Annotated in this window: 59 protein-coding genes and 1 tRNA gene (2 of these 60 only partly in view); 30 read left to right on the plus strand and 30 right to left on the minus strand. The window is 29.4% G+C overall.

Going from position 1 to position 57,671, the window contains the following annotated elements:
* The 3 genes in view from uvrA to UXY25_RS08495 are tightly spaced (at most 58 nt apart) and all read right to left on the minus strand, a layout consistent with a single transcriptional unit that may run on beyond the window.
* Positions 1 to 2,040, minus strand: partial view of an excinuclease ABC subunit UvrA gene (uvrA, locus tag UXY25_RS08485; RefSeq protein WP_320815575.1) — the 5' portion only. The gene continues 792 nt to the left of window position 1, outside the view; the window shows 2,040 of its 2,832 coding nt (coding positions 1-2,040); it begins with the start codon at positions 2,038 to 2,040; the stop codon falls past the left edge of the window.
* A gap of 58 nt (positions 2,041 to 2,098) precedes the next feature.
* Entirely contained in the window at positions 2,099 to 3,916 is a 1,818-nt protein-coding gene (locus tag UXY25_RS08490; RefSeq protein ID WP_320815576.1) for a chloride channel protein, read from the minus strand.
* A gap of 49 nt (positions 3,917 to 3,965) precedes the next feature.
* The gene (locus tag UXY25_RS08495; protein WP_320815577.1) at positions 3,966 to 4,550 is read right to left on the minus strand and encodes an ACP phosphodiesterase; all 585 of its coding nucleotides are present in this window, start codon (positions 4,548 to 4,550) and stop codon (positions 3,966 to 3,968) included.
* Between the two features lie 92 nt (positions 4,551 to 4,642).
* Here UXY25_RS08495 and glmM point away from each other — a divergent pair, with 92 nt between their 5' ends.
* The 4 genes from glmM (at position 4,643) to UXY25_RS08515 (ending at position 8,147) form a co-directional block, all read left to right on the plus strand.
* Positions 4,643 to 6,034: a phosphoglucosamine mutase gene (gene glmM / locus UXY25_RS08500; protein ID WP_320815578.1), complete on the plus strand. Its 1,392-nt coding sequence runs from the start codon at positions 4,643 to 4,645 to the stop codon at positions 6,032 to 6,034.
* 25 nt (positions 6,035 to 6,059) lie between these two features.
* A complete protein-coding gene (locus UXY25_RS08505) occupies positions 6,060 to 6,566 on the plus strand; it encodes a hypothetical protein (RefSeq protein ID WP_320815579.1) in 507 nt (168 codons plus the stop codon).
* Positions 6,567 to 6,765: 199 nt separating this feature from the next.
* Complete coding sequence (locus UXY25_RS08510) at positions 6,766 to 7,296, plus strand: STM3941 family protein (protein ID WP_320815580.1); 531 nt, start codon at positions 6,766 to 6,768, stop codon at positions 7,294 to 7,296.
* 197 nt (positions 7,297 to 7,493) lie between these two features.
* Complete coding sequence (locus tag UXY25_RS08515; RefSeq protein WP_320815581.1) at positions 7,494 to 8,147, plus strand: Yip1 family protein; 654 nt, start codon at positions 7,494 to 7,496, stop codon at positions 8,145 to 8,147.
* A gap of 221 nt (positions 8,148 to 8,368) precedes the next feature.
* Here UXY25_RS08515 and UXY25_RS08520 read toward each other — a convergent pair whose 3' ends face one another.
* Together UXY25_RS08520 and UXY25_RS08525 are read right to left on the minus strand one after the other, a co-directional pair.
* On the minus strand, positions 8,369 to 8,749 hold the full coding sequence (locus UXY25_RS08520) for a hypothetical protein (protein ID WP_320815582.1): 381 nt from the start codon (positions 8,747 to 8,749) through the stop codon (positions 8,369 to 8,371).
* Between the two features lie 97 nt (positions 8,750 to 8,846).
* Entirely contained in the window at positions 8,847 to 10,412 is a 1,566-nt protein-coding gene (locus UXY25_RS08525; RefSeq protein ID WP_320815583.1) for a protein adenylyltransferase SelO, read from the minus strand.
* A 96-nt stretch (positions 10,413 to 10,508) separates the two neighbouring features.
* On the opposite strand from UXY25_RS08525, the gene UXY25_RS08530 reads away from it, so the two are divergent.
* Positions 10,509 to 11,996, plus strand: a complete 1,488-nt coding sequence (locus UXY25_RS08530; protein WP_320815584.1) for an aminotransferase class V-fold PLP-dependent enzyme — start codon at positions 10,509 to 10,511, stop codon at positions 11,994 to 11,996.
* Positions 11,997 to 12,029: 33 nt separating this feature from the next.
* Here UXY25_RS08530 and UXY25_RS08535 read toward each other — a convergent pair whose 3' ends face one another.
* Positions 12,030 to 12,905, minus strand: coding sequence for a lysophospholipid acyltransferase family protein (locus UXY25_RS08535; protein ID WP_320815585.1), 876 nt, complete (start codon positions 12,903 to 12,905; stop codon positions 12,030 to 12,032).
* Positions 12,906 to 12,988: 83 nt separating this feature from the next.
* Here UXY25_RS08535 and UXY25_RS08540 point away from each other — a divergent pair, with 83 nt between their 5' ends.
* Both UXY25_RS08540 and UXY25_RS08545 read left to right on the plus strand, forming a co-directional pair.
* Complete coding sequence (locus UXY25_RS08540) at positions 12,989 to 13,630, plus strand: rhomboid family intramembrane serine protease (protein ID WP_320815586.1); 642 nt, start codon at positions 12,989 to 12,991, stop codon at positions 13,628 to 13,630.
* A gap of 45 nt (positions 13,631 to 13,675) precedes the next feature.
* The gene (locus UXY25_RS08545; protein WP_320815587.1) at positions 13,676 to 14,368 is read left to right on the plus strand and encodes an SIMPL domain-containing protein; all 693 of its coding nucleotides are present in this window, start codon (positions 13,676 to 13,678) and stop codon (positions 14,366 to 14,368) included.
* A gap of 52 nt (positions 14,369 to 14,420) precedes the next feature.
* On the opposite strand, the gene UXY25_RS08550 is transcribed toward UXY25_RS08545, so the two are convergent.
* The 7 genes from UXY25_RS08550 to UXY25_RS08580 all read right to left on the minus strand — a co-directional run bounded on the left by UXY25_RS08550 (position 14,421) and on the right by UXY25_RS08580 (position 20,839).
* A tRNA-Tyr gene (locus UXY25_RS08550) sits at positions 14,421 to 14,502 on the minus strand.
* Between the two features lie 171 nt (positions 14,503 to 14,673).
* Positions 14,674 to 15,795 (minus strand): TlpA disulfide reductase family protein, encoded by a 1,122-nt coding sequence (locus UXY25_RS08555; RefSeq protein WP_320815588.1) that lies wholly within the window; start codon positions 15,793 to 15,795, stop codon positions 14,674 to 14,676.
* A 119-nt stretch (positions 15,796 to 15,914) separates the two neighbouring features.
* A complete protein-coding gene (locus UXY25_RS08560) occupies positions 15,915 to 17,324 on the minus strand; it encodes an MBL fold metallo-hydrolase (protein WP_320815589.1) in 1,410 nt (469 codons plus the stop codon).
* A gap of 56 nt (positions 17,325 to 17,380) precedes the next feature.
* Positions 17,381 to 18,169, minus strand: a complete 789-nt coding sequence (locus tag UXY25_RS08565; protein ID WP_320815780.1) for a sulfite exporter TauE/SafE family protein — start codon at positions 18,167 to 18,169, stop codon at positions 17,381 to 17,383.
* Positions 18,169 to 18,801, minus strand: coding sequence for a Crp/Fnr family transcriptional regulator (locus UXY25_RS08570; protein ID WP_320815590.1), 633 nt, complete (start codon positions 18,799 to 18,801; stop codon positions 18,169 to 18,171). The genes UXY25_RS08565 and UXY25_RS08570 overlap by 1 nt, the downstream gene beginning before the upstream one ends.
* A gap of 108 nt (positions 18,802 to 18,909) precedes the next feature.
* Positions 18,910 to 19,917, minus strand: a complete 1,008-nt coding sequence (locus UXY25_RS08575; RefSeq protein WP_320815591.1) for an SIMPL domain-containing protein — start codon at positions 19,915 to 19,917, stop codon at positions 18,910 to 18,912.
* A 28-nt stretch (positions 19,918 to 19,945) separates the two neighbouring features.
* Entirely contained in the window at positions 19,946 to 20,839 is an 894-nt protein-coding gene (locus tag UXY25_RS08580; protein ID WP_320815592.1) for an SIMPL domain-containing protein, read from the minus strand.
* A 157-nt stretch (positions 20,840 to 20,996) separates the two neighbouring features.
* On the opposite strand from UXY25_RS08580, the gene UXY25_RS08585 reads away from it, so the two are divergent.
* The 9 genes from UXY25_RS08585 (at position 20,997) to UXY25_RS08625 (ending at position 28,595) form a co-directional block, all read left to right on the plus strand.
* Complete coding sequence (locus UXY25_RS08585) at positions 20,997 to 21,899, plus strand: hypothetical protein (protein ID WP_320815593.1); 903 nt, start codon at positions 20,997 to 20,999, stop codon at positions 21,897 to 21,899.
* Positions 21,899 to 22,489, plus strand: coding sequence for a hypothetical protein (locus UXY25_RS08590; RefSeq protein WP_320815594.1), 591 nt, complete (start codon positions 21,899 to 21,901; stop codon positions 22,487 to 22,489). The genes UXY25_RS08585 and UXY25_RS08590 overlap by 1 nt, the downstream gene beginning before the upstream one ends.
* Entirely contained in the window at positions 22,489 to 23,028 is a 540-nt protein-coding gene (locus UXY25_RS08595) for a hypothetical protein (RefSeq protein WP_320815595.1), read from the plus strand. Before UXY25_RS08590 ends, UXY25_RS08595 begins: the two co-directional genes overlap by 1 nt.
* On the plus strand, positions 23,018 to 23,242 hold the full coding sequence (locus UXY25_RS08600) for a hypothetical protein (RefSeq protein WP_320815596.1): 225 nt from the start codon (positions 23,018 to 23,020) through the stop codon (positions 23,240 to 23,242). The genes UXY25_RS08595 and UXY25_RS08600 overlap by 11 nt, the downstream gene beginning before the upstream one ends.
* A gap of 109 nt (positions 23,243 to 23,351) precedes the next feature.
* The gene (locus tag UXY25_RS08605; RefSeq protein ID WP_320815597.1) at positions 23,352 to 24,473 is read left to right on the plus strand and encodes a vWA domain-containing protein; all 1,122 of its coding nucleotides are present in this window, start codon (positions 23,352 to 23,354) and stop codon (positions 24,471 to 24,473) included.
* A 24-nt stretch (positions 24,474 to 24,497) separates the two neighbouring features.
* On the plus strand, positions 24,498 to 25,961 hold the full coding sequence (locus UXY25_RS08610) for a sigma 54-interacting transcriptional regulator (protein WP_320815781.1): 1,464 nt from the start codon (positions 24,498 to 24,500) through the stop codon (positions 25,959 to 25,961).
* 3 nt (positions 25,962 to 25,964) lie between these two features.
* Positions 25,965 to 26,531 carry a DUF6642 family protein gene (locus UXY25_RS08615; protein WP_320815598.1) on the plus strand — a complete coding sequence of 189 codons (567 nt, stop codon included), beginning with the start codon at positions 25,965 to 25,967 and terminating at the stop codon, positions 26,529 to 26,531.
* A gap of 4 nt (positions 26,532 to 26,535) precedes the next feature.
* On the plus strand, positions 26,536 to 26,910 hold the full coding sequence (locus UXY25_RS08620; protein WP_320815599.1) for a YchJ family protein: 375 nt from the start codon (positions 26,536 to 26,538) through the stop codon (positions 26,908 to 26,910).
* Between the two features lie 74 nt (positions 26,911 to 26,984).
* The gene (locus UXY25_RS08625) at positions 26,985 to 28,595 is read left to right on the plus strand and encodes a class I SAM-dependent methyltransferase (protein WP_320815600.1); all 1,611 of its coding nucleotides are present in this window, start codon (positions 26,985 to 26,987) and stop codon (positions 28,593 to 28,595) included.
* 13 nt (positions 28,596 to 28,608) lie between these two features.
* Here the strand turns inward: UXY25_RS08625 and UXY25_RS08630 are convergent, their stop codons facing one another.
* The 7 genes from UXY25_RS08630 to UXY25_RS08660 all read right to left on the minus strand — a co-directional run bounded on the left by UXY25_RS08630 (position 28,609) and on the right by UXY25_RS08660 (position 34,499).
* Positions 28,609 to 29,007: a lysozyme inhibitor LprI family protein gene (locus UXY25_RS08630; protein WP_320815601.1), complete on the minus strand. Its 399-nt coding sequence runs from the start codon at positions 29,005 to 29,007 to the stop codon at positions 28,609 to 28,611.
* Between the two features lie 10 nt (positions 29,008 to 29,017).
* Positions 29,018 to 30,376 (minus strand): hypothetical protein, encoded by a 1,359-nt coding sequence (locus UXY25_RS08635; RefSeq protein WP_320815602.1) that lies wholly within the window; start codon positions 30,374 to 30,376, stop codon positions 29,018 to 29,020.
* A 73-nt stretch (positions 30,377 to 30,449) separates the two neighbouring features.
* On the minus strand, positions 30,450 to 30,875 hold the full coding sequence (locus UXY25_RS08640) for an SseB family protein (RefSeq protein WP_320815603.1): 426 nt from the start codon (positions 30,873 to 30,875) through the stop codon (positions 30,450 to 30,452).
* 15 nt (positions 30,876 to 30,890) lie between these two features.
* Positions 30,891 to 31,448 carry a 2'-5' RNA ligase family protein gene (locus UXY25_RS08645; RefSeq protein ID WP_320815604.1) on the minus strand — a complete coding sequence of 186 codons (558 nt, stop codon included), beginning with the start codon at positions 31,446 to 31,448 and terminating at the stop codon, positions 30,891 to 30,893.
* A 33-nt stretch (positions 31,449 to 31,481) separates the two neighbouring features.
* A complete protein-coding gene (locus UXY25_RS08650; RefSeq protein WP_320815605.1) occupies positions 31,482 to 32,156 on the minus strand; it encodes an ABC transporter ATP-binding protein in 675 nt (224 codons plus the stop codon).
* 1 nt (position 32,157) lies between these two features.
* Positions 32,158 to 33,420: an ABC transporter permease gene (locus UXY25_RS08655; RefSeq protein WP_320815606.1), complete on the minus strand. Its 1,263-nt coding sequence runs from the start codon at positions 33,418 to 33,420 to the stop codon at positions 32,158 to 32,160.
* On the minus strand, positions 33,417 to 34,499 hold the full coding sequence (locus UXY25_RS08660; protein ID WP_320815607.1) for an efflux RND transporter periplasmic adaptor subunit: 1,083 nt from the start codon (positions 34,497 to 34,499) through the stop codon (positions 33,417 to 33,419). The genes UXY25_RS08655 and UXY25_RS08660 overlap by 4 nt, the downstream gene beginning before the upstream one ends.
* A gap of 541 nt (positions 34,500 to 35,040) precedes the next feature.
* Between UXY25_RS08660 and UXY25_RS08665 the strand changes: the two genes are divergently transcribed.
* From UXY25_RS08665 to UXY25_RS08675, 3 genes are all read left to right on the plus strand, one after another.
* On the plus strand, positions 35,041 to 35,640 hold the full coding sequence (locus UXY25_RS08665) for a contractile injection system tape measure protein (RefSeq protein WP_320815608.1): 600 nt from the start codon (positions 35,041 to 35,043) through the stop codon (positions 35,638 to 35,640).
* A gap of 264 nt (positions 35,641 to 35,904) precedes the next feature.
* Entirely contained in the window at positions 35,905 to 36,864 is a 960-nt protein-coding gene (locus UXY25_RS08670; protein ID WP_320815609.1) for an adenylate/guanylate cyclase domain-containing protein, read from the plus strand.
* Positions 36,861 to 37,406 carry a hypothetical protein gene (locus tag UXY25_RS08675; protein ID WP_320815610.1) on the plus strand — a complete coding sequence of 182 codons (546 nt, stop codon included), beginning with the start codon at positions 36,861 to 36,863 and terminating at the stop codon, positions 37,404 to 37,406. The genes UXY25_RS08670 and UXY25_RS08675 overlap by 4 nt, the downstream gene beginning before the upstream one ends.
* 188 nt (positions 37,407 to 37,594) lie before the next feature.
* On the opposite strand, the gene UXY25_RS08680 is transcribed toward UXY25_RS08675, so the two are convergent.
* From UXY25_RS08680 to UXY25_RS08690, 3 genes are read right to left on the minus strand one after another with little or no spacing between them, the layout of a single operon-like run.
* Positions 37,595 to 38,176: a hypothetical protein gene (locus tag UXY25_RS08680; RefSeq protein WP_320815611.1), complete on the minus strand. Its 582-nt coding sequence runs from the start codon at positions 38,174 to 38,176 to the stop codon at positions 37,595 to 37,597.
* Positions 38,169 to 38,576 (minus strand): protein-export chaperone SecB, encoded by a 408-nt coding sequence (locus tag UXY25_RS08685; protein ID WP_320815612.1) that lies wholly within the window; start codon positions 38,574 to 38,576, stop codon positions 38,169 to 38,171. The genes UXY25_RS08680 and UXY25_RS08685 overlap by 8 nt, the downstream gene beginning before the upstream one ends.
* 23 nt (positions 38,577 to 38,599) lie before the next feature.
* Positions 38,600 to 38,875, minus strand: coding sequence for a hypothetical protein (locus tag UXY25_RS08690; protein ID WP_320815613.1), 276 nt, complete (start codon positions 38,873 to 38,875; stop codon positions 38,600 to 38,602).
* A gap of 619 nt (positions 38,876 to 39,494) precedes the next feature.
* On the opposite strand from UXY25_RS08690, the gene UXY25_RS08695 reads away from it, so the two are divergent.
* From UXY25_RS08695 to UXY25_RS08745, 11 genes are all read left to right on the plus strand, one after another.
* Positions 39,495 to 39,848 carry a hypothetical protein gene (locus tag UXY25_RS08695; protein ID WP_320815614.1) on the plus strand — a complete coding sequence of 118 codons (354 nt, stop codon included), beginning with the start codon at positions 39,495 to 39,497 and terminating at the stop codon, positions 39,846 to 39,848.
* On the plus strand, positions 39,836 to 40,891 hold the full coding sequence (locus UXY25_RS08700; protein ID WP_414601378.1) for a DUF3427 domain-containing protein: 1,056 nt from the start codon (positions 39,836 to 39,838) through the stop codon (positions 40,889 to 40,891). Before UXY25_RS08695 ends, UXY25_RS08700 begins: the two co-directional genes overlap by 13 nt.
* Positions 40,884 to 41,282, plus strand: a complete 399-nt coding sequence (locus tag UXY25_RS08705; RefSeq protein WP_320815616.1) for a (deoxy)nucleoside triphosphate pyrophosphohydrolase — start codon at positions 40,884 to 40,886, stop codon at positions 41,280 to 41,282. Before UXY25_RS08700 ends, UXY25_RS08705 begins: the two co-directional genes overlap by 8 nt.
* Positions 41,283 to 41,498: 216 nt before the next feature.
* Positions 41,499 to 43,061 carry a type I restriction-modification system subunit M gene (locus UXY25_RS08710; RefSeq protein WP_320815617.1) on the plus strand — a complete coding sequence of 521 codons (1,563 nt, stop codon included), beginning with the start codon at positions 41,499 to 41,501 and terminating at the stop codon, positions 43,059 to 43,061.
* A 2-nt stretch (positions 43,062 to 43,063) separates the two neighbouring features.
* Positions 43,064 to 44,281, plus strand: a complete 1,218-nt coding sequence (locus UXY25_RS08715) for a restriction endonuclease subunit S (RefSeq protein ID WP_320815618.1) — start codon at positions 43,064 to 43,066, stop codon at positions 44,279 to 44,281.
* A 16-nt stretch (positions 44,282 to 44,297) separates the two neighbouring features.
* A complete protein-coding gene (locus UXY25_RS08720) occupies positions 44,298 to 44,546 on the plus strand; it encodes a hypothetical protein (RefSeq protein ID WP_320815619.1) in 249 nt (82 codons plus the stop codon).
* 5 nt (positions 44,547 to 44,551) lie between these two features.
* Positions 44,552 to 47,425, plus strand: coding sequence for a type I restriction endonuclease subunit R (locus tag UXY25_RS08725; protein WP_320815620.1), 2,874 nt, complete (start codon positions 44,552 to 44,554; stop codon positions 47,423 to 47,425).
* A gap of 43 nt (positions 47,426 to 47,468) precedes the next feature.
* On the plus strand, positions 47,469 to 48,023 hold the full coding sequence (locus UXY25_RS08730; RefSeq protein WP_320815621.1) for a hypothetical protein: 555 nt from the start codon (positions 47,469 to 47,471) through the stop codon (positions 48,021 to 48,023).
* 28 nt (positions 48,024 to 48,051) lie between these two features.
* Positions 48,052 to 50,421, plus strand: coding sequence for an McrB family protein (locus UXY25_RS08735; RefSeq protein ID WP_320815622.1), 2,370 nt, complete (start codon positions 48,052 to 48,054; stop codon positions 50,419 to 50,421).
* A gap of 1 nt (position 50,422) precedes the next feature.
* Positions 50,423 to 51,664, plus strand: a complete 1,242-nt coding sequence (locus UXY25_RS08740; protein ID WP_320815623.1) for a 5-methylcytosine restriction system specificity protein McrC — start codon at positions 50,423 to 50,425, stop codon at positions 51,662 to 51,664.
* The gene (locus tag UXY25_RS08745) at positions 51,654 to 52,439 is read left to right on the plus strand and encodes a hypothetical protein (protein WP_320815624.1); all 786 of its coding nucleotides are present in this window, start codon (positions 51,654 to 51,656) and stop codon (positions 52,437 to 52,439) included. The genes UXY25_RS08740 and UXY25_RS08745 overlap by 11 nt, the downstream gene beginning before the upstream one ends.
* Positions 52,440 to 52,498: 59 nt before the next feature.
* Here UXY25_RS08745 and UXY25_RS08750 read toward each other — a convergent pair whose 3' ends face one another.
* From UXY25_RS08750 to UXY25_RS08780, 7 genes are all read right to left on the minus strand, one after another.
* Positions 52,499 to 53,500, minus strand: coding sequence for a DUF6371 domain-containing protein (locus UXY25_RS08750; protein ID WP_320815625.1), 1,002 nt, complete (start codon positions 53,498 to 53,500; stop codon positions 52,499 to 52,501).
* Between the two features lie 67 nt (positions 53,501 to 53,567).
* On the minus strand, positions 53,568 to 53,774 hold the full coding sequence (locus tag UXY25_RS08755) for a hypothetical protein (protein WP_320815626.1): 207 nt from the start codon (positions 53,772 to 53,774) through the stop codon (positions 53,568 to 53,570).
* Positions 53,775 to 54,773, minus strand: a complete 999-nt coding sequence (locus UXY25_RS08760) for an AAA family ATPase (RefSeq protein ID WP_320815627.1) — start codon at positions 54,771 to 54,773, stop codon at positions 53,775 to 53,777. It lies immediately after the preceding gene.
* Between the two features lie 12 nt (positions 54,774 to 54,785).
* On the minus strand, positions 54,786 to 55,202 hold the full coding sequence (locus UXY25_RS08765) for a hypothetical protein (protein ID WP_320815628.1): 417 nt from the start codon (positions 55,200 to 55,202) through the stop codon (positions 54,786 to 54,788).
* A gap of 21 nt (positions 55,203 to 55,223) precedes the next feature.
* A complete protein-coding gene (locus UXY25_RS08770) occupies positions 55,224 to 55,565 on the minus strand; it encodes a helix-turn-helix transcriptional regulator (RefSeq protein ID WP_320815629.1) in 342 nt (113 codons plus the stop codon).
* A gap of 196 nt (positions 55,566 to 55,761) precedes the next feature.
* Positions 55,762 to 56,676, minus strand: coding sequence for a hypothetical protein (locus UXY25_RS08775; protein ID WP_320815630.1), 915 nt, complete (start codon positions 56,674 to 56,676; stop codon positions 55,762 to 55,764).
* On the minus strand, positions 56,666 to 57,671 hold the 3' portion of the coding sequence (locus UXY25_RS08780) for a site-specific integrase (RefSeq protein ID WP_320815631.1). It continues 137 nt past the right edge of the window; the window shows 1,006 of its 1,143 coding nt (coding positions 138-1,143); its start codon lies beyond the right edge, outside the window; the stop codon is at positions 56,666 to 56,668. Before UXY25_RS08780 ends, UXY25_RS08775 begins: the two co-directional genes overlap by 11 nt.

Here is a 57,671-nt window from a genome sequence, read left to right on the forward strand (position 1 = left end):
ACCTTCAATTTTTTTATACGCTTGAGGTTTTTTAACAGCATTGAAAAAATGTGTATTTAAAATAGGGTAGAGAGTTTCATTAATTAAAGTAGATTTTCCACTACCTGAAACTCCTGTAACACAAATAAGTTGACCAAGCGGAAACTCAACTGTTACATTTTTAAGATTATTACCACTTGCTCCAAAGAGCTTTAATGTTTTTCCGTTTCCAACTCTACGCTCTGTTGGAACTTCAATTTTCATTTTACCGTTCAAGTATTGCGCAGTAATAGTATCACCAAGTAACATTTCTTTAGGCGTACCCTCACTAATTATTTGCCCGCCAAAACGACCTGCTTTTGGACCAATATCTATAACGTGATCGGCACTTTCAATCATCTCTTTGTCGTGTTCTACAACAATAACAGAATTTCCTATATCACGTAAGTTTTCTAATGATTTTATTAATCGTTCATTATCTCTTTGGTGTAAACCAATACTCGGTTCATCTAATATGTATAGAACACCAACTAATTGAGATCCAATTTGAGTCGCTAAACGAATACGTTGAGCTTCTCCTCCAGAAAGTGATTTTGAACTTCTGTGAAGTGATAAATAATCTAACCCAACATCTAGTAAAAACTGCAAGCGCGTTTCAATTTCTTTAATAACTTCAACTGCAATTGCATTTTGTTTTGCAGAAAGTGATTTGGGTAACCTTTTAAATAATTTAGATAATTCAGAAATATCCATGTGTGCTAAATCACCTATGTTTTTATCATCTAGTTTAAAATATAAAGCTTCTTTTCGTAATCGAGAACCGTTACATTCGCTACACGTATATTCGTCCATGAATTCTTTTGCCCATCTTTTAATAGAGGCAGAACCACTTTCATCATATTGATTTTTAATGAAGTGAGAAATTCCTTCAAAATCAATTTTATAATCTTTTGTTATCCCCATTACTTTTGAAACAACAGAAAACTTTTCGTTTCCACCATACAAGATGATATTCATCGCTTCTTGAGGAATTGTTTCAATTGCATCAGTTAATTTGAACTCATATTTTTGAGCAATAATTTCTAATTGTTTAAAAATCCAAGTGTTTTTTGTTTCTCCTAATGGAGCAAAACCACCATTTTTTATAGATAATTTTCCGTTTGGAATAATTTTTTGTAAGTTGATTTCGTTTACGCTTCCTAGACCATTACAATGATTACAAGCTCCTTTTGGAGAGTTGAATGAAAAATTATTAGGTTCAGGATTTGGATATGAAATTCCAGAAGTAGGACACATTAAATTCCTACTAAAAAAACGTGTTTCTTGTGATTCTTGTTCAATAATCATCATTACATCTTCGCCATGATACATCGCAGTTTTAATACTTTCGTTTAAACGTTTGTCTGTATCTTCAGAAGTGTCAATTTCCATTCTGTCAATTACAATCTCAATATCATGTATTTTGTAACGATCTACTTTCATTCCGAATTCTAAATCGCGAATAGTTCCATCTACACGAACTTTAAGAAAACCTTGTTTTGCAATTTGTTCAAACAATTCACGATAATGTCCTTTTCTAGAACGAACCACTGGTGCTAAAATATTGATTCTTTTTCCATCAAAGTTTTCAAGAATTAACTCTTTGATTTGCTCATCTGAATACGAGACCATTTTTTCGCCTGTATTATAACTAAAAGCTTCTCCAGCTCTAGCATATAATAAACGCAAGAAATCGTAAATTTCGGTAATGGTTCCTACTGTTGAGCGGGGACTTTTACTTGTAGTTTTTTGCTCTATTGCAATAACAGGTGAAAGACCATCTATTTTATCCACATCTGGGCGTTCTAAACCTCCTAGAAATTGACGCGCATAAGAAGAAAAAGTTTCTATATAGCGACGTTGACCTTCTGCATATATAGTGTCAAATGCCAATGAAGATTTTCCAGAACCTGATAAACCAGTTATAACAACTAGTTTTTCTCTTGGAATGGAAATGTCTATATTTTTTAAATTATGAACGCGAGCGCCAATAATATCAATTGTATCGTCTGTGTTTAACATAGTTTTTGCAAAAACACAAAGATACTATTTTTGATTTTCTAATACTAATCAAATAAGCTTATTCAATAATCATTTCCTTTAATTTTTCACGGTATTTTTCTAAAACAAATTGTTTAGAAACAATTCCAATTAGTTTTCCTTTTTGAAGTACTGGAAGATGAGTAATATTACTTTTTTCAAATTTAATCATAACTGTTTCCATAGTTTCGTCGTAAAAAACAATTTCTTTTGGTTGTTCCATTATTTCAGAAATGGTAGTGTATTTAATTTTAAAAGGAGTAAAAATATAACTGCGAATATTATCCAAATAAATAATTCCTTCTAATTCATTTTTGTCATTAAGGACAGGGAAAATTACTTCGTCAGTAGTTTTAATGACTTCAACTAATTCTTCTAAGTTCTCTGAATTAGAAATCGATTTAAAGTTTCTTTGTACCAATTTAGAAAGGTCTAAAGTAGTTAAGATGTTTTTATCTTTATTATTGGTAAAAACTTCTCCTTTATCAGCTAAGTGTTTAATGTCAAAAGAATAAGGCTCAAAGCGTTTTGAAATAGCATAACTTACCGATGAAACTATCATTAATGGTACCATTAGCTCATAACCACTTGTAATTTCTGCGATAAGAAAAATAGCAGTTAATGGGGCATGGAATAATCCACTTAAAATTCCTGCCATTCCTACTAAAGTAAAATTTGTAACCGGAAGTTTTGAAAGTCCAGTTAAGTTTACAAAATAAGCTAAAACAAAACCTAGATAAGAACCTACAAATAATGATGGAGCGAAGTTTCCTCCATTTCCACCTGAGCCTATTGTTAATCCGGTTGCAAAAACTTTTACAAGCATTGTAATTCCTACAAACAATAATAAAATCCATTTAGAGTCTTTAAAATTTGCAAGTAAGGTGTTGTCTAATATTTTCTCAGGATGATTATTTGCTATTGTTTTAATACTAAGATATCCTTCACCAAACAATGTTGGAAATAGAAAGATTAAACCAGCCAATAAACTTGCTCCAAGTAGTGCTTTTCGATAAGTGCCTAACTTACTTTTATCAAAAAAGTTTTCTAATTTTCTAAACGTTCTCGCATAGTAAATAGAAACTAAACCAGAAAGTAGGCCTAAAACTACATAAAAATGAATATTATGATAATCAAATTCTTTTACATTTTTAAAGGAAAGTAATATGTCTTCATTTAATAGTATAGTAGAAATTAAAGCACCAGTTGCTGCACTAATCATAATAGGAATAAAAGCAGTTATACTTATCTCGGCTAAAACAACTTCAATCGCAAACAGTACCCCAGCAATAGGAGCATTAAACGCAGCTGCAATACCAGAAGAAACTCCACAGGCTAATAACAGACTTCGGTCTTTATAATTGAGTCGGTAATTTTGAGCATAATTACTTCCAAATGCTGCACCAGTAATGGTAATAGGTGATTCTAAACCAGCACTTCCTCCAAGACCAACAGTAAGTGAACTCGTGATTATTTGAGAATAGAGTTGTTTTTTAGGAAGAATTCCTCCGTTTTTAGCAACGGCATACATGATGTGTGAAGTTCCTTTTTGTATACTTCCATCTAAAAATTTTGATACTACAAAAACCGTTAAAACAATTCCAATTACTGGTAATAAACTATTACTGTAAGGTAAATGAAGGTAACCGTCTAAATATTGTGCTGATGTATAAACCCAATGCGCAAATGTTTTTAAGAAGATTACAGCTAAAGCAGAAGAAACTCCAACTAATACACAAGATAAATAAATAAATTGCCTTGGTGTTAGCATGGTTTTTAATGCAAAAACAAAGCGCTCTAAACGTTTAAAAACTTTAGTAATAAATCGAAAAAAAGGGCTAGCTTTTTTTTCTGCCATTGGAATGAAATTTGATTCTTGCGAATTTACTTTTTAATTAAAAGCTATGCTAATCATTAGCATTAAAATCTTCAACCATTTTAATTAAATCTTTAAAAAATAAAGTAAATTCTTCTTCAAATTCTGTGTAAAACTCTTGTAATTCTTGAACTGCATTTTGCATATTTACCCTATGTTTAGTTCTATAATCCATTTGGAAAAGAATTTGTTCTATTCCGGCTATAGAAGCATAACTAACAAGCCAGTTGTTTTCAATCATATAAGGCATTAAATTTTTGGTCTTTGGACTTAAAATATTATAATTGTCTTTTAATGATTGATAAAAACGAGCGACATAATTTTCTAAATCTTCTTCAGAATATTGATTCCAATTCTTGGCCAAAAAATGATCGTATAAAATATCCATTATCACGCCTGAATAATGTCCGTATCGTTCATGTAATCGATGTTTACTTTGTCTCCAAATAGGATGAGCGTCAGTAAAAGTGTCAATTGCTCTGTGTAAAACAACTCCTTTTTGAATTTTATCTGGATAATCTAAATAATCATTTCCACGAATACCATCAGCCATGAAATTTCCAATTTTTAGTAATTCATCATCACCGGAAAGAAAAATATGAGCTAGGAAGTTCATAAATATTTTTTTGTGTTTGACCAGAATTTTAAAAGGTCAATTAGTATATTTGTTTGCAATTTAAAATTAATAACTCATAATTCATAATTCGAATGACGTTAATAAAATCAATATCAGGAATAAGAGGAACAATAGGTGGAAAAGTAGGAGATAACCTTACACCGGTTGATGCAGTGAAGTTTGCTTCGGCTTATGGAACTTTCTTAAAACAAAATTCTAATAAAGAAAAACTAACTGTAGTAATTGGAAGAGATGCACGTATTTCAGGACCAATGATTCACAATTTAGTGCAAAATACTTTAGTTGGACTTGGTATTAATGTTATTGACTTAGGATTATCTACAACGCCAACTGTTGAAATTGCGGTTCCATTAGAAAAAGCAGATGGAGGCATTATACTTACAGCTTCTCACAATCCAAAACAATGGAATGCATTGAAATTATTAAATGCTAAAGGTGAATTTTTAAATGGTGATGATGGTGCTAAAATTTTAAAAATTGCAGAAGCAGAAGCATTTGATTTTTCAGATGTAGATTCTCTTGGAGAAGTTACGGAGAACAATGCTTACATGGACATTCATATCGATGAGGTTTTGGATTTACCATTAGTAGATGCAGAAGCAGTAAAGAAACGTAAGTTCAAAGTAGTCGTAGATGGTGTAAATTCTTCGGGAGGAATTATTATTCCTAAGTTATTGGAACAAATGGGCGTTGAGGTTGTAGAATTATATTGTACACCAAACGGACATTTCCCACACAATCCAGAACCATTAAAAGAACATTTAGGAGACATTTGTAAACTAGTTTTAGAAGAAAAGGCCGATTTTGGAATCGTTGTCGATCCAGATGTTGATAGATTGGCTTTTATTTCTAACGATGGTGAAATGTTTGGAGAAGAATATACGTTAGTAGCTTGTGCCGATTATGTGTTGAGCAAAACGCCAGGTAATACCGTTTCTAATATGTCATCTTCTCGTGCTTTACGTGATATTACAGAAAAACACGGTGGAAAATACCAAGCCAGTGCTGTTGGAGAAGTAAACGTGGTTACCTTAATGAAAGAAACCAATGCTATTATTGGTGGTGAAGGAAACGGCGGAATTATTTATCCAGAGAGTCATTACGGTAGAGATAGTTTGGTTGGTGTTGCTTTGTTTTTAACACATTTGGCTAGTTTAGACATGACAGTTGCCGAATTAAGAGCAAGTTATCCACAATATTTCATGAGTAAAAACAAAATTGAATTAACGCCTCAAATTGATGTGGATGCAATTTTAAAAGCTATGACGGAGAAATACGGAAACGAAGATATTACGACGATTGACGGCGTAAAAATTGATTTCCCTACAGAATGGGTGCATTTACGTAAATCAAACACTGAACCAATTATTCGTATTTATACAGAAGCGCCAACCCAACAAGAAGCAGATGTTTTAGCGGAACGTTTTGTAAATGAAATTAAGGTAATAGCGGGTATAAATTAGTTGTAAAACATTTAAAACAAACTTTATGAATAAGAAAATTTGGATTCTAATTCTGACAATTACTTCTTCACTTGCATTTGCTCAAACTGAAAACGAAAATTTAAATTCTCAACTTGGAGAGATGAAAAATATTATGCTTAATGGAAATTATGAAAAAATAGCTGATTACACTTACCCAAGAGTTATTGAAATGATGGGTGGAAAATCTAATATGGCTAAAGTTACAAGGCAAAGTATGGACAAAATAAAAAATGATGGTTTTTCAATAATTGACTTGAATTACAAAAAACCTTCTGAATTCTTAAAAAAAAATAATGAATTACAATGCTCTTTGACTCAAGTAATTGTAATGAAAACACCTCGTGGAAAAATAGAATCTGAATATACTTTAATTGGAATATCAAATGACAATGGACAGAACTGGACTTTTATCGATACCTCTGGAAAAGATAAAGAAACAATGCTTAAGTATTTCCCAAACTTGCACGATGACATCATAATAAAACCGAAAAAACAAAAGCTGATTGACTAAAAAACGTTTTACAACAATGTATAACCGCAATTACGGCGGATTCGACTACGTCCGAATCCACTCGGAATTGCTAACGTCAGTTCTAAACCGAAAATTAACGCATACTAACCCGTAACTGACGGTTATACGAGACCGTTGGTGTTATATTCTTGAAACGAAAAGTTGAAAGACCTCAAATTGAAAAACAGAAATTTAGAAAATGGAAAAAATAGAAATTTATTCAAGTAAGAAAAAATCACTTTTATTACTAATTGCTTCACTTATTTTTGTTGTAGGAGGAATTTATATGTTCATGAATGCTGAAAATTTTACGGGATATAGAGCAAGAAATCCGCTTTTCACTAAAGGAATTGGAATAGCTTGTGTTCTATTTTTTGGATTAGGAATATATGTTTCAATTAGACAATTAATACAAAATCAATTAATTCTTATAATTGACAAAATTGGACTTAATGTTAATCCAAAAAAATCATTATCTGCACGAATAGAATGGAAAAACATTAACGGATTTTCTGAGATAAAAATCCAAAGCGCAAAAATTATAATAATTGACGTAAATAATTCAGATTATTGGATTGAAAAAGAAGAAAATGGATTCAGAAAAAAAATGATGAAGTTCAACGTAAATAATTATGGTTCTCCTTTTAATCTTTCAGCAAACTCAATGCAAATGAATTACTCTGAACTTATGAAAACATTAAACGAAAATTTGGATAAATACAAGGCCTAAAAGCCGTTTATAGCAATTGCTAGGTATGGTTTGTGTTCGGAATTTCACTTCGTCTGTTCGCTTCGCTCGGGTCTCCGAAAATTCCACGAGGAGTTTTGTACTTGTAATCTTTTGTTATAAATTTACGCAACTGCCACAAGCGGCAACACGTTGGCAGTAATGTTAAGACTACACATTCAAACAAATAATAACAAAATATGGAAGATGCTTTAGAGAACAACAATGAAAGTTCAAACTTGAAGGATAAGGACTTATTTATAAAAATGTGGACTTCTCCAAGACAAGTTTTTAAATATATTAACGACAACAATTATGATAAGTATGTTACGATATTATTAGTTTTATCTGGAATTTCAAGAGCATTTGACAGAGCCTCGATGAAAAATATGGGAGACAATATGTCTATATGGGCAATTATTGGACTTAGTATAATTCTTGGTGGACTATTAGGTTGGATTTCATTTTATATATATGCGGCATTAGTGAGTTGGACAGGGAAATGGATGAAAGGACAAGGTGAAACTTCTTCAATTTTAAGAATATTTTCTTATGGAATGATACCCTCAATAATTGCTCTTGTTTTTTTAATTCCACAAATTGGAATTTACGGAGTAGAGATATTTAAAGAAGATGGAGATATAACTAGTGCTGGCTTGATTTCTAATATTTTTGTTTATGGTTCTATGTTTTTAGAAGTAGTTCTTGGAATATGTACTTTGATATTTTGTGTTATTGGAATTTCTGAAGTTCAAAAACTTTCAATTGGAAAGTCAATACTAAATTTGCTGCTGCCTGTTTTGGTATTCTTAGTGCCAATTTTAATCATTGTATTACTATTAAAAGCATTTTAATGGAAGGCAAAACCACTACTGCTAACAGCAGTTAAAAGTAATGGCTTAGGCAAGGGCATGCTTCCGAATTTTACTTCGTCAGTTCGCACGTAGTGCTCGGGTCTCCGAAAATTCCATAAGGAGTTTTGTACTTGTAATCTTTTGTTATAAATTTACGCAACTGCCACAAGCGGCAACACGTTATAAAAAAAAGCAGATTCTTAAGAATCTGCTTTTTTTTTTTAATGCTTATGTTTATGACCTTTATGTTTCTTTGGTTTTTTATATTTTACAATATGTTCTTTATTGTAAATATAAGGAGTGTGTCCGCCAATTTCTAATTGAATTTGAGTTGACTTTCCTAAATTGATTTTTGAATAGATACTTGGTAATTTAGTAGAAATTGTCCATTTTCCATTGCTTAGATGTAAATAAGACTTTCTTTCCACGTCATAATAAAAATTTTGATCAGGAAAGTAAATGTGTTTTGTTTTGGCTCTGTATCCATGCGCTGGTGCCCATGGTGGTGGTCCTTGTGAAAACACATCTTGGGGGATAAGGAATAATAGAGTTAAAACTATTATTGACCAAAATGCTGAAATCTTCATTTTATTTGTTTCCATAATTGTGAATTTATTATTGTAAATATAATAATTCAATTAGTATGCCAAAAGTTTTTTAATAAAACTTTATTGCTTTTTAAACTATTTATAAAATCGTTTACGAACTACAACTCAGCATCGAACAACCAATTTTTACTCTAGCCCAATCGGGTCTTTTAATAAACCATTTTTCCATTTCAGGTTGTTCATCGTAAGGTTTTTGTAATAAAGTATATAATTCGTCAATTAAGCTGTAATCTTTTTTATCAGCTGCATCAATAGCCAATTGTGCCATGTAATTACGCAATACATACTTTGGATTCACCAAATTCATTTTTCCTTTTCGTTCACTATCTGATATTTCTTCTTCTTGCAAACGATTTATATATTGGGTAAACCAATACAACCAAGTTTCTTCCACTCGTTCTTTTACTTCGGCAATGGTATAAAAAGCATCTTGTATTTTTTCTAACCCTTTTTCAGGTGAATCGGTTTTCGAAATCGTACTTAAGTTGCGATAAAAAATAGTCATATCGGTTTCGGTTTCTTGTAAAACAGCCAGTAGTTGGTCAATAATAGATGCGTCATTTTCTTTCAGGTTTTCAAAGCCTAACTTAGTGCTCATCATTTTATAAAAATCATCTTGAAATTCATTAGAATAACCTTCTAAAATGGTTTCCAAAGGTTTTACATCTTCAATCAACGGATACAATGCATTAGCCAATTGCAGTAAATTCCAAAGCGCAATATTAGGTTGGTTCCCAAATCGATATCGTTTGTTTTCGGCATCGGTAGTATTAGGCGTCCAATTTGGGTTAAAATCTTCTAACCAACCATAAGGTCCATAATCTATTGTAATTCCATGAACCGACATGTTATCGGTATTCATAACGCCGTGTACAAAACCAACACGTTGCCAATGCAAAATCATTTCTTTTGTAGAATCGGTTATCGTTTTAAAAAAAGCAATGTATTTTTCTTTTCCTTCTGTTTTAATTTCTGGAAAATGATGTTTAATGGTATAATCGGCTAAAATTTGAAGGTTTTTCACATCATTTTTAGCAGCAAACAATTCAAAATTACCAAAACGAATAAAACTTGGCGCCATTCTACACACAACAGCTCCTTTTTCATAAGCTACATTTCCATTATAAAGCACATCGCGTAAAACTTCATCACCAGTTAAAGCTAAAGAAAGCGATCGAGTAGTAGGAACACCCAAATGAAACATGGCTTCGCTGCATAGATGTTCTCTAATCGATGAACGTAAAACGGCTAATCCATCGCCACGGCGTGAATAAGGCGTTTTACCAGCGCCTTTTAATTGCAACATCCATGATTTTGATTCATGTTCTACTTCAAAAAGAGAAATTGCTCTTCCGTCGCCTAACTGTCCTGCCCAATTTCCAAATTGATGCCCGGCGTAAGCCATAGCAAAAGGTTTTGTGTTTGGGTAAATATTATTTCCAGTAAATACATTTAAAAAATCATCCGATTGAATGTCATTTTCGGTTAACCCAATTTCATTGGCAACATTAGTAACAACATGAATAATTTTTGGAGCTTTTGTTTTTGTAGGATCAACAAATGAAAAACAAGCATTATCTACTTGACGAATTGAATTTTCTAAATTCTCATCGGCAGGTAATTCATTTATAAAGATATTTTGAATGTTTAATTTCATGCTATAATTGTATTTTTCAAAGTTACGAATTAAAATAGGCATCTAAAATTTCAAGTAATCTAAAATTCTTATCTTTGGAGTCAAATATTTTCCCAAATGATTGCAACAACAGAAAAAACTCAGTTAGAACTTTATTTTGATGAATTCAGAAAGAACATAATTGGTGTGGACCAAAATTTTGAAACTCCTTTTGGTATTCAAAAAATGGTGTATACGGATTGGACTGCTAGCGGAAGATTGTATCGTCCTATTGAGGAAAAAATGATGAATCAATTTGGCCCTTTTGTTGCCAATACACATACTGAAACTACGGTTTCTGGTACGGCTATGACAATGGCTTATCATAAAGCAAGACATATTATTAAACACCATATTAATGCAAACGATAATGATGTTCTAATTACTGATGGAACTGGAATGACAGGTGTTGTAAATAAATTTCAACGTATTTTAGGTTTAAGAGTTTCTGAAACATTAAAAGAATACACTACTATTCCAGATGTTATTAAGCCTATTGTATTCATTTCGCACATGGAGCATCATTCTAATCAAACTTCTTGGTTGGAAACAATTGCAGATGTAGTTGTGGTTCCTGCAAATGATGAAGGTCTTTTTTGTTTGGAGAATTTTAAAAAATTATTAGAGCAATATAAAGATAGAAGTTTTAAAATTGCTTCTATCACTTCATGTTCAAATGTTACAGGAATTAAAACGCCTTATCACGAAGTAGCTAAAATTATGCACCAAAATAATGGTGTTTGTTTCGTTGACTTTGCTTGCTCTGGGCCGTATGTAGAAATAGACATGCATCCAGAAGATCCAGAAAGTTATTTAGATGCTATTTTCTTTTCACCACACAAGTTTTTAGGTGGACCTGGAACATCTGGTGTTTTAGTATTTAATAAAAACTTATATAAAAACAATGTTCCCGATTGTCCTGGTGGTGGAACTGTAAGTTGGACTAATCCTTGGGGTGAACATAAATATATTGACAATATTGAAGATAGAGAAGATGGAGGAACACCTGGGTTTCTACAAGTGATAAAAATTGCTTTGGCTATTCAGTTGAAAGAGAAAATGGGAATTCAAAATATTTTGGATAGAGAGCATGAGCTTATAGAATATGTTTTTTCTGAGTTAGGAAGTTTAGAAAACATTAATATTTTAGCACCACAACATGAAAATAGGTTAGGAGTGTTTTCATTTTACATAACTGATTTACACTTTAATTTAGGTGTAAAAATTCTTAATGATAAATTTGGAATTCAAACGCGAGGAGGATGCAGTTGCGCAGGAACTTACGGACACTTCCTTTTGCATGTAGATCAAGAAATGTCTAACGATTTGGTTTGCCAAATATCTTCGGGAGATTTAATGAAAAAACCGGGTTGGATTAGAATGTCAATTCACCCTACCACAACGACTCAAGAAATAACGTACGTTTGTAATAGTATTAAAGAATTAGCTGCTAATCATTTAGAATGGGCTAAAGAATATGTTTACAATCCAAAGTCTAATGAATTTAATCATCATAAGGCTGCTTTTAAAGAAAAAGAAATGGTAGCCAATTGGTTTTCTGTATAAAATAAAAAAGGCTCTGAAATTCAGAGCCTTTTTTTATGCTTGTTTTTTATGTTTCCAACGTTTGTGCGTCCATAAGTAGTATTCAGGAGCTTCAAGAATTTGTTGTTCTACTTTTTTCATGAATAATTCTGATATTTCATAGTTTGGACATTCTTTTGGGTTGTCTACCAATAATTCAAAAGTTGCTTCATAATATCCTCTTTTTACTTTTTTCGTTTTAAGGAAAATAACATTCATATCTAATCGTTTAGCCAATACTTCTGCTCCAACATGAATAGGTGTTTCAATACCCATAAAAGTTCCCCAATGTGAACCTTTATGTGATTTTGGTGATTGGTCACTCGCAAAACCATAAACTCCAAGTTCTCCCGTTTTAGTACAATTTTCAATTGTTGAAACTGTTTCTTTTGTAGTAATTAAAACTGCTTTAAATCTAGAGCGAATCGTGTGAACTAATTTGTCAAAATACTTATTGGCAATTTTTTTGTAAATTCCATAACCCGTAAAATTAATATAATAATCCATTGAAACGGCCCATTCATAACTTGCATAATGTGCACATAATAGAGCTATACTTTTATTCTTTTTTTCCATATCTAGATACAAATCCATATTTGTAAACTTGTATCTCTTTTGAATTTCAGCTTTAGAAATAGTCATAGTTTTTATCATTTCTAAAAACATATCACACATATGGCTGTAAAACTTCTTCTCAACAATTCTCTGCTCTTTTTCAGAAAGGTGAGTTAATGCAAGTTTTAAATTCTCTCTAACCACTTTTTTTCTATACCCAATAATATTATAGACCAAAAAGCATACAATGTCTGAAAAAACATATAATAAAGGAAAGGGTAAAATTGAAATCAACCAAAGAATTGGATAGATTAAAATATAAAACAGTAACTGCATGAATTATTTTTTTACAAATATAGTTTAAGATTTATAAAGGATAATAAGTAAGTATTTTTAAATTTACATAAATAATTTAATACATGGATATATTTTTAATGGTACTTATAGGTATTAATGCTGTTGTAAGTTTAAAAGGGTTTAATGATTTAGAGTTTTTTAGAAAATATGAGTTTCATGTTGGAAGTATACGTTCTGGTGAGCAAATAAGAATGTTGACCTCTGCCTTTTTGCATGGAGATTTAATGCATTTAGCCTTTAATATGTTAACCCTATATTTTTTCGCACCAATTGTATTAGACACTTTTGGGAATTTAAATTTTTTATACGTTTATTTTATAAGTCTTTCAGCCGGAAGTTTACTTACCATGTATTTTCATAAAAATGATTATCATTACAGAGCAGTAGGAGCTTCAGGGGCAGTTATGGGAATAATATACAGTTCTATTTTGCTTTTTCCTGAAATGGATTTGTATTTATTTTTTATTCCTATTCCTATTCCGGGTTATATTTTTGGGATTGGTTATTTATTGTATTCAATTTATGGAATGAAAGCTAAGAATGATAATATTGGTCATACTGCACATTTTGGAGGCGCAATAGGTGGTTATTTATTTACTTTAATAAAAGAACCTAGTTTAATAGAAACTAACACGAAAATGGTTGTTTTATTAACTATTCCAATAATTGTATTGTTCTATTTACATAAAACTAATAAATTATAAAGTTGGCACGTGATTTGAAAAAGTAATTTTAAAAAATATTTAATTATGAAAAAAGTAATCTTGTTGTTAATTATGGTTTCAAGTTCAGTTTTTGCTCAAGAAGTAAAGCAAGTTCCTCAAATAAGTGTGATTGGTGAAGGAAAAATAAAAGTAGTTCCAGATGAAGCTTTAATATCTGTTTCAGTTGAAACGATTGCAAAAGAAGTCAAGGAAGCAAAAAATCAGAATGATGTAATTGCTGATAAAGTTTTAAAGCTTATTAAGAAAAAAGGAATTTTAAGTAGCGATTTTCAAACTCAAAGAATGAGTCTGACTCAAAATTATGATTATAGTTCAAAGAAGAAGAATTATGTAGCCAATCAAACTATTTCAATTCATTTAAAAGATTTATCAAAATACGATGAACTAATGTTAGAACTTGTAGATACAGGAATTAATAGAATCCAAGGTGTAGAATTTAAATCTTCAAAAATTAAAGAGTTTGAAAAACAAGCTAGAAAGAATGCTCTTATAGACGCAAAAGCTAAGGCAAATGATTATGTCTCAGTTTTAGATGGGCAAAAAGTAGGAAAGGCATTGTTGATTTCAGATAATTCTCAAACACATTATCCACAACCAATGTATGGTGGTATGATGAAAACTATGGCAATGGAAAGCGATGATTTGCCAAGAGAAACATTAGCAGTTGGTGAAATTGAAATAATCTCTACAGTTTCAGTAACATTTATATTAGAATAAATAACAAAAATATAATCTATAAAAAAAACCACTCTTTTGAGTGGTTTTTTTGTGGGGAGAGCAGGATTCGAACCTGCGAAGATGTAATCAGCGGATTTACAGTCCGCCCTCGTTGGCCGCTTGAGTATCTCCCCAACGTCAGCAGTCTTAAACTGCATTCAACAGGGCAAATATAGAATTGTTTTTCATTAGTAACAAACAATATTTATACAATTTTATGGACTTTTTTTTAATTGATTGATAATGAAAAGCATAAAAAAATCTCCATAAGGAGATTTTTAAATTTTTATATAAATAAAAGTAAATTATTTAGCTAATAATTCCTCTACTTTAGCTTTTAGTGCATCACCTCTTAAATCTTTAGCAATAATATTTCCGTTAGCATCTAAGATAAAAGTTGCAGGAATAGATTTTACATTATAAAGTTCTGCAATAGGTTCTTTCCAAAATTTAAGATTTGAAATATGATTCCAAGTTAAGCCATCTTTAGCAATTGCTTCTTTCCATTTTACAGCATCTTTGTCTAAAGAAACACCAATGATATTTAATCCTTTTTCATGATATTGATTGTACAAAGCTACAACATTTGGATTTTCAGCTCTACAAGGTCCACACCAAGATGCCCAAAAATCAATGATTGTTACTTTTCCTAAAGATTCTTTTAAAGAAATTTCTTTTCCTTCTGGATTTTTTGCAGAAAAGTCAGGCGCTTTGTTTCCAATTTGTATGTTTTCAAATGAATCTAAAGTATTTTTAATATTTAGACCTGATTTAGTTTTTAATAAACTTGGATCTAATTTGCTGAAATATTCTTTAATTTCTTCATTAGTAAGGTATTGTCTCATTAAGAAATTTTCAACTAAAAGTACTGATAAAAAAGCTTTAGGGTTATCTTTTATGAAATTTTTAGAAACATCGTTCAAACTTGTTTGATAGCTTGAGTATTCTTTCATAATCATATTTATAGTTGCTGTATCTTGTGCAGTTTTAGCAGCTTTCATTCTTTCTGAGTTTTGCTGTTGAAACTTTGCTAATTTTTTTGAGATATTATTTGACTCGTTATTATAAAATTGAAGTTTATCATTATTCATTGTACCACTAACTTTAGACTTAAATAAACTATCAGTAGCATAAGTAATATTAATTTTTCCCTCTTCTAAAATAAAAGGTAATTGACCATTCTCATTTTCAATTTTTATAAAAGCTAATTCTATCGATTCAAACTTTCCTTTGAATTCAAACTTTCCATTCTCTATAACAGCAGTATCTTTAGTTATAGGTCCTGCTTCGTCTTGTATTTCAATATATATTTTTTTTCCGTTTTCAATTCCATCTGCAACTCCACTAACTAAATATTCATTTTTTTCAAGTTTGTTACATGCAAAAGCTAATGTTGCAAGTGTAATAATGTAAAATATTTTTTTCATTTCAGTTTAAATTAATTTTTGACAAATGTATTTATTTTTTCTTTTTTTTGTAACTAATTAATATTAATCTTTTCATAAAAAAAAATCAGGCGTAACGCCTGATTTTTTTAATTATAAGTTTACTTTAAAGTCGAAGGACAAACAAATTTTGTTAAAGGAATTGATGTGTCTCTAATACCCGACATTCCTTTTTCTATATTTATCATGTTATGATAACCTCTAGACTTCATAATTGATGCCCAAATTACTGAGCGATAACCTCCTGCGCAATGGACATAGAATTTATCTTCCTTAGGAACTTCAGCTAAATGTTCGTTTATGAAATCTAAAGGAATATTTATACCTTTTTCTACTCGTTCTGCTTCAAATTCACTGGGTTTTCTTGCATCAATTACAATTGCATCATTATAATGAGAAGCAAAATTTTCGGGAGATACAGATTGTATTGTATCAGTTTCAAAACCTGCATTCTTCCATGCTTCTATTCCATCTTTTAAATAGCCAAGAGTATTATCAAATCCCACACGAGATAATCGCGTAATAGTTTCTTCTTCTTTTCCTTCTGGAATAACTAATAAAATTGGTTGTTTTACATCTTTTATCATAGCACCAACCCATGGAGCGAAACCTCCATGTAATCCGATAAAAATTGAACCTGGAATATGTGCTTTTACAAAGTCATTTTCATGACGAACATCTAGTATTAATGCCTCTGTTTGGTTTGCAACTGTTTCGAATTCTTTCGGACTTAAAGGTTTATTTCCTTTTTCCATAATGTTATCTAAACTTTCGTAACCTTGAATGTTTAACATTACATTTTGAGGAAAATAGGCTGGAGGAGGAGTTAAACCGTCAAGTAATTCATTAATAAATTCTTCTTTAGTCATATCTGCTCTTAAAGCATAATTCGTTTTCTTTTGGTTACCCAAAGTATCAGTAGTTTCTTTACTTAAGTTTTTTCCGCAAGCACTTCCTGCGCCATGACTTGGATAGACAATTAAGTCATCTGATAATGGCATTATTTTATTGCGCAATGAATCAAAAAGATAACCTGCTAATAATTCTTGGGTTAATTCGCCTACAAGTTCTTGTGCTAAATCAGGTCTTCCTACGTCACCAATAAATAAAGTATCACCAGAAATAATTCCGTGATCTTTTCCATTCTCATCTGTTAACAAATAACAAGTACTTTCTAAAGTGTGACCTGGAGTATGAATAGCCTTAATGGTATAGTTTCCAACTTTAAACTCTTGATTGTCTTCAGCAATTATACATTCAAAATTTGGTTTCGCAGTAGGACCATAAACGATTTTTCCGCCTGTTTTTTTAGCTAAATCTAAATGGCCAGATACAAAGTCAGCATGAAAGTGGGTTTCAAAAATATATTTAATTTTCGCATTGTCTTTTGTTGCTCTATCAATATAAGGTTGAACTTCTCTAAGTGGATCAAAAATTGCAACCTCTCCATTACTCTCTAAATAATATGCTGCTTGAGCAATACATCCAGTATAAATTTGTTCTATTTTCATGATATATAATTTTTTTGTAAAATTAATATTTATTTTTTTTCTTTATGTAACTCAAATTACATAAACAAGAATTCTTTTGATAAAATAAAAAGAGCCATAAGAAGTACAAAGTAACCAAATCCTTTTTTTAATTGCGACTCATTTATGAATTTGTTAAGACCAATTCCTATTAAAATTCCAAGAATTGTAACTAATGTAAATGGTAATAAGAATTGCCAATTGATTTCTATGTTTTGAACATCGCCTAAAAAGCCAATAAGCGAATTCATTGAAATAATAAATAAAGAAGTTGCAACTGCCCTTTTCATAGGTAGTTTTGCAAATAAAACTAAAGAAGGTATAATTAAAAAACCTCCTCCGGCTCCAATTAAACCAATAATAATTCCAATAATGAAATTCTGAATTACTAATGTTGATGTTTTAATTTGGGTTGTATTATCAATTTCATTTTTTTTCTTTTTTAACATTGAAATGGCAGCAAATAGCATTACAATTGCAAAAAATCCCATTAAGAAAGCATCCTTTGTAATAACCAAATTATCTGATTGAATAATATGATTTGGAATACTTTGAACTATATATTTACGTGTTATGAAAACTGCAATAAATGAAGGGATTGCAAAAATAAAACCAGTTTTAACATCTACTAGCCCTTTAAAATAATTGACACTGGCTCCAAAAGCAGAAGTTGTTCCTACAATAAACAAAGAGTATGCAGCTGCTGTAATCGGACTAAAACTTAAAATATAAACGAGTATTGGTACCGTTAAAATAGAGCCGCCACCACCTGTTAATCCTAAAACTAAACCAATTATCAATGCACCTATGTAACCTACTATTTCAATCAAAATTGCAGAACTTCTATTTTATTACGGTTTATTTTAACCTTTCCTTGTATCTCTAATGCTTTCAGTAATCTTGAAATTACAACTCGAGATGTATGTAACTCAGTCGCGATTTCTAAATGTGTGGTATTTAAATTAGGAGTTCCTAATATTTTTACTTTATCTGTTAGGTACTTGTATAGCCTTTCTTCAAGATTCATAAATGCAAGAGAGTCAATTGCTTCAAGCATTTCGTTTAATCTAATGTTATAGCTTTCAAAAACAAAATTTCTCCATGTTTTATATTTTGTAAGCCATTCTTCCATTTTAGATATAGGAATCATTAAAAGCGAACCATCTGTTTCTGCAATGGCTCGAATCTTACTTTTAGAATTACCTAAACAACATGTTAATGTCATTGCACAAGTATCACCTCTTTCAAGAAAATAAAGTAGTAATTCATCTCCTTTTTCATCTTCACGAAGAATTTTAATGGCTCCATTTAATAATAAAGGCATAGATTGAATTGCATCTCCAATTTCTATTAAATAATCATTTCCTTTAAATTCTTTATAAGTCGATACTGAAGAAATCTCTTCAAGTAAAGCTTCTTCAAAAATGAAATGATAAGCCTCAAAAAGTTTTTCGTTCATCCTTTTTTTATTTAGTGTAAAGATACGTTTATTCTCCTAAAAGGATTTGTGACTTTTGTTACAAAAAAGAAGAGTGTTCATTATGAACACTCTTCTTTAACTTAATCTTTATAAATTTAGTGGTTTAACATCTCCATTTGCTGTTATGATATAATATCGATTGTTTCTTATAATTGTATTTTTTGGTAATTGGTCTTCTTTAAGTTTTATTTTAATAGTCAAATCATAGAATATTTGAATGGTTGGTTCTGTTATATCTGCATTTACAACAAAGGTGTGTGTTTTTGCAAGAGCAGCATCATAAAATTGTGTGTTGTTTTTTCTAACATTATTAACTGTGCTTTCAGGTTCAAAATTAATACTCGCTTGACTAAAAGCTGAATAACTTCTGTAGCTTTCCATTGGGTAAACTGTGTTATATCCTTCCGTTAAAGATTTTTCTTTTTTAAATAAATCGGTATTCATAATCGCAGAATAATTGGTTAGCATTTGTTTGTATTCTTCTGCCGCTTTAACTTGTAAAACATCTCTAATATGATCTAAGTTACTAGTTACATAATCTACTTTGGCTAAATCATAAATTTCTTGTTTGGCACAAATATTCATGATGGTATTTAAATCATTGGTTTTTTTAAATTTGATGATTAGGTTTTTCTTCAATTCAAACCCTGAAGGCTTTTCATTATAGGTTTTTGGGTTGAATATTTTTTTCTGAATTTCATATTCGTATAAAGGAACAAAAGAAATCATATCAATTATTACTTCAACTTCTGGGTTAAAAGCAGTTATTGATTTAATTACGATTTCCAACCGCTCATCTATAAGTTTAGTGGTTTCTTCAGCTGTTTTTCCAATTTGCAGTACACTAAAAACGGCACGTTGTGAAGTTGCTTTTTCATTATAAATTCCTTTAATACTAATGTACATTTCATTTTCGTTCCCTGTAGTAGTTTGAATAGTGTTTACTTGATTGTTTTGATACTGATTTTGGTAATTGTAGTTACCGCTTGAAATGGTTTTAGCCGATTCTGAATTGGCATTTCCTGAATGTTGTGCAACCAATGAAGCTGTTGTAAATACAACCAATAACGAAAGTAATTTTTTTGCGTTTTTCATGATAAATAATTTTTAGTTTAATAAATGATTATAAAGAAGTGTCTATTTTATAAGTAATGGTAATGGATAACTCGTATTGAATTCCGATTTCTGATTTGGCAGCATTGATCACTTTATCAAAATCTGAAGTGTCTTGACCTTCATAGTAATACGTTGTGTTTTTACGTGCTAGTTTTTTTATGAAGTTTTGGTTTTGATTGCGGTATAATGTTTCAATTTCTGAATTCTCATACGCTTGATATTTCTTATATTGCGTTTTAGGGAAATAAATACCAAAGTTTTCGGTAGCATTTGGAGTTCCAATTATTCTTTTTCTAAAAGCTTTTGTGTAGGTTTCTTTTTTTAATTCGGCTATAGCCAAAGCTTCAGTGAATAAATCGCTTCTTATTTTTAGAATATCATCATTAGCATAATCGACCTTAATAATGTCATAGATCTCATATTTTGAAGCATGTGATATAATTTTTTCAATATCATTAATGTTGTTACTTGTAATTATGATGTTCTTTTTAATTTCAAACCCTTTTTGAAATTGTTCGGCTTTATTGTTTTCTAAACTGTAATCATAGATTTTCATTTGACTTATAAAATCAATATAAATGTTTTCTTTTTTAATTTTTAGCGAGTTTAAATCGTTTGTAAATCCGTTAATCCGTTTATTAATATTGGTATTACAAGTCGCAACTGTTTCAGCTTCTTCATTTGTCCCTAACATTATGGTAAATGAATCAGCTTTATTGTTAAGCAATATTTTTACATTAACAACAAGATGATTGTCATTAATACTTATGGAGTTTTTAGGAGAAGAACTATTCTTATTATAAGAATTATATCCTTCTTTTCCCATTACCTGATTTCCGCTTATTTGTGCATTTACAGTTGATGATAAAAGCACACAAGCAATAAATAATTTAGTTTTCATATTTTTAGTTTTTTACTGTTGACAGGGCAAACATACTTTTGTTTTTCAAAAAGAGTTTAGCAAAATCACTGTATAGGTACTGTAATGATTTTTCAGTACTTTTACAGTCGTTTTACAGCAGTTAATTAAATGGTAGAACTAACTTTGCCAAAGGTTTATGACAGATATTAATGTTTTTTATGAATTGAAAAAATGTGTTTTAGAGCACTATAAAAAACGTTACCCTTATTTTGAGGGAAGCTGGAAAAATTTTACGTCTCAAGACATTTTGAATTTGATTGATGATGTACAATTGCAAACCAAAAACAGTGTAAGTGAAAAGTGGATTTACACGCATTTAAAACCTGAAACTAACGAAAAACTTCCAAGAAAAGATATGTTGGATATTTTTTCTCAGTATCTAGGAACTTCAGGTTGGGATGAATTTAAATTTCAACCAATTGACAATGCTGATGTAGAAAAACAATTAAAGAAACCTACAAAGAATAAAAAGTATATTGTTTTTGGGTTTGTAACTGTTGTGATTTTTGGACTTGCTTTTTGGAAAATTCGAGTAAAAAAAGAACAACTTCAAACAATACGATTAGAAGAGAAATTTAGCAACGATAGTATTTCGTCTAGCTCCACAAAAGTGTATGTTGTGAAAGATAATATTGAAAATGAAGTTGTGTTAAAAGATTCTAAAATCGAAGTTGGTAAAAACGCTCAAGTTGTAATTAAAAGTCCTTTTTATAAAGAAAAGAAAATTGATTTAACACAAACTCCAAATGTTAATAAAGTAAGTTTGCAACCAAATGATTATACCAATATTTTACAAGGTTTTATAAAAAGCGATATTAAAGATTGGCAAACTAGAAAAGAGCAATTACAGAAGATTTTACATGACAATGTTGAAGTTATAGTAATGTTGAAAAATAATTTAGGTGCAGAATATTTTAATAAAAATGAGTTTTCTCAAAAATTAATCATTCCTACGCCATCTTTAAAGAAAATGAAAATAGTAGAAGTAACCAATGATAGTAACAATCAAATTACTTTTATTAGAATAATTCAAGAATAATGAAAAAAGCAATGTACCTGTACCTGTTACTGTTATTTCCTTTTTTGATTTTTAGTCAAAGTAATTCAACTACGACTTCAAATCAAGAAAATGTTTCTGCTAAGCAATTGAACACAAATGCTGGAGTTAAGATAAATAGCATTCAAAGTCAGTTTTCAAATGCTTCTATTGTGGAATACCAAAACCAAGCAATAAATACCATTAAAGATTTTTATAATTACATTAATTTATACCATTCTTCAGAAATTACAAACGAATTGAAAGTTGAGGTTGACAAGAGCATTCAATACTTATTTCTAAGTAATTCAATTCAATTAAAAGACGTATTTGATAACTCAGAAAAGCCAATTTCATTGAATAGTTTTTTGAACAAATGTAAAAAGCAATCAGTTGTTATTTCGGTTAGTAATTTTAATCAAAGTAAAACCATTTCAGATTCTTATTTTACTTTTCAATATACAATTCAAGTTACTTTAAATTCGAAAACTACAAGTCATACCGTTACGCAGAAAGTCTATTTTTTTCCAGGTGAAAAGGAATTTGGAACTACTGAAAAAAATGTATGGCAGTTAAAATTAGGTGAGTTTTAATGGGTTATTCTAAACACAATTTTCATAAACATACCTATTGTGACTTTCAAGAAATTGCAACGGACGAAGTTGCAAATATTGTTGTGAATTACAAAAGTAAGTCGGGGAGCAGTTATGCTTTTACGGATGTTGGTGTTTATCGATTTTCTAATCATTGGGGAAGAGCCGCAAATTGCAGATGGCGATTGATTTCCAACGAAAAGATAAAATCACAAACTCAAAAATGCGGTTTTGCAAAATGGACCGATTTCTACCCAAACAACGAAACGGAAAAATTGTTTTATATTGATGTGAATTGGTCAAATTTTGAAATAAATTTTCAACATAAAGACAATCCGCAATTTAACGGAAATGCCATTTTGCGTGCAGCTAATCAAACCGCAAAAAGAATTCAAACCATTAAAGAGGTTTTACAAACAGAAAGTTGGGCAAAATATTTAGAATATAATGACCCTTCAGTTTTGCGAAAAGAAATAGTAAGTCAGCTCATTAATACAGACGATACTTTTATAAAAATTAAACAAAATTATGCTAGATAAAACAGCACTTACTAATTTACATTCCGCTATTCAAGAAGTTATTGATGCTATTGCGAATAAAGAATTTAGAACTGCCAGTTTAAAATTGGAAAAAGTGAACAATACAATTGACACATATATAGATACAAGTTCAAATAATGAAACTTTAATAGAATTGAGTAAGTATCAAGTATTAGCACAACATCTTCAAAATAAATTAAACGAATCTGAATAAGTTTTCAAGTATTACATCAACTTTCAATTTACAATATGAAAAACTTCTTTAACTAAATATTAATAATCGTTTTTTTAAAAGGTATATAAGTTTACTTACCTTTATAATAATGAAAAATAACAATTATAAAAGTGGGTTTCAGTTTACCAAATATGAAGCGCCTTTTCAAACGCCATTCGAAAAATTATTTCCCATTTTCAAAGAATTAATTACACATACTTCTGGCGATTTTGATGAAGCGATTGATTGGTTACGACAATTAGATGTGGAATACAAATTAACCACATCTGAATATACCATTGATGATTTTATCGAAGATCTAAAGAAAAAAGGGTATATCAAAAACGAATTAAAACCCAATGGTTCTGGCGGAATGGCAATTACTGCAAAAACAGAAAGAGCTATTCGGCAACATGCTTTAGAACAAATATTCGGAAATTTGAATAAAGCGGGTTCTGGAAATCACAAAACAAAACAATCCGGTAAAGGTGATGAACAAACCGGAGATTTGAGAGAATTTCAGTTTGGCGATGCAGTGGAACAAATTTCATTAACCGAAAGTTTAAAAAATGCCCAAATTAATAATGGAGTAGGAGAGTTTATACTTACCGAAAAAGATTTGGTCGTGGAAGATAATCATCATAAATCGCAAATGAGTACGGTTTTGATGATTGATATTTCGCACAGTATGATTCTCTATGGCGAAGATAGAATTACGCCAGCTAAAAAAGTAGCAATGGCTTTAGCCGAATTAATCACAACTCGTTATCCAAAAGACACTTTAGATATTTTGGTTTTTGGTAATGATGCTTGGACTATAAAAATCAAAGATTTACCTTATTTGCAAGTTGGTCCTTATCATACAAATACAGTTGCTGGTTTACAATTGGCAATGGATATTTTACGTAGAAAACGAAATACCAATAAGCAAATTTTCATGATAACAGATGGGAAACCAAGTTGTATTCGCGAAAAAAACGGCGAATATTATATGAATAGTAACGGTTTAGACCAATATATTGTTGATAAATGTTACAACCAAGCTGCTCAAGCTCGAAAATTACACATTCCAATTACTACTTTTATGATTGCTAACGATCCTTATTTGCAACAATTTGTAAACCATTTTACAGAAGCCAATCAAGGAAAAGCCTTTTATACAGGTCTAAAGGGATTAGGTGAAATGATTTTTGAAGATTATGAAAGCAATAGGAAAAAGAAAATTAGATAATAGATAAAAGACAAAATATAACATATTATAATGAAAGAAATAAAAACATTAGGCGAATTAAAAAAATCGGGTTACCAACCTAAAAATATAAAAGACGAATTACGAACTAATCTAAGAAACAAAATAAAAGCAGGTGAAACTACTTTTGAAGGTGTTCACGGATTTGAAAATACTGTAATTCCAGAATTAGAAAGAGCTATTTTATCGCGTCATAATATTAATTTATTAGGACTTCGTGGTCAAGCTAAAACACGATTAGCACGTAAAATGATTGAATTATTAGACGAATATATTCCGGTTGTGGAAGGTTCGGAAATTAATGATGATCCATTAGATCCAATTTCTCGTTTTGCAAAAGAATTAATAACAGAAAAAGGAGATAAAACTCCAATTTCTTGGTTACACAGAAGCGAACGTTTTTACGAAAAATTAGCCACTCCAGATGTAACTGTTGCTGATTTAATTGGCGATGTAGATCCAATTAAAGCGGCTAATCTAAAATTGAGTTATGCAGATGAACGTGTCATTCATTTTGGAATGATTCCTCGTGCGCATCGTTGTATTTTTGTAATCAATGAATTACCAGATTTACAAGCACGTATTCAAGTTGCTTTATTCAATATTTTGCAAGAAGGCGATATTCAAATTAGAGGTTTCAAATTGCGTTTACCAATAGATGTACAGTTTATATTTACTGCAAACCCTGAAGATTATACCAATAGAGGAAGTATTGTCACACCTTTAAAAGATAGAATAGGTTCTCAAATTTTAACGCATTATCCAGAAACTATTGCAATTGCAAAAACTATTACAGCACAAGAAGTGAAGTTTGATAAAGATCAGCAAGAAATGGTTTATGTGCCTAGTTTAGCCGAAGATGTATTAGAACAAATTGTTTTTGAAGCTAGAGAAAGTGAATTTGTAGATGTAAAAAGTGGTGTTTCTGCTCGATTGAGTATTACGGCCTATGAAAACTTAATTTCAGCAGCTGAAAGAAGAGCATTATTAGCTGGAGAAGAAAAAACTATTGTTCGTTTATCTGATTTTATGGGAATTATTCCTGCAATTACAGGAAAAGTAGAATTGGTTTATGAAGGGGAACAAGAAGGAGCTGCAACTGTTGCGCAATATTTGATAGGTGATGCAATCAAGACTTTATTTCCAAATTATTTTCCAAAGATTGAAAAATTAGAACACGAAAACGAAAAAAATGCTTATTCTGAATTGTTAGAATGGTTTTTTACAGAAAGCGGTTTTGAATTACAAGATGATTTTACTAATTCAGTATACCAGAATACTTTAAATGAAGTTAAACCATTAGAAAACATTATTCAAAAATACCAACCAGAGTTTGCTAAAGAAGATAAATACTTTTTAAAAGAATTCATCCTTTGGGGGTTAGTGGAACATGAAAAGCTATCTAAAAATCGTTTTCAAAAAGGATATGAATACAAAGATTTATACAGTAATTTCATTAATAAACTTTAATTAGTGATAGAAATTTATCCTAAAAATATATTTTGCATAGAAGGCATACAATATTCTGATTCAAACTCTTCAATGCCTACTCAAGCTACCCTAGAAGTTTTGGCAGAAAATGATGACATTTTGATTAGCTATAAAACATGTAGCAATTTTGAAGAATTTGAATCTGTTTTAAGTAGTTTTTTATTTGAAGAAAAAATCAATCAAGAATTTGAAATGATATACTTTGCTCTAAAAGGCAAACCTAACTATATTGAAATTAATGATGAATTTTTAAGTTTAGAAGAACTTGCAGATCTTTTTGAAGGAAAATTTGAAAATAAAATGATTCATTTTGGAGGTGATTCTATTTTAAGAGTAAGTGATGAAGAAATTCATTATTTTATGGAAATTACGAATGCTTCTTCTGTTTCGGGTTATAGTTTAGATTCTCCATTATTGGCTACTTTAGCTATTGATGCTTTGTTTTTTGAGACCTGTCAGAAATTTGATGAATTTTCAGATATAAAATTAGGCTTTTATAAAAAATACACTAAATTTTGTGCAGCCTTAGGGTTTAGAATGTATTGTTAACGCTATGAAGAATTGTTATTGTTGTTCTGATAAACCATTTGAAAGTTGTTGTAAACCTTTTATTAATGGATTAAAGTTTCCTGTAAATCCTGAAGAACTTATGCGTTCGAGATATTCTGCATACGTAATACAAAATGCAAATTATTTAATGGGAACAACACATGTTTCTCAACGAGAATTTTATTCAGTTACAGATATATTACAATGGGCAAAAAGCAATACTTGGTTAAAATTAGAAGTTATTACTGCTCATGAAAATAAAGTAGAGTTTAAAGCTTATTATTTAGATGAAAAGCTAAAGGCACAAGTCCATCATGAAAAATCTACATTTAAGAAAGAAAACGAAATTTGGTATTATGTAGATGGAGAGTTCTTTTAGTGATTAATACTAATAATTTTCTAAAATTTAATTTTCCCTACTAATTTTCTTATTTTTGGTAAAACTACATTTTTATGATAAACGATAAAAAAGAATTAAGACAACTTATATTTAGACATTTAGATGGTTTAGTTATTTCTCCTGTTGCCTTTTGTTTACATAAAAAAAGGGTTTTAGATATTCTATTATTAAAAAAAGAAATTACCTTAAGTGAACTTGTACAATTAACTAATGCTAACGTAGGTTATTTAAATGTAGCCTTAAGAAATTTGGCTTCACAAGGTTTTATAGATTACCAAGTTAATACTGCCTTAAATGTAATTACTGTACAAACCAATTCTAAAAGTGCTTACGCCTTTTCTCTTTTTCCTTTATATGAAGATGTAGTAGAATTGTTGACAGAAACTGATTTGTTTACTTCAGTAGAAATAAATACAACTTCAATTGAAAAATTAGAAAATGTATTTCAGAAGTATAAAAATAATTTAAACCTTACTTTTTCAAATGACTCTGTTGAAAAGGAAATTCAACTTCAAATACTAAAACATATTGAAGGCTATTTAGTTGCTCCAGCTGTTGTAAGTTTAGGAATGACAGGTATGTTTCATAATTACTTTATGGAAACGTCTTTTAGTGCAGAAGAATTTCACAAACAACCAGAAGTTTTTAAAATTATACTTGACTTTTTTGTTTATTTAGAATGGTTTACCAAGAAAAATAATAATTACCAGTTTACCGATAAAGGATTGTTTTTTGCCAAAAGAGCCACTGCTTATGGAGTAACTGTTTCGTATTTGCCAATGTTTAAGCATATTGAAAAGTTGCTTTTTGGTGACGCAACTGCTTTACGAGATATTGCTCAAAATGAAGATGAAATTCATGTAAACAGAGAAATGAATGTTTGGGGAAGTGGAGGGGCTCACACTACTTATTTTAAAGTAGTTGACGAAATTATCATTGAATTGTTCAACAAACCTATTGCTGAACAACCAAAAGGAATTTTAGATATGGGTTGTGGTAACGGTGCCTTTTTGCAACATATTTTTGAAGTAATTGAAAGACAAACCAAGAGAGGTAAAATGCTTGAAGAATATCCGTTGTTTTTAGTTGGTGCAGATTATAACCAAGCGGCTTTAAAAGTAACAAGAGCTAATTTAATAAAAGCAGATATTTGGGCAAAAGTAATTTGGGGAGACATTGGTCGCCCAGATTTGTTAGCACAAGATTTAAACGAAAATTACAATATAGATTTAAAAGACTTATTAAACGTAAGAACCTTTTTAGATCATAACCGCATTTGGCAAGAGCCTAAAAATAGTACTCCTAATAGAATAAGCAATTCTACAGGTGCATTTGCTCATAGAGGAAAACTAATTACAAATAATGCAGTAGAAGACAACCTGTTGGAACATTTAAACAGCTGGGCGCCTTATGTGCATAAATTTGGGTTATTGATTATAGAACTGCACACCATTGCACCGCAATTAACAGCAAATAATATAGGAAACACTGCAGCAACTGCTTATGATGCTACGCATGGTTTTTCTGACCAATATATTGTAGAAATTGATGTGTTGCATAAAGTAGCTGCTGAAGCTGGTTTATTTCCAGATCCATTGTATTTTAAGAAGTTTCCCAACACAGATTATGCAACGGTAAGTATTAATTTATTGAAAGGTAAGTAGGTTTTCTATAAAATCAATCCTTCATTTTAATAGTGCCTAAACACACTTCACCTTCTTCAATTCCATCCAGCCAAACCTTTAATTTGTTGGTGCGTTCTTCGGTCATTTCTGCCAAGATGTAACTTCTACACATTGGATAAACACTACCATAATGAAATAATTTATCTTCTTTTGGAAATCGCATGGCCATTTCAGCATCGCGAAACTGAATCCATATGTTTTGTGCTTTTTTTAAATTAATAATGAAGTCTTTTTCATTACCATATTCTTTCAATATTTTGTTGTACACCAAATTTAGTTCTGCGTCTTTTTCTTTATAATGATTAAACGCTTCTTGGTTCATTTCTGATTGAGTTTGACCAAAAGTAATTTGACCAAAAGCGAATGTCAAAAAGCAAAGTATATATTTCATAATTTTAAGTTTAGTTCCATTGAAAAGTTCCAAGTTGAATTTTTATGACTTTATCATTTTTAAAGATAAAATTCAATCCGTCGATATCTCCAAGGTGAATAAATTTTAAATTTGGGTCGTCCCAATCGTGATTTTGGTAAACAGCATTTCCATCATGAATTTCATATTTGTACGCTTTCTTTACTTGCTCAACTGTTGCACCTATAGCGATTTCTTTTTTAGTCTTTAATTTAGAGTTTCCATATAAGTTAATATTGCAAATTCTAAAGTTTTCACCATTATTTTGAAAATCACGATCGTTAAAAATAACAGTTAAACCTAATTTTGTATATTCAAAATAATAAAAATGTTCTCCCAAGTGTTCATTTCGTCCATCATCTATTTTTTTATCGGGTTCACCTAAAAATTTTAGCACATCGCTTTTTTTCATCTCTATAGATAAATCTCCAATGTTTTCAGATAATAATAAATAAGAACCTAAATTTTCGGGTGTTAACTTTGGTCTTTTTCTACCTTTTTTTTCTTCTATAAGTTTATCATATCTTCTTAGGCTAACTAAAGAATTCTTTTTTGAAGAAACTTCACCATTAAAAGTAGTTTCTACATGATTTTCGGTATCAATAATGGTAATTCCTGTTTCGTATAATTCGCCTCTAGAATAGTAGTTGTCGTAAATTTTGTATTTGTACTTCCCAATTGTAAAAGACAAGTTGTTTTCGTCCATTCCTTCATTTTGAATACCACCACCTCTTAAATAATAGTTGTACATAAAAAGATCCCAACTTTTAGATTTGTCTTTTGGAAATTCTAATTCAACTTTTTCTTCTGTACCAAATCTGTAAACCAGATATTCATCTAAAGTGTCTTTACAAATGCTTAGTTTTTTACCTTCAAAAGTTCTAAACGAGTACAATTCTACTTCGTTTGATTTTACATAATTGTTAATCGTATTTACCAAAGTAAATTTTTGATTGATAATAGGTACAAATTCAGAAAAAGGATTAATGGTAAATAGTAAATTATTGTTTTGAAGTTTAACTTTTAAATTGCTCTTATGTCCGTAATAATCCCCAACTAATTGATTCTCATTTACTGAGCAATAAATATAATGCAGTTCAGAAGCATCTGCTTTTGATTTCCAAATTAAAAGAAAACCAGGATTATTTTTTTCTATTCGAATAGAATTTTCTCCATTTTCTGACTGCCATAAACCTATGAAATCATTAGGATTGAATTTTTCAGAACTATTTGAAGAATTGGTTTCAGCTATTAAAACTTCATTTTCAGGTTGTGATGATGTAGTTTCTTTACAACTAATTAATAATAATAAAGAAAAAAAGAAACCAATAGGTTTGAGTAAATTGTGCATAATTCGTAGATTTTGGGCTTAAATGGCACAAAATATAAAAATATTTGCAATCATTGTGCCAATAATCTAATATTTACTTAGAAATTGTTCTTCCTAAAACAAACATAGTATCTTGATTGCTATCAATGATAATTTTTTCAATGTCATTTTGCATGGCAATTTCTAAAAGATTTTTAGCAGGAATAGAAACAAATGGTTTCGTTTCTTGCGACCAAATCGTTAAAGCCGCTTGAGAAGTAAAAACCCCCATTACTTTTTGATTTTCTACTTCAAAAACTGATGTAAAAGTCATAGGAGTTCCTTTTTCAATAGTAGACCAACCGTTTTCATCTCTGTTTCCTCCTTTAACCGGTTCTGCTGTTGGAACTACTAAAAAAGCACTGTCTCCTTGTAACTCTTCAAAAACAGCCATAAAAGTATCTTCACTTTGGTTGGCTTGGAATGCTTTTATTGTTGAAAGTAATTTTGTGTTGTTTGGTTGAAAATTATCTTGATTCATTATTAATTTGTTTTGTTAAAATAAAACACCTTGCTGATTTATTGGTGTTTGTCCTTCTAATTTAAATTGTTTTACGATTTTATATTGTCCTTTTTCTAAGTCAAGTTCCCTAATTATAACAGTATCACATAAAAAGTTTAAGTCAACACATGAAAAAGAACGAATTGCTGTTTCCAGTTTTTCTGTTTCCAATTTTCTCGCAATGCTTAAATGCGGGTTAGTACTTTTATAACTTAACTTAATTGAAAGCGATGTATTTATCTGTTTCATTAACTTTTTTAATGCTAAGGAACTTAAATCATTTGGGCAAAGATAAAAAGTCCCATTAGGATATGAACTAAATTTGCTTAAAATTACGTCAACAGGTTGAATGTGCTTACAAATTTTTCCAAGTTCATTACTGACTAACTCTATTTTAGTAGAATGTAATTTGAATTTTGAAATCGTAATATGCGCTAATGAATTTTTACTGTTATACCAACCAATTTTAGAAGCTAAGTCCAATTTAATTTGCTTTACTTTTTCAATAATTTCTTCAGAAGGATGAAAAGCTATTGCATATTTTTTTTCCATTATTTTATTGATTAAGTAACTTTGTTTATAAAATTAAACTAGTATTTTCCCATCCTCCATTAGAATAATACGATCAGTACGTTTGGCAAAATCTTCATCATGTGTTACTATAAGCAAAGACATGTTTTGTTCATCACATAATTTTCTAAAAATAGTAAAAACATTATCCGCATTATGACTGTCTAAATTTCCTGTAGGTTCATCACCCATAATTATCGATGGATTATTGATAAGCGCTCTAGCAATCGCTACACGTTGTTTTTCACCGCCAGAAACTTGAGAAGCTTTCTTTAATGCTAAATGTTCTATTTTTAATAGTTTTAGTTTTTCATAAGCATCTTGTTCTATTTCTTGTACTGATTTTTCACCTAGTTTTTTAGCTGGAAGCATTATGTTTTCCAAAACCGTAAAATCGGCTAATAGATAATGAAACTGAAAAACAAAACCAATATGTTTATTTCTTATATAAGATAGTTTTTCACTAGATTGTCCGCTGATGATTTCATTATCTAACAACAAACGACCTTCATATTCGGTATCCATAGTAGAAAGAATATAGAGTAGAGTAGATTTACCACAACCCGATTTTCCCATAATAGAAACAAACTCTCCTTTTTCAATTTTAAAATTAATGTCTTTTAAAACTTGAAAACGAACAGGCTTTTCAAAATACTTATTAATGTTTTGTGCTTCTAAAACTGTACTCATTTTATTGTCCTCTTATAATTTTTACGGGGTCTATTTTCCTAGCCTTTTGAGCAGGTAAATAGCCTGCAAAAAAAGTTGATATTAATGCGAATATTATTCCAACACCATAAAACCAGGGATTAAAATTGATGGGGTAGGTTTTAACTGTAGGCAAAGCTTCTGTTTCAAACGGAATAGTGCTTATGATACTCGATAAGACAAAACCTAAAAGCAAACCTAGAACACCACCAACAAAACCAATAATCATAGCCTGACTCATAAATATCATTTGCACATCTTTACCCGAAAAGCCTGTTGCTTTTAGTATGGCAATGTCATTCATCTTTTCATAAATCAGCATGTTTAAGATGTTATAAATACCAAAACCAGCTACGATTAATAAGGTTATGGAAACCGCATAGGTAATTAAGTTTCTAACTGTAGTTCCGGTTTCAAACTGAGCATTTGCAGTATTAATGTCAATAGCTTTGAGTTCAAACTGATGTTCTAATTTCTTAGCCATTGGAAAGGCCAATTCTATATCATTTAACTTTACATTTATATCGGTAATATAGTTTTCGGGTTCCCCTAAAATGCGTTGTACCGTTTTAAGATTGGAAAAACTTTGAATAGCATCTATGTCAGAAATACCACTTTGATAGAGTCCAACAATCCTCAATGGAAATACATCTCCTTTAATTGTACTTATTTGAATTCTATCCCCAATATGAAGTGCCATCTTTTTAGCGATTCCAATACCCAGCAAAATACCATTATCGTTATTGTTTAAAGCTTCAGCAGAACCTTCAATAATATAATCTTTTAAATTGAACAACTTGGCTTCATCTAAAGCGATAATACCTGTTAGATTACCTGCAATTTCTATAGAACCTGCAATGTAAAAGATTTGTGCCTTTATTTGCGGAAGTGCACCTTTTACATTGGGGTCTTCATTCAGATGCTTCATTAAAGGCAAAGCATTGTGTATTTTTTTCTGACTTAATTTGGGTTTAATGGAATGGACGATATGGGTACTGTTTACCACTTTTTCATATAAAGCTATGGGTTGCTCTTTAGAGGGTTCTATTTCGTTATAAATATGAATATGTGGGGTTTGATTCATTACCAAATTGTCTAACATGCTATTTAAACCCGTCATAAAACTTACTAAAGTAATATAAGCACCAATACCAAATGTAACACCAAGAGCGGCCACAGAAGTCTGTTTAATCTTCGTAATTAAATGCGTTTTAGCAATCGTTAAAATAACAGCCCAATTAATCATTCTTCTGTTTTATAAAGTATTGTTTTTTCAGTAATTCCAGATAGGACTTCTATGTATTCCATATTGCGCATTCCTGTTTTAATGGATATAATACCAGCATCTGTTTTTACTTTATCACCATCTAGTAAATATTCTATCGGTATAGCTACAACATTTTCTCGTTTCCCAATTACTATGTTGGCTTCACCAGAAAGGCCAGGGTAAAGTACTTTAGGTTGGATGTTAAAAACAGCTTCTACTTTAAAAGTTTGATTGCGTTCATCTTTTTTAGGTAATATCTTAGTCACTTTTGCTGTAAACACTTCCCCTTTATATGCATCTAAATTGATAATAACCTGTTGTCCTTTTATAACTTTAACTATATCTACTTCATCTACCAGCATTTCCACAATAAATTGATTAGCACTTCCTAAAGTAGCAATGGTAGTATTGGTATTAATTAGTTCACCTAAGTTTTTATTAATGGCATAGATTTTCCCATTGATACTGCTTTTAATGGTGTAATCTTTAGTCGCTACAAGTGTAGTGTTGTAATTATTTTTAGCTTGTTTAACATTGATGTACAATTCATTTTTAGTTCGATTTAATTTACTTTGAAGAGTTATTAAGTTGTTTTTAGCTAAATCATAGTTTAGTTTTTTAGTGTCAAACTCTATTTTAGAACCTATTTTTTGGTCCCACAGATTCTTTTGTCTAAAATAGTTGATGGAATCATTTTTATATTTCAATTGCGCAGCATTGATTTCGTCCTTAATACTTTGCAGAACGGTAATGCCACCACTGTAATTATCATTTGCCAAATCTAAAGCAAGCTTTGCATTTTGTGCATTCAATTCGGGAGCGGTATTAGTTACCTTAAATAAAGTTTGGTTTTTAGTCACCACATTGCCTTCTTCTACAAATGTTTTTTCTAAAATCCCTGAAATAACAGCATATACTTGATACAAACTATCGGGCTGAATGGTTACAGAGCTATAAATAGATTCTGTCATATCAATTTGTTGAGGTGTAATGCTTTTCTCATGCTTACATGCAACTAGTAATAGACTGTAAAAGATAAATAAAAATATTTTTTGCATTATAAAATATACTTAAGATTAACATAAAGGTATTGGTTTTATTGTAATCAATAGTTGATATTTGTCATAGTATTTATTAGCTTATATATAAGTTAATAAAATGTAATATAAGTTTTTTATTTGCTAATTTCTTATATCGAGATAAAAATCAAAATGTACGGGGCAGTCAAAAAATAATTTTTATACAATAAAAATATAACGATAAGTTAAATTTATTTCCTCTACATTACTTTCCAATACAGAAGTTGGCAAATGCTATATTTAATGAACGTGGCGAGTGGAGGTACAAGCGAGGTACAAAGTTGAAATCCGACTGCTAACTTCTGTAAAAACAAAAATACAAAAAAAAACATCGTTATTTAATTCTCCTGTAATTTCTCTTTTTTAAATAATATCAAATTTAAATAATATCAAAATATTATATATTTGTAGTTCTTAAAAAAATATATAGTTTATATTTATGAGTTTTAAATAATTTTGAGTCGTTCTTTGAATTAGAGCTTAATATATTATAAGAAAAAGAAATATTAAATTTAGTTTTATGAAAAAGATTTTATTAATTTCAATATTAGGCTTACTCTTTGTAGACTGTTCAAATGAACCGAAGCTTAACGAAGGTCTTCTTGGGTCTCAGAATACAGAAATTGTTGTCGAAAACTCTGGTTTGGTAATTTTAAACCCTTATAACAGAGCCCTTTTTGAGCGTTTAAATCTTTTAGATAATAATCAGTTTATTTCAGATAATGAAAATATAAAAGCCGTTTATTGTTTACAATATTTGGCTACTGGTTTTTCTCAAGCAGATGAATCATTACTATCCTTGAACAAAGTACTTTGTGGAATTGCACCACAAGAGTATATAGGTGGTTCTGTAGAGATTTCTAATGAAGAAAAAGCAATTATGGATAGCATGATTATAAGTGCAATTAGCTATTGGCCTGCAATAGGTAGTTCGTCAGTTGATGGATTTAGACAAAACTGGTTAATTAGATCAGGAGTTTTAAGAGAAGAGGAAGATCGTTGGGTATTAACTGTTGAAAATAGAGTTTATGATATTTTATTAGATCGGAATCCAGTTTCCTTTTCTGTTATCAGATATCCTTGGATGCCAAAGCCATTATATGTCAATTGGCGTTCTTAGTGTAATACCTATCATACAAAAACACAAAAAAAACATCGTTAATTAATTCTCCTTTAATTCCCCCAAATTGTTTTTGTAATTTTTTTCCTATTTTATGGTTTTTCGTAAAATAATATGTTTATTTTTATATAAATTTGAACGTGTGTAAATCATTATATATATTCATCCGTTTTGGAGTGTATAAATATGACTTATCAGACATATTAATAAGTTACCTGCAAGCTTTAAAACCAACACGAATTAAAAAACTTAATGTATCAAATTGTGAAAAATTTATTAAATGAAATAACAGAAGATATCAAAGATATCAAAGCAAAAAAATTTGAATACATTCCTACAAAATCTGTTCCCAATAGATATGATTCTAGTTTAACTTTTGAAAGAGGTCAAAACAAAATTGGTAAAGAACTAGACACATGTGTATTATTTGTAGATATAAGAAATTCTGTTGCTCTAAATAAAAAGCACCACACCCAAACTATGGGAAGAATATATAGTGTTTTTACTAAATCAATTCTTAAAGCTGCAAAAAATCACAAAGGTCATGTTCGTAACATTATAGGTGATAGGGTTATGATTGTATTTGATCCTGAAAATTGTTTTACTAATGCAATTCATTGTGCATATACAATAAACAATATATCAATTTCTATAAACTCTATATTTACAGATGTTGATTTTAAATGCGGAATTGGTATAGACTATGGAAATTTAAAAGTCATAAAAGTTGGACTCCATAGACAAGGATCAGAAGTTGCAGAAAACCGAAATTTAGTTTGGGTTGGTTACCCTGCAAACATTGCCTCTAGACTAACCGATAGTGCAAATAAAGTTATAAAAACTACTAAATTTAAAGTTACTTATAAATCTTTAATCGACTTTAGTTTTTTGAGTTCATCTCCACTTTTCAAAGGTATTGGAGGCTCTCCTTTTTTAGATAGCAACATAACCGACACACTTACACAAGATGAATTTTGCGAAAAAATAAATTTTGAAAATAGTAAAATGAAGTATTCTAAAGGAGAATTTATCAAATTTGAAAAAATATCTTCGTTAAAAATTTTTAAAAAAATTATAATAACTAAAAGTGTTTATGATGGTTATAAAAATACAAATCCAAACGATTTAGCAATAAAAAATAATTGGTGGAGTATTGTTGAAGACCATGAAATAAAAGACGTAAATGTAGAAATATATCAATCATCAGTAAAATGGACAATATGAAAAATAAAATAGAAAATAGCGTAAATAAATTGAATTTAATTAATAGTTGGATCAGTAATTGTGATTCTAAAAGTTCATACATACTAACTTTCTTTGGAGTAATTATAACAATTATTTTCACATCTAATGTTGGTGAGGGTATGATTTCAAGTTTAGAATTTACTTCAGCTGATAAAATCACAACAAAGTCATTTAATAACTTTTTGCAATTATTACTTTTTATTTTATTCTTGATTTTATCGTCAATGACATTATATTTTACATATTTGACTTTAAAAGCTAGAATTGATCCAAAAGTATATAGTCAAGAGGGGTTAGTAACATCGTCTAATATTTTCTTTGGTAGTATCTGCAACAAAAACTTTAAAGATTTTAATACTGAAATTAAAAGTGAAAGTGAAGAAAATTACCTAAATGATATTAACTCACAAATATTTATAAATAGTAAAATTGCTAATCTGAAGTTTAAAAATTATAATTTGAGTTTACAATACATGCTTATAACTTTTTGTGTGTTTTTAATTTACATAATTATAAAATAAGCCAGCAAGTAACAGCAGGTAACAGCATTTAAAAGCAATGGCTTAGGCAAGGGCATACTTCCGAATTTTCTCCGAAAATTCAAAAGCTTGCTTTATATTTGTTTTGGCTTGGTTTAGTCTCGTCGCCACTTCTTTTAGCTGCAACACGTTGGCAGTGAGCGTACTGCATAACTGACTAATACTTGACACTATTTTTTAAGTAATTTATCCTTACATTTAATCTTTCTTTTATCTAATAAACAAATAATAAATAAAGGTGATAAAAATGTGTAATAATTTAAACCGTCAACAAAATTCATTTTTTCCTTTACTCTGTAATTTTCTTCTAAATCAGGTAAATTTTCATCAGCTCTAAAATAAGTAAAAGGGAATTTTCCCGGTTCTGTAACATTTAATTTTTTAAAAAACTCAATCCAAACTCCTATCTTCCATTTCGCTGATTCTGGTCTCTTTTTAATAAATAATTCTCTTAATTCATTAAAATACCTCAAATTTCTTCTATCAAGAAAATCTAATAATTCATCTTTCTCTATATGTAAATCTGAATATTCAACTACAGCATAATCATTTTGATAATGTCTAACACCCCATCTAATTGCTGCTTCTATATTTTCTTCCCATAAATAAAAACCTTCACCCAAAAAAGGCAAGGATGTTTTCCCAGATTCATTTCGCTTTTTTACAGATTTAAAAGGAGATTCTTTCAATATATAAGCTGGTTGTGCTTTTTTACATGTATGCTGATATGTATATAGAATAAAATTACTCATTATCCAAATCAATCAAAGTTTCAATTAATCTTTCTTTATGACCTGATAAATTTAATGTTGGTAATGTTATCGTATCAAAACCACTTAATGAAGTAAAAGACGATACAAAACTTCTTATGTAAGGAAATACAATTGCTGGACCATTAACCGAAAGGAAGTTCAAAAGTAATGCCTCATCTTCAGTATCATATTCAAAAATCCCAACACAGAGCATTTTTAAATTAAAGTCATTTTCTACATCAAATATTTCTAAATCAATATTAATATGGAATTGTTTATTTTTTCTACTTATTACTGCTTGTGGTATAATTTCAAAAATATTCTCTTGTTGATCTACTTGAACTTTCTCAAATAAAAATTTAGGAACAACAAAGTTTACAAAATTTAATTGTGCTTTCATATTTACTTAATTTCACTTTTTTGTTAAAAAAAAAGGACCTTGTTTAGGTCCTGTTTAATATCTTCTTTTAAATTTATTGATTTCCTTTCTTGTTTATCAAAAAACTTAAAAAGTTCAAATTTCTTGTATTTATTTGACAAGTAATTATGGAAAGTATCACTATCGGTAAACCAAAAATTTTGCTTTTCGATTTCATAGTTATCAAATTCCTTCATCATATTATCTAATTCAACAACCGATAAGGTTTCGACAAATCTTTTATTCATTTCTAAAGATTGTGTCATTACAGTAGAATACATAACTTTAATTTTTTAATTAGAAATTTTTTATTTTGCAACCCTAATTATTTAAACCAAATATAAAACAAATTTTAAAATAAAAAAGCAATTTTAATATTATTTTATGTTATTTTTAATTTGGCGCAAAAGTACAATATTCTTTTAAATATACAATTTAAAATTTGATTTATAATCGTAATATTGTAAAATAATTTTCAAATGTAAAATAACCACCTACTGCCAACAGCCGTTTGTTGCAATTGCTTGGGCTTGGCTTGTGTTCGGAATTTTTTCTGAAAATTCTAAAGTAGTTTTATACTTGTCAAATTAAGTGCTAAATTTATGCAACTGTCACAAGCCGTCAAATGTTAGCAGATAATTTATGTAAAAGCGGCAAAAATTAAAATAAAATAACACAAATGATCGAAAGAAAACTATTGTTATTTTAATAATATAGGATATTTAGTCTAAATACTTTATTGAAGTAAAAAGGATGTAAAGAATATAAAAAGGTAAAAGATATTATTCGCCTATAAGTAACATTTACTAACATCGGTTTCTTAAAAATAAATAAGTGTTTAAAATGAATTATGAAATTGATATCAGGTTAGATGCCTAGAAAACAAATTATACAAAATACATGAAAACCTCAAAATACATAAAGGAAATACAAAAAAGATTGCCAGAAGATATAATTATCGAAAATGAATCAACCTTCGAATTTAATGAAGATGAATTTGTGAGTATTCTTTCATGGATAAAAAACTTTAATGAACATTATAAATTATTTGGAAAAAATCAGCAACCATATATTATGTTTCCAATAATTTCAAAAAGATTACGTCTTGATTTTGGTTTATTCAATTATCCAAATAATTTAGAAGTAAATAAAGGAGCATTCATAATTTATATTTCAGACAACGGGAGGTTATTAGATGGTACAATAAAAAAAAACATTAGTGTAAAAGAATTAATAACAACTTGGGGACTTTAAAAGCGCAAAATTGTAAAGAAGTTATGAGTTTAAAGAAATATAAAAGTTATAGCAGAGAGGATATTCATAATATTTACTCAAGAGATACTAGGTTTACTCCAGGAGCTGGTAAATGGGGTTTACATGGTATTGTTTCTATTCCAAATACAAAAGCAGATATTGTGTTTTTTGTGACATTTGGTACAACTCAAGCCGGGCATACTTTTAAAGAAGGTATAACTGAAGATGGAGTTTTGACATGGCAAAGTAAACCAGGTCAAAAGCTAGGTGATCCTCAAATCAAGAGACTTATAAATCATGATTTTGAAACTAGTAATATCCATTTACTTTTAAGAACAAACTCAAAAGATAAATATACTTATTTAGGGAAATTATCATACGAATTACATAATCCAGAAAAAGAAAAACCTGTTCAATTTCAATGGCAAATACTTGATTGGGGAGTTAATCAAGAGTTATTTGATAAGATTGGGCTTAAATTAGGAGATGCTGAATTAGAATCCGATCCATTTACACCGAAATTAAACTTTAAGCAGAAAAATCAACTAATTAAAACTGATTATCTTCCAATTCCTAAAAAACAAAGAAAAATATCTGAGCCTGGTACAAAAATCTTAAAAATTGATTTTTTAAAAATTGCTAAAAATTCTAAACAAAATGGAGATAACGGCGAGTTATTAGTTGTTGATTTTGAAATTAATAAACTCAAAAAATTTGGTATAGACAAAGAAGTATTACATAAATCTTTAGAAGGGGATGGACATGGTTATGATATTGAATCCTATGATGAGAAGGGTGAAAAAATATTTATAGAAGTAAAAACTACAGTTGGTGGGTTGAATACTTCATTTGATGTAAGTATAAATGAAGTACTAGTGTCAAATAAAAAAAATAAAAGCTATTACGTATATCGACTCTATAATTATGATAAGGATATGAATAGCGCAGAGTTCTATATCCTAAATGGTAATATTGAGGAACATTTTAATTTGAATGCAACTCAATACAAAGCATCTTATAAAGAAGAAAGTAATAATGGTTAAGGTAGTTTGTGGAATAATATATAAAGGAGATAAAATTTTTATTTCACGTAGAAAAGCCGAAAAAGTACTAGGGGGTTATTGGGAGTTTCCGGGAGGTAAAATAGAGATAGGTGAAAATGATGAAGATTCATTAACTCGTGAGCTTTTTGAAGAACTCGGAATGAAAGTTATAGTTAATGATTTCTTTAAAACAGTAATTTACCATTACGAGGACTTTTCAGTAGAGCTTATAGCATATAAATGCAATTTTTTAGAAGCAACTTTTAATTTGACTGATCATGATTTATTTGAATGGGTAAATATTGAAGGATTGAAGAATTGGCAATTAGCACCTGCAGATATTCCTATTGCAGAAGAATTAATTAAAAATAAAATTAAGACCCATCCATAAATAACCTATGTGAAGTTTTTTTCTTTTACGGTTTCCCATAAAAAAAGCCTGAATATTCCAACTATTTTTACATTCTATAACGTATTAAAAAAAGTAAGTAACCACGTATAAATACTGTTGCTTAACAATATTATTTTCGGTAAGTTTGAATAAATTAACTTCTAATAATACAATAAGAGTATTGTATTAACAATCAATAGATTGTAAAAAACAGATATGGCAGCAGAACAAAAACAAAAAATAGAACAACAACTTTGGAATATTGCAAACACCCTACGTGGGAAAATGGATGCAGACGATTTTAGAGATTATATATTAGGCTTTATCTTCTACAAATACCTAAGTAGAAAAATGGAGTTGTATGCCAATGAAATTCTGTCTCCTGATGGATTGACTTTTCAAGAAATTGAAGGACATAAGGATAAAGAACTTTTAAAACAAGAAGTAAAACAATTGGCTATCGACAAATTAGGTTTCTTTTTAGAACCTGGTGAATTGTTTTCTGAATTGGCACGAAGAGGAAATGCAGGAGGAAAAAACAATTTTATTCTGGGAGATTTATCTAAAGTACTTACACATATTGAACAAAGTACAATGGGTTCTGAAAGTGAAGAAGACTTTGTAAACTTGTTCTCGGACTTGGATTTGACTTCTCATAAATTGGGAAAATCAGAAACGGATAAAAACGAATTGATTGTAAAAATATTAGTGCATTTAGAGGAAATCGACTTCGATTTAGAGAATGTAGATAGCGATGTTCTAGGAGATGCTTACGAATACCTTATTGGTAAATTTGCTAGTGGTGCTGGAAAAAAAGCAGGAGAGTTTTATACCCCACAACAAGTAAGTAGCATCTTAGCCCAATTGGTAACAGTGGGTAAAGACAAACTAAAAAGTGTTTATGACCCTACTTGTGGTTCTGGTTCGTTATTGTTGCGTGTGGCTAAAGAAGTAAAAGACGTTAGCTTTTTTTACGGACAAGAAATGAACCCTACGACGTATAATTTATGTCGTATGAACATGATTATGCACAACGTACACTACAAGCGTTTTGACATTAAAAACGAAGATACTTTAGAACGCCCTCAGCATTATGATATACGTTTTGAAGCTATTGTAGCCAACCCACCTTTTTCGGCTAATTGGAGTGCTAGTCCTTTGTTTATGAACGACGATCGTTTTTCTTCTTATGGAAAACTAGCCCCAAGCAGTAAAGCCGATTTTGCCTTTTTGCAACACATGGTACACCAACTAGACGAAAATGGAACAATGGCTATTGTATTACCACACGGTGTTTTGTTTAGAGGTGCAGCCGAAGGACACATACGCAAGTATTTAATTGAAGATAAAAACTACTTGGATGCCGTTATAGGTTTGCCAGCCAATATTTTTTATGGTACCAGTATACCAACGTGTATTTTGGTGTTGAAGAAAAACAGAACGCATGCTAAAGACGTTTTGTTTATAGACAGCAGCCAACATTTTGAAAAAGTAAAAACCCAAAACGTACTGCGAACTGAAGATATTGATAAAATAATTGCTACCTACAAAAACCGCACAACCGAAGACAAATACTGTTATGTAGCGCCATTAAGCGAGTTAGCCGAAAACGACTACAATCTTAATATACCAAGATATGTAGATACCTTTGAAGAAGAAGAAGCGATAGATTTAACGGCTGTAACCCAAGAATTACGACAACTAGCCCAAGAAAGTGCAACTACCGATGCAACTATAAAAGGGTTTTGTGAGGAACTAGGAATTGAAACACCCTTTTAACCATGCAAACACAAAACAACATACCTGCTTTGCGTTTTCCTGAGTTTGATGGGGAATGGGAAAATAAAAAAATAGGAGATATTGCAAAGAAAGTAAATAGTGGAAGTACTCCTCGTGGTGGTTCAGAAGTATATGTTACTGAAGGAATATTGTTTATAAGAAGTCAAAATGTTTTAGATAGTAAGTTGTCTTTTGAAAATTCAACTTATATAACTAATGAGATAAATGATTCTATGAAAAATAGTGTTGTTCATCCAAATGATATCTTATTAAATATAACTGGTGCTTCTTTAGGCAGAAGTTGCGTAGTACCTAAAGAATTTACTATTGGAAATGTTAATCAACACGTTTGCATAATTAGATTAAACGAAAAAAACGAACCAGCATTTATCCAACCAATTTTTGCTTCAAAAAAAGGTCAAAATATCTTTACTAGTTTGCAAACAGGAAGTGGTCGTGAAGGCTTAAATTTCCAAAGTATAAAAGGGATATCATTAGCTTTTCCTTCAAAACAAGAACAACAAAAAATAGCTTCCTTTTTAAGTGCTGTGGATGAAAAAATACAGCAATTGACTCGCAAAGCTGCTTTGTTAGAACAGTACAAAAAAGGCATTATGCAACAACTGTTTTCGGGTACATTACGATTTAAGGATGATGATGGTAAGGATTTTCCGGAGTGGGAAGAGAAGAAATTGGGGGAATTTTGTACTTTCTTTTCTGGTGGAACTCCAACAAGTACAAATCAAAAATATTATTCAGGAACAATACCATTTATTGGTTCAGGAAATATTTATGATTCAGAAGTTTTTAGTTTTATAACAGAAGAAGCTTTAAATAATTCTTCTGCAAAAATTATCAAAAAAGGTGATTTACTTTATGCTCTTTATGGAGCAAATAGTGGTGAAGTTTCAATTTCAAAAATGGAAGGAGCAATTAATCAGGCAATACTGTGTATTAGAAACAAAGAATGTATAGAATATTTGTACTATGTTCTTTTGTCAAATAAAGATAAAATTGTTGCAAAATTTATACAAGGTGGACAAGGTAATTTATCTTCACAAATAATTAAACGTTTGAAATATAATTTCCCATCCCTAAAAGAACAACAAAAAATAGCGTCCTTTTTATCGGGAATAGATGATAAAATAGCCAGTGTAAATGCGCAATTAGAAAAAACGCAAACGTTTAAAAAAGGGTTGTTGCAGCAAATGTTTGTGTAAATTTAAAAATCAACTAATGACAAAAGAAGAGCTTATTAATGAATTTTTGAAACAACAGATTAAACCAAAATCTAATGTTGAAATAATTTTGAAAGGAAATGGAAAATTAATAGGAACACTAACAGATGCGAAAGTTAAAGGTCCTGATAAAGATTCCATTTATCACTTAATTGGATTAGTGTTAACTCCACCAAAAGGAATGTTAATGTCAAAAGCACCTCATTCTGTGTCTGTCGAAATGATAGAAAGTGTCAAAAAAATTTAATTACTATGAGTCATCAAACTGAAGCTCAAATAGAAAATAAGTTAATCCAACAATTAGCTGGTTTAAAATATACATCTGTAAAAATTCAAGATGGTACAGCTTTGGTATCCAACTTAAAAAGGCAACTCGAAGTTTTTAACGAAACTACGTTTACAGACAAAGAATTTGATACGGTTTTAAATCATTTAGCAAAAGGGAATGTTTTTGAAAAAGCCAAAACGCTTCGAGATCGTTTTCAATTGACTAAAGAAGATGGCACTTCGTTTTATGTTCGTTTTTTTAATACAGAAGACACTAATAAAAACTTATTTCAAGTAACCAATCAAATCACTTTAGAAGGAAGTTACAAAAACCGATATGATGTTACTCTTTTAGTTAACGGTTTACCTTTGGTACAAATAGAATTGAAACGTTCAGGTATCGAAATTAAAGAAGCATTTAACCAAATTAATCGTTACCAAAATCATTCTTTTTGGAGTAATCACGGTTTGTTTCAGTACGTGCAATTGTTTGTGATAAGCAATGGCGTAAATACTAAATATTTAGCAAATAACAAGTTGCAATCGGTAAAGCAAACGTTCTTTTGGGCGGATGCCAACAATAAAAACGTAACGGAATTAGTAGAATTTGCAGATGCGTTTTTAAACCCAAATCATTTAGGTAAAATGATTGCGCATTATATTGTAATTAACGAAACGCATAAAGTAATGATGATTTTGCGTCCGTATCAATATTTTGCAACGGAAGCTATTATTAAGCAAGTAAAAAACACAAACAAGAATGCTTATATATGGCATACAACAGGTTCTGGTAAAACATTGACTTCGTTTAAAGCAAGTCAAATTTTAATGGAATTGCCAGAAGTGTACAAAGTTGTTTTTGTAGTAGATAGAAAGGATTTGGATTACCAAACCATGAATGAGTTTAATTCCTTTAAAAAAGACAGCGTTGATGTTACCGATAATACACAATCGTTAGTTAGGCAATTAACCGATAATACAAAATTAGTTTTAACAACTATTCAAAAATTGAACAATGCAGTTTCAGATCGTTTTAAAAATAGCATTGAAAAATTAAGACATGAAAAAATAGTTTTCATATTTGATGAATGCCATCGTTCTCAATTTGGAGAAACACACGAACGTATTACGAAGTTCTTTGATAAAAGCCAGTTAATTGGTTTTACAGGAACACCTATTTTTGCTGAAAATGCATCTAAAAACGACTTAGGAAAACGAACTACAAAAGATTTGTTTGGTAATTGTTTGCATAAATATGTAATTACCGATGCTATTAGAGATCAAAATGTATTGCGTTTTGGAATTGAATATGTTGGGAAATACAAAAACAAGAGTAATGCTTTTATTGATATAGAAGTAGAAGATATTGACAAAAAAGAAGTATTAGATTCTGAAAAGCGAATCAACAAAATAGTAGATTATATTATTGCTTATCACGGTCAAAAAACATTTAGTAAATCCTATTCTGCTTTGTTAGCAGTAAGTAGCATTAATAATGTAATTCAGTATTACGACCTTTTTCAACAAAAGAAAGCAGCTGGAGAACATGATTTGCGTATTGCAACCATATTTACGTATGGTACAAATGAAGATTCAGATGAAGCTCAGGATTTTCTTCCAGATGCAGATGATTTTGATATTGCAGCAGAACCAAAAACAGCTTATCAATCAAGTCATACCAGAGATAAATTAGAAAGCTATATTGGTGATTATAATAAAATGTACAACACCAATTTTTCAACCAAAGACAGCCAACAATTTGAGAATTATTTCAAAAATATTAGCCAACGTTTAAAAGACAAAGAAAAGACAAGTTTTAACGATGAAAAAGATCGCTTAGATATTGTTATCGTTGTAAACATGATGCTTACAGGTTTTGACGCTAAAAAAGTAAATACACTTTATGTAGATAAGAACTTAAAGCAACATGGATTAATTCAGGCTTATTCACGAACAAATAGGATATTAGGAGAACAGAAGTCGCAAGGAAACATTTTGTCCTTTAGAAACCTTAAAAAGGCTACTGATGATGCAATTACTTTATTTTCAAATAAAGATGCAATTGATGTTGTTACCATGCCTGACTATGATAAAATTGCGGAGAAATTTGATGAAGCTTTAAAATTCTTACGAGAAATTGCACCAACTTATCAAAGTGTAAACGAATTGCAGAGTGAAGAAGAGGAAGCAAAATTTGTACAGGCTTTTAGAAAATTGATGCGTAACATAAATGTTTTACAATCGTATACTGATTTTGATTGGGAAGATTTAACCATAGACGAGCAAGAATTTGAAAATTATAAAAGCAAGTATTTAGACCTTTATGAAAAAGTAAGACAGGATAATCAAAATCAAAAAACTTCTATTTTAGATGACATTGATTTTGAATTGGAATTAATTCATAGAGATCAAATTAATGTAGCTTATATTATAAAACTATTAGCACAATTAAAAAACACGAATACATCAGAAGCTAAAGCACAACGTAAAACTATTCTTGATTTGCTAGGAGGAGATATTCAGTTGCGTAGTAAGCGAGAATTAATCCAGAAATTTATTGATGAAAATTTACCGTTTATAAAAGATGGAGATAATATTGATGATGAGTTTGAGAAATTTTGGAAAGACCAAAAAGTCTTGGCGTTAGATACTATATGTAAAGAAGAGCATTTAGACAAAGCACAATTCAAGGCTTTGATTGATGCTTATATATACAGCGGTAGAGAACCTATAAAAGATGAAGTTTTCCAATGTTTAGATAACCGCCCAAGTATTTTACAGGCCAGAGTTATTGGCGATAGAATTATTACAAAAATGAAGGAGTTTATTGAGGTGTTTGTTAATGGTATGGTGGCTTAAGATAAATTATAAATACTTAAATGTTTAATCAATAGAATTATAAATGAAAAAGTTTCACATATTATTCTCGTTTTTTTTTATTACAATAGCTTCTTCCCAAAATTTAGAAGTTGATAAAAGAAATGGATTTAAAGATATAAAACTCGGCGATCATATTTCAATGTTTGAAGGGATAAAAGAAGCACCATTTGATTATCCTACTAAAATTATTGGTTTGTGGAATACAACAGATGAAAATTTAGGTTATTTTTTTGACGACAAAGTTGACTATTTTGAATTAACATTTGATAGAACAACAAAAAAGCTTATTTCTATAAGTGTTGTTCTTTTAATTAAAAAACCATATTCGGATCCTAGTGTTCTTAAAAAATATAAAGAGATAAATAGTAAATTAATAATTGCACTAGGAAGTCCAAGTTCAGTAGGTGAAAAAACGATAAGTCTTAGTTGGTTTGGAAATAATGTGATGATGAGTTTTTCTTTAAATTCCGAACAAATTAAATTTGATGAGGATGCAAATGCTATCGGATTGACATCCTTAAAATTTTTAATAATGTCAAAAAAAAATATTAAAGAAAATGTCAAAAAAGGTTTTTAAATTTTTTAATTGATAAAAATAATAATAGATGTCAAAAATATTACAATATAGAGCATACGAAGAAGAAGTATATAATTGGTTAATGGCTAAGCATAAGTCAAATCCTGAGTTTACTTTTTCCTTACGCCAAAAAGGTTCTAAAGGAGCAGAATTAGATTATTTTATAGGAACGAGTAAATCTAGTTATTTTGGCACCACATTTTGGACATTACCAGTTGCTTTTCCGGGATCTTCTAGCGATTGTATTAATTTAATTTTCAAAATATCAGATTCAGGATATAGTTACTTCTTTGAATTTACACAAACGAAAAGCCCTCATGATGATCAAAATGCTTTTGCATTGCAATTTATTCAGTCGCTGGAGGAAGAATTAGAAAAAAGGATTGGACTAAATTATGTTACTAGTGAAGATCAAAAAATGTATAGTAGTAAGACTAAATCTTCCTCTAAATTTTATGATAGTATTAGTAAAATGTTACTTGATATAGATGGAGATTTAAAAATCATTTTAGACTTAGTTGATGAAAAATTAGCCAGCTTTAAAGTAAATAATCCTTCTTTTGTAATGCATAGAATAACTAAAGAAGAGTTTGATTCTATGTTAGAGCGAAAAGACAAACGTTTTCTAAAGTATGAAGATGTTAATAGTGATATGAATTTTGAAGAGTCTGATTCTAATATAGATTTTAATGAATTGATTTCTAAGATGAATGCGGCAGATTTAGAAAATTATTTTACCTATTTAAGAAAACTATTAAGTTTTTTAGGGATAAAAAATAGTGATAAGAGAATAGTTTTTTCAGTAAGAGATAATCAATTAAATTTTATAATAGGCCAAAGATATTGTTGGAATTTATTTGCTTCAGATGCAAAAGGTAAATATGGAGTTATTTCAAACCAAAGAATAAATGAAAGTAGTAGTCAATTTAGCGGTAAAGAGCCTAATCCTTTTTACACTCAGTTTGATAGTTTTGATATTGCTGAAATGAATTTTGATAATGTAGCTTCACAATTATCCATAGAATTAGAAAGATCTAATAAATCAAGTTTTAGAAAGTGGAATAATGTTGATTTTGAAAATAAACTTTTTAATATTATGACTAATGAATCTATAGGTAATAAATACAAAGCCCCACTAAATCAAATCCTTTACGGACCTCCAGGAACAGGAAAAACTTATAAATTACAAAATGAATATTTTGATAAATTTTCAATAAACGAATCTACACTTACAAAAGAACAGTATTTAGAAAATTTAGTATCAGATTTGAATTGGTGGCAAGTAATTAGTATAGCTGTATTAGACCTTAAGACCTCTAAAGTAAATACAATCCATGAACATGAAATTGTAAAAGCAAAAGAGAAAATATCTGATTCTAAAACCGTACGACCAACTATTTGGGGACAATTACAGAGACATACCGTTTTAGATTGTCAGTTTGTAAATGTTAAAGATCGTTCTGAACCTTTGTATTTTAATAAAGATGAAAACTCAAACTGGACAATTGATAGTGAATTGTTAAGTCAATACTATCCAGAAGCTTTTGATATACTAAATGGTATTAAAAATTTTAAAGGGAATGCGGGAATATCTATAAAAAACTATGAGTTTATTACCTTTCATCAGTCGTTTAGTTATGAGGATTTTATAGAAGGAATAAAACCTAAGCTTGATGAAGGTGAAGCAGACTTAAATTTTGAAATTAAAGATGGTATTTTTAAGAAATTATGCTTAAAAGCCGAAGCCGATTTAGAAAATGATTATGCTATTTTTATTGACGAAATTAATAGAGGTAATGTATCAGCAATTTTCGGTGAATTAATTACGCTAATTGAACCTGATAAACGTATTGGGGCAATTAATGAATTAAAAGTTAAATTGCCTTATTCCAAAAAGGAATTTGGTGTTCCTAAAAATTTACATATTATTGGAACAATGAATACAGCAGATAGAAGTGTAGAAGCATTAGATACTGCATTAAGAAGACGTTTTAGTTTTACTGAAATGATGCCTGATGAAAAAGTGTTTGATGAACTTACTTTTTCTGACAACTATGCTAGAAAAGATTTAATGTTGAAAATTAACCACCGTGTTGAGGTTTTACTAGATAGAAATTATACTTTAGGCCATTCTTATTTCATTAAAAAAGATTTTAAAAATTCATTTAAGAATGAGATTATTCCTTTATTACAAGAATATTTCTATAATGATTATGGCAAAATTGGCCTAGTATTAGGTGAGGGTTTTGTGAGAGAAAAAGAAATTACAAAAAATGCAAATACTTCAATTTTTGCAGACTTTGATACTAAAAATGAAATCGAGATTGTAAAATCATACGAGTTAATTCCATTCGATGATGTAGGTTTTGATATAGCTTTAGAAACATTATTAGCTTAATATGCTAAAAGTAAACTCCATTCAAGTTTTTGAACACTCTTTTTTATCTATAGAAGAAGGTAAGTTTGAGCAACGTCATTTTGAGGCATTGTCTAAATTAAATGCGTTACATGGTTACAAGTACTTCGATTTAAAGCATAATGGAGTTGTGTTTAAACAATATGTAGGTGTAATTCAAGTTGATGGCTTAACGATAGAGATTTTGCCTAAGATTGATAAAAATGAAGGCGAGTCTGATGATGTTAAAAAAAAATGGCAAAGCGCTCTAATTGAAATGTTACGAGTAACTCGTAAATTAAAAGTGCAACAAGTAGGTCAGGCTAATGTAACAAAACAGTCTATACATTTATTAGATATTTATTTTGAATGGTTTTTAAGTGAAGTGCAATTATTAATTCATCAAGGATTGATAAAGCAATACTATAAAGAAACGGGTAATGTAAAAGCTTTAAAAGGAAAGTTAGAATTTGCGGGTCATATAGCTAAAAATTTAGTTCATAAAGAACGTTTTTATACGACACATCAAGTTTATGATAAAGACCATTTATTACATCAAGTTTTAGGACAAGCTTTGGATATTATAGCATCATTATCGAAAGGGACATATTTATATAGTAAATGCAAGACAATTCAATTAGATTTTCCAGAAGTAAAAACTATTCAGGCCAATGAAGCTACCTTTGCAAAGTTACCTAGAAACAGAAAAACCGCTCCTTATGATTCAGCAATAGAAATTGCACGATTGATTATTTTAAATTATGCACCAAATATTTCTAGTGGATCAGAAAAGATGTTAGCCTTACTTTTTGATATGAATAGTTTGTGGGAAGAATATATATTGATAAGATTGCAAAAAGTTGCAATTTATTGCAAGGTTCATCGTCAGCAATATAAATCATTTTGGAAAAATATAACTATTAGACCAGACATTATAATAGAAAAAGGAGAGGGTGATAAAAAGCAAATTTTTGTTATAGATACAAAGTGGAAAAATATTGATTACTCCAAACCTTCTACAAATGATCTCCGTCAAATGTATGTATATAACGAATATTGGGGTTCTAAAAAAGCGATGTTACTATATCCTTCAAATGTGACTAAAGAGTTTAATTCTGATGATTTTGTTGAATTTGAAGATAGAGATCAAGCTTGTTCCTTAGGTAAAATTAGTATTTTTAATAGTAAAAATGAATTAGATGATTCAATTGGTAAAACAATTTTAAGTTGGTTTGATGAAAAATAAGAAGCAATTAAAAAGACAATATAATTCTACAAAAAAAGGAGGGATCTTTGATGCTGGATTAAAAAAACGCATACTTTATATAATTATTTGTGCAATACCAGTTTATATATTAGCTGATGAAAAAAGTGCATTGAGATTGATCATTATACCTTTTTTTATTTTTGGAATGATGCAGCTATTATCATTGATTGTCTCAATACCATTTTTAATTGAAAAATACTTACCTACAAAAACATATAATAAACAATCTACTCTTTTTGAAAAAGCTGTTTATTATTTTACAGCTATCTATTTAATTTTATCAATGGTATTTATGTTAGTTCAAGGAAGAACTATGGAAAATACAATTGGTGATTCTAGTTTATTTTGGAAATATGGCGGAATTGGTTTTGGTTCAGCTATTTTCTTTCTAATTGTTTTAAATTATATAGCTCCAAGTCTTAATTCTGATTTTAATAGGCGTGTAGCTCTATGGTTTTGCATTCCAATTGGCAGCTTGGTTTTGTTTCCTGCAATTATTTGTTTTATGAATACAATCAAAGAACCAGAATATCTTAATTGTTCTGAATTTAAAGTTGTTAGTAAATTTACCACAGGTAAAAGGAACTCAACACATAAAATGTCTTTTATAACTAAATATGGAGAAGAAAATTTTAAAATAAATAGATCATTTTACGATTCCATAAATGCAAATGAAGTAATAGAGTGCTGTAGTTATAAAGGTAATCTAGGCTATGAGGTAATTGTTAAGTTTAATAAGATTAAAGGTTTTTAAAATAAGTTAATAAGGTTAGTACAAATGTTCTGTATTTGAATTTTAACGGATTAATCTCTTTAATATTTAATTTCATCTCCATTTTCATCAATTAAATCAAATTGGTTAATTAATAATTTAATTGCTGGGTTTATAATTGATATACGCTCAATTTCAGTTTCATAATAAGTTCTTGAATTATTAGTGACATGATCTTTATTACTAATAATTACTTCTAGAAATAAGTCTGCAATATCATCTCCTGATTTTATTGTTTTATCTTCTAAAACAAGACTACAGCTAATATCAAATCCTTCTTTTCGTAATTTCTGACATTTTAAATCCCACGTTTCAAATCCTTCATTATCTGGAAAACAGGTAATACAATTTTGTTTTAAAGGATTTAATGCTGCTGATTTTAAGTTATGAATACCACCAGTAGCAAGCCAAAGATATTGAGGTTTTAAAATAGACATTATTATAGCTGTTTTTTCAGATTCAACAATTGCAATTTTTTTTGAATTATGGTTAATTATATGAATGCCAAAAAGAGTGGGTTTAATGTTGAAATCTTTTATTTTTATAGCTTTATGTACCCATGTTATATGATTAAATGGATGTTTAATTCGTTTGCCTGTATCTGAGTTGTATCCCATTATTCTCCCTGAACGAATTATGTTGTTTTCATCTATCAACCAAAATATAGGACTGCCGTTCCATTTTTTTGAAGTTCCTATTTTATATTTTTCAATTACATTTTTAACTTCATTTTCATTAAAATTTTTTAATAAAAATTGCACAAAACTATTACTCTTATAGCTCTTTAGTGTTTTTGTAAATGTCTTTATTTCAATTGATCCAAATTGTATTTTTCTTTCAATAGGCTTATTGTTATTTATAATGTTATTAATTGTGCCGTCAATCTTTTTAAAATGACCACATGCTGTATGACGGTCACATTTGCCATATCCATTTTCAAGATATGATTTAGATTCATTGTCAAAATATTTCACAAATCTCTTTTTACCACAAGCTGGGCAAATGAATTTTTTACTGGATTTATCAAAAGTATATTTATACATTTATAGTTCTACTCGTATTTTACGTAATACTCGTAACAAATAATTTATATTACGAATGCTTCGAATATTACGAACGTTTTTTAAGTTGATTATTTAGTAAATATTCTACAGCCTCATCAAATGTTATTTTTAATTTTACTTTAGATTTTATTATTTTTTTTGTTTCATTCTCTCTTGATTTTTTATACTTATTGACAATTGTTACAAACTTATCTTTGTCTTCTGTAGAAAGAGAGTTAAATATTTCTTCAACCGTTTTTAATGATAGTGCCATTTACATTGTTTTTTTTAATACATTCCTTACAGTTCCTTCACTTATACCAATTTGCCTAGCTATATCACAATTGGTTAGGTTTTGTTTTTTTAATTCTAAAATAGACTCATCTCTCTCATCTCTATATTCGTTAACAGCTTTTAAATGCTCGCCTTCAGTTGAAAATGAGTTAAAGCAGAATTGTAAAAAGCTATTTACTTTTTTGATTTCATTCAATATGATGTTATCTCCGCCATACACTTCTTCTACATTTCTTTGTTTAATCTGTTTTATATACCTGAAACTGGAATCTTGACAACTTTTTCCAATAGCAAAACTGCTGTCACAAAAATTGATTAACATTTTGCTTCCTGATATATCTGTATTACGAATAGGTTTTGAGTCGTCTCGTTTAGGAGTATGTGCAAGAACTAAAATCGAAAGATTATATTTCTTTTTTAATTCATTCAGCATTTTCATTAACGGTAAGGCGTCTTTCGCTTTTTCTGTCTCGTTTTTTAAATAAGTAATGTTGTCAACTATTAAAATTTTAGTTTTATGTTCTAAAACGCATTTTTCAATAGCATCACTTAAAAAATCTTCCTCAGATTTAAATTTTTCAGGATTAAATTTTTCAGGATTTATTTCCGCTCTAAGAAAATTTGAGTCAAAGTTATAATGTTCTTTAAAGTTTGTAGAATATCTATTTTCAAATTGTTTGTCAGATAATTCAAAATCAAAGTATATGATTTTCGAGGCTTCAATTTCAAGGTTTAGCCCGCATGTAGAACGACCTTTACTAATACTATTTCCAATTTGTACAGCTAAGATTGATTTTCCAACATTTGTATCAGAAAAGAGTATACATAGTTCGTTTTCAAACCAAAGTTCTCCAAATAGCATTTTTGGTCTTGGTCTTTTTTTTGCTTCTTCAATCCAGATATTGGCTGATTTTATTTCAAAGAGTGAATTTTTATTCATTTCTGAATCTATTTTTATTGATAATTCTTTAGTATCCATTTTTTATATGTTTTATTTTTTTTTGAAAGATTTTAAATAAATGATAGTTTGAGTTTCCATATCATAGAAAGGAACATTGCCATAAGAATCTAGTTCCATGTTTTTAATTTCATGATAACGTTCCAATAAAAAATCTTTAATTTCTTTAAGATCTTTCTTTGTTGCTGGCTTGTTTTCTTCTTTAGTAAAGATGCTAGTTAATGTATTAACAGCTAAAGTTCCAGCTGCTGCATTTCCTACACCTGCAAAACTCATTTTATCTATTTGATTGTTATTTGGTTTTTTAATCTCAGGTTTTGATAATCCTAATACTTTTTTTGAATTGAAAGCACTAGTTCTACAACTGTTGCAACAATACTTTTGCACTTTTCTTCTTTTGGGTTTGTAATTCTTACCACAATACCCACACATGTATATATAATTGTCCATAAGCGTAAATTTTACGTTAGATTAACGTTTAAAAAGGGGGTTGTTGGCTAAATAGACATTAGCTTTTGCATCTAAATCTTTATTTGATTGATTTTTTCCTGATTGCAACCAGTTCAAAATGTCGTGTTTTGAGAAGCGTAACATTCTTCCTTTTTTTATATAAGGAATTGTTTTACGGTATACAAGACCATAAATAGTAGGTTTAGTTAACGTAATAAGTTCTGCTAACTGATCAATTGATAAAAATTGATCTTCTGTAGTTGCATTTGAAGTTGGTTGCAACTCTTTTTTAATGTTTTCCGAAATGTATTTAGCGATTACTAAAAGATCTTCTTCGCTAAAAAAAGTTATTGTTTTTTCCATGCTTGCAAGTTGTACAACTTGTTAAGCATCTAATAGCGCATCTAATAGCGCATGTGAAATAAAACGCAAATAACTGTAAATCAGCATTATGAGTTTTGTTTTAAAAAAACAAGAAATAAGTTTTAAAAAAGTAACTTAATTTTTTTTAAAGTTTTTCGCATATTGAAATTTATAAAAAAACATAAAAAAACTCAAATTATGTGATTTGAGTTAAAATATTTGATTTTAGTTCTTCTATTTTTATATTAATATTCTTCAATTTAAAAGGTTTAATTTTTAATTTCAATTCATTCAATTGATCTTTAAATTCTTTTAGTTGGAATTTATGATTTGAACTGATATTATTTAAATCGATGTCATTTACTTTTCCACTAATTGCTTTGTATTCAAGTGAAGACCTATAGGAATCGTTATTTTCAAAATCAAAATGTGGTTTTATTTTAATAAGACTAAGTGTTTTGTATAATTCTGCATTAGTATCAAAACCATTATTTTTCATTATAGAAATAAAAATATATAACAAAAGACTATTTTCAATACTACTAAAATTGTTTTCACTTAATTGAGTTATATCTTTTAGAGTTTTACTCTTTTTGTTTACAGCTTTGTTTTCAGGGTAAACTATTTTTTTATAGTAATTGAAAACTTCTGTATTTTCTATTTCTGTTTCATATTCTTGAATTTCAAACTTTGAAAAGTCCTCCGATTTATAAATTAAATTGTATAAACTATGTTGGTTTCTAAAAATTCTGTAAATATTTGTTTCTGAGTAATATGTTGCTAAGTCCATAATAAGTTGCTCAAATGAATCTTCTTTTATCTCGAGGGTTTCAAATAACGGTTTTACATCCCTTTTTAGAGAATTTTCGTAACTGTTTTTTGAATAGTTTTTTTTATGCTTCTCAAAAGTATAAATCAAATCTGTATAAGGTTGAAAGCAATTAAATTTATCAGTGCTAAATTTATCAATGTGATCTTCTAATAGTTCATTTGATATATTTACAAATTCAAGACCAATTTCAACTGAATCAATTAATCTTGTTTTGATATAATTTTCTGTAGCTAATTTAACTTCATTAAATCTTTTTAAGTAAAGTGTTTCAAATTCCATCTAATTTTAAGTTTATTCTGTTAGCGGCTTCAATTTTATTTTTATCTAGTACTTTTGTGTATATCTGAGTCGTTGCAACGTTTTTGTGTCCCAGTAATTTTGAAACAGTATATATGTCTGTGCCGTTAGCTAGTTGCAGTGTAGCATAGCTATGGCGAAAATTATGAAATGATATTTTTTTATTTATTCCTGTTGCAACAAGCCATTCTTTTAAAGGCCTAGTTATTTGTGTGTATTTAATATCTCCAAACACTAAACCAGTTGTTGTGTTTTGTGATTTAAGTATATTATAAGCTGTTTCAGAAATTGGATGATTTTGTATAGATTTTGTTTTTTGCTCTCTTAGCTGGATGTAATAGCCTTGATGTTTATCGTTATAAACTTTCTTCCAATCTAAATTATTAATATCAACAAAACGCAATCCAGATAAAGCAGAGAAAATTGCCATGTGCTTCACTTTTTCTTTTTTAATAGGTGTCTTCCATAAAAGAGTAAGTTCTTCTTCTGTCAAATATTCTCTATGTGTTTCTTCTTCTTTAATATACTCAGCTTCTTCAATCAAGTTTTTTTCTATGAAATTTTCTTTATATGCTTGTTTTAAAACAGATAGGAAATGTTTAAAATAAGTTGCAGCTGTATTTCTAGAAAGTCGTTTAGGTTCATCTAGGTTTCGAGTTGTATTTGCGTTTAAAAGATAATTTCGATACCGATTTACAAATTGTATATCAATTTGGCTAGTTGTAATGGCATAAATACAAAAATTTTCAAAGTGATTTAAGGAAGATTTCCAAGTACTATAATTAGATTTACTTCCTTTATTGTAATAATCGTCAACAATACGTTTATAGAAGCCTACTAAATCGATACTAATATTAACATTATCCTTAAAGCCAAATTCTTTATTTCGTATTTGTACTTCTCTTTTTGATTTAACTACATTTGCTAATGATAATGTATCTGAGTTGTACTTTTTCTCATCTTGACTTTTAGGATTT

The organism is Flavobacterium sp., from assembly GCF_034111225.1.
In the GTDB taxonomy this organism is placed as follows: domain Bacteria; phylum Bacteroidota; class Bacteroidia; order Flavobacteriales; family Flavobacteriaceae; genus Flavobacterium.

What these genes read in the sequence shown, in the direction of transcription:
- UXY25_RS08490 (WP_320815576.1), bottom strand. Translation starts at nt 3,916, where the DNA reads ATGGCAGAAAAAAAAGCTAGCCCTTTTTTTCGATTTATTACTAAAGTT.
- UXY25_RS08495 (WP_320815577.1), bottom strand. Translation starts at nt 4,550, where the DNA reads ATGAACTTCCTAGCTCATATTTTTCTTTCCGGTGATGATGAATTACTA.
- glmM (WP_320815578.1), top strand. Translation starts at nt 4,643, where the DNA reads ATGACGTTAATAAAATCAATATCAGGAATAAGAGGAACAATAGGTGGA.
- UXY25_RS08505 (WP_320815579.1), top strand. Translation starts at nt 6,060, where the DNA reads ATGAATAAGAAAATTTGGATTCTAATTCTGACAATTACTTCTTCACTT.
- UXY25_RS08510 (WP_320815580.1), top strand. Translation starts at nt 6,766, where the DNA reads ATGGAAAAAATAGAAATTTATTCAAGTAAGAAAAAATCACTTTTATTA.
- UXY25_RS08515 (WP_320815581.1), top strand. Translation starts at nt 7,494, where the DNA reads ATGGAAGATGCTTTAGAGAACAACAATGAAAGTTCAAACTTGAAGGAT.
- UXY25_RS08520 (WP_320815582.1), bottom strand. Translation starts at nt 8,749, where the DNA reads ATGGAAACAAATAAAATGAAGATTTCAGCATTTTGGTCAATAATAGTT.
- UXY25_RS08525 (WP_320815583.1), bottom strand. Translation starts at nt 10,412, where the DNA reads ATGAAATTAAACATTCAAAATATCTTTATAAATGAATTACCTGCCGAT.
- UXY25_RS08530 (WP_320815584.1), top strand. Translation starts at nt 10,509, where the DNA reads ATGATTGCAACAACAGAAAAAACTCAGTTAGAACTTTATTTTGATGAA.
- UXY25_RS08535 (WP_320815585.1), bottom strand. Translation starts at nt 12,905, where the DNA reads ATGCAGTTACTGTTTTATATTTTAATCTATCCAATTCTTTGGTTGATT.
- UXY25_RS08540 (WP_320815586.1), top strand. Translation starts at nt 12,989, where the DNA reads ATGGATATATTTTTAATGGTACTTATAGGTATTAATGCTGTTGTAAGT.
- UXY25_RS08545 (WP_320815587.1), top strand. Translation starts at nt 13,676, where the DNA reads ATGAAAAAAGTAATCTTGTTGTTAATTATGGTTTCAAGTTCAGTTTTT.
- UXY25_RS08555 (WP_320815588.1), bottom strand. Translation starts at nt 15,795, where the DNA reads ATGAAAAAAATATTTTACATTATTACACTTGCAACATTAGCTTTTGCA.
- UXY25_RS08560 (WP_320815589.1), bottom strand. Translation starts at nt 17,324, where the DNA reads ATGAAAATAGAACAAATTTATACTGGATGTATTGCTCAAGCAGCATAT.
- UXY25_RS08570 (WP_320815590.1), bottom strand. Translation starts at nt 18,801, where the DNA reads ATGAACGAAAAACTTTTTGAGGCTTATCATTTCATTTTTGAAGAAGCT.
- UXY25_RS08575 (WP_320815591.1), bottom strand. Translation starts at nt 19,917, where the DNA reads ATGAAAAACGCAAAAAAATTACTTTCGTTATTGGTTGTATTTACAACA.
- UXY25_RS08580 (WP_320815592.1), bottom strand. Translation starts at nt 20,839, where the DNA reads ATGAAAACTAAATTATTTATTGCTTGTGTGCTTTTATCATCAACTGTA.
- UXY25_RS08585 (WP_320815593.1), top strand. Translation starts at nt 20,997, where the DNA reads ATGACAGATATTAATGTTTTTTATGAATTGAAAAAATGTGTTTTAGAG.
- UXY25_RS08590 (WP_320815594.1), top strand. Translation starts at nt 21,899, where the DNA reads ATGAAAAAAGCAATGTACCTGTACCTGTTACTGTTATTTCCTTTTTTG.
- UXY25_RS08595 (WP_320815595.1), top strand. Translation starts at nt 22,489, where the DNA reads ATGGGTTATTCTAAACACAATTTTCATAAACATACCTATTGTGACTTT.
- UXY25_RS08600 (WP_320815596.1), top strand. Translation starts at nt 23,018, where the DNA reads ATGCTAGATAAAACAGCACTTACTAATTTACATTCCGCTATTCAAGAA.
- UXY25_RS08605 (WP_320815597.1), top strand. Translation starts at nt 23,352, where the DNA reads ATGAAAAATAACAATTATAAAAGTGGGTTTCAGTTTACCAAATATGAA.
- UXY25_RS08620 (WP_320815599.1), top strand. Translation starts at nt 26,536, where the DNA reads ATGAAGAATTGTTATTGTTGTTCTGATAAACCATTTGAAAGTTGTTGT.
- UXY25_RS08625 (WP_320815600.1), top strand. Translation starts at nt 26,985, where the DNA reads ATGATAAACGATAAAAAAGAATTAAGACAACTTATATTTAGACATTTA.
- UXY25_RS08630 (WP_320815601.1), bottom strand. Translation starts at nt 29,007, where the DNA reads ATGAAATATATACTTTGCTTTTTGACATTCGCTTTTGGTCAAATTACT.
- UXY25_RS08635 (WP_320815602.1), bottom strand. Translation starts at nt 30,376, where the DNA reads ATGCACAATTTACTCAAACCTATTGGTTTCTTTTTTTCTTTATTATTA.
- UXY25_RS08640 (WP_320815603.1), bottom strand. Translation starts at nt 30,875, where the DNA reads ATGAATCAAGATAATTTTCAACCAAACAACACAAAATTACTTTCAACA.
- UXY25_RS08645 (WP_320815604.1), bottom strand. Translation starts at nt 31,448, where the DNA reads ATGGAAAAAAAATATGCAATAGCTTTTCATCCTTCTGAAGAAATTATT.
- UXY25_RS08650 (WP_320815605.1), bottom strand. Translation starts at nt 32,156, where the DNA reads ATGAGTACAGTTTTAGAAGCACAAAACATTAATAAGTATTTTGAAAAG.
- UXY25_RS08655 (WP_320815606.1), bottom strand. Translation starts at nt 33,420, where the DNA reads ATGATTAATTGGGCTGTTATTTTAACGATTGCTAAAACGCATTTAATT.
- UXY25_RS08660 (WP_320815607.1), bottom strand. Translation starts at nt 34,499, where the DNA reads ATGCAAAAAATATTTTTATTTATCTTTTACAGTCTATTACTAGTTGCA.
- UXY25_RS08665 (WP_320815608.1), top strand. Translation starts at nt 35,041, where the DNA reads ATGAAAAAGATTTTATTAATTTCAATATTAGGCTTACTCTTTGTAGAC.
- UXY25_RS08675 (WP_320815610.1), top strand. Translation starts at nt 36,861, where the DNA reads ATGAAAAATAAAATAGAAAATAGCGTAAATAAATTGAATTTAATTAAT.
- UXY25_RS08680 (WP_320815611.1), bottom strand. Translation starts at nt 38,176, where the DNA reads ATGAGTAATTTTATTCTATATACATATCAGCATACATGTAAAAAAGCA.
- UXY25_RS08685 (WP_320815612.1), bottom strand. Translation starts at nt 38,576, where the DNA reads ATGAAAGCACAATTAAATTTTGTAAACTTTGTTGTTCCTAAATTTTTA.
- UXY25_RS08690 (WP_320815613.1), bottom strand. Translation starts at nt 38,875, where the DNA reads ATGTATTCTACTGTAATGACACAATCTTTAGAAATGAATAAAAGATTT.
- UXY25_RS08695 (WP_320815614.1), top strand. Translation starts at nt 39,495, where the DNA reads ATGAAAACCTCAAAATACATAAAGGAAATACAAAAAAGATTGCCAGAA.
- UXY25_RS08705 (WP_320815616.1), top strand. Translation starts at nt 40,884, where the DNA reads ATGGTTAAGGTAGTTTGTGGAATAATATATAAAGGAGATAAAATTTTT.
- UXY25_RS08710 (WP_320815617.1), top strand. Translation starts at nt 41,499, where the DNA reads ATGGCAGCAGAACAAAAACAAAAAATAGAACAACAACTTTGGAATATT.
- UXY25_RS08715 (WP_320815618.1), top strand. Translation starts at nt 43,064, where the DNA reads ATGCAAACACAAAACAACATACCTGCTTTGCGTTTTCCTGAGTTTGAT.
- UXY25_RS08720 (WP_320815619.1), top strand. Translation starts at nt 44,298, where the DNA reads ATGACAAAAGAAGAGCTTATTAATGAATTTTTGAAACAACAGATTAAA.
- UXY25_RS08725 (WP_320815620.1), top strand. Translation starts at nt 44,552, where the DNA reads ATGAGTCATCAAACTGAAGCTCAAATAGAAAATAAGTTAATCCAACAA.
- UXY25_RS08730 (WP_320815621.1), top strand. Translation starts at nt 47,469, where the DNA reads ATGAAAAAGTTTCACATATTATTCTCGTTTTTTTTTATTACAATAGCT.
- UXY25_RS08735 (WP_320815622.1), top strand. Translation starts at nt 48,052, where the DNA reads ATGTCAAAAATATTACAATATAGAGCATACGAAGAAGAAGTATATAAT.
- UXY25_RS08740 (WP_320815623.1), top strand. Translation starts at nt 50,423, where the DNA reads ATGCTAAAAGTAAACTCCATTCAAGTTTTTGAACACTCTTTTTTATCT.
- UXY25_RS08745 (WP_320815624.1), top strand. Translation starts at nt 51,654, where the DNA reads ATGAAAAATAAGAAGCAATTAAAAAGACAATATAATTCTACAAAAAAA.
- UXY25_RS08750 (WP_320815625.1), bottom strand. Translation starts at nt 53,500, where the DNA reads ATGTATAAATATACTTTTGATAAATCCAGTAAAAAATTCATTTGCCCA.
- UXY25_RS08755 (WP_320815626.1), bottom strand. Translation starts at nt 53,774, where the DNA reads ATGGCACTATCATTAAAAACGGTTGAAGAAATATTTAACTCTCTTTCT.
- UXY25_RS08760 (WP_320815627.1), bottom strand. Translation starts at nt 54,773, where the DNA reads ATGGATACTAAAGAATTATCAATAAAAATAGATTCAGAAATGAATAAA.
- UXY25_RS08765 (WP_320815628.1), bottom strand. Translation starts at nt 55,202, where the DNA reads ATGGACAATTATATATACATGTGTGGGTATTGTGGTAAGAATTACAAA.
- UXY25_RS08770 (WP_320815629.1), bottom strand. Translation starts at nt 55,565, where the DNA reads ATGGAAAAAACAATAACTTTTTTTAGCGAAGAAGATCTTTTAGTAATC.
- UXY25_RS08775 (WP_320815630.1), bottom strand. Translation starts at nt 56,676, where the DNA reads ATGGAATTTGAAACACTTTACTTAAAAAGATTTAATGAAGTTAAATTA.